Source organism: Undibacterium sp. Di24W (assembly GCF_049340325.1).
Lineage (GTDB): Bacteria > Pseudomonadota > Gammaproteobacteria > Burkholderiales > Burkholderiaceae_D > Undibacterium.
Window position 1 is genome coordinate 518,309 of sequence record NZ_JBMPOP010000002.1, and the last position, 57,671, is coordinate 575,979.

Here is a 57,671-nt window from a genome sequence, read left to right on the forward strand (position 1 = left end):
TTGCCAGTGAAAGGGGTAATTTATGGTGGATGGGAGTCAGATACCATCGCTGGTGAGGGCTTGGGGCACTATTTGTCGGCCTTGTCGTTGATGTTTGCGCAAACCGGTGAGCGGGAATTCAAGCAAAGAATCGATTACATTGTCGATGAATTACAGCGTGTACAGACTGCGCATGGTGATGGCTACATCGCTGGCTTCACGCGTAAGCTCCCGGATGGCAAGATCGTGGACGGCAAAGAGATATTTGCAGAAATGTTAGCCGGTAATATCCGCTCCGCGGGATTTGATTTGAATGGTTGTTGGGTGCCGTTTTATAACTGGCATAAAGTGTTTGCGGGTCTATTCGATGCGCAACAACTCGCACACAATCCGCACGCGTTAAAAGTCGCATCACAATTGGGAAATTATATAGAGCGCTTCTTCGTGGCTATTGATGATGAGGGCTTACAAAAGATATTAAATTGCGAGCATGGCGGCATCAATGAAAGTTTTGCCGAACTTTATGCGCGCACCGGAGAGCAGCGTTGGTTGAAACTTGCTTTGCGTCTGTATCACCATAAAGTCTTGCAACCCTTAGCGCAGCAAAAAGATGAATTGGCGAATTCGCACGCGAATACCCAGATTCCTAAATTGATCGGTCTGGCGCGTTTGTATGAAGTGCATGGGCAAGCGCATCATGCGAGCACCGCGCAGTATTTTTGGCGGCGCGTCACGCAACATCATAGTTATGTGATTGGCGGTAATGGTGACCGGGAATATTTCTTTGACCCCGATAGCACGGCTAAACATTTGACGGAGCAAACCTGCGAAGCCTGCGGTAGTTACAATATGCTCAAGCTCACGCGCCATCTGTACAGCTGGGCACCGGATGCGGCGTACTTTGATTATTATGAACGCGCTCATTTAAATCATATTCTGGCTCATCAAAACCCAGCGACTGGCATGTTCACCTATATGACGCCTTTGATGGCCGGCGTGGCACGTGACTATTCCAGTGAAGAGAATGATTTTTGGTGTTGTGTTCTATCGGGCATGGAAAGCCACGCTAAACATGGCGATTCTATCTATTGGCAGAATAGCGATACCTTGTTCGTGAATTTGTATATCCCATCGCGCCTGGATTGGAAACAGCAGGGTGCGCGGTTTGAGATGTTGACCGAATATCCGTATCAGGGAGAGATACAACTGCGCTTAAAACAAATCAAAAAGCCCAAACGCTTGCGTCTGGCTCTGCGAATTCCTGCTTGGGCTCATGAGTATCAAATTCTATTGAATGGCAAAGCCTTTACCGCTACAAAGGAAAAAGGCTATGCGATTGTAGATCGGGTTTGGCGCAGCGGTGATTTGATCAGTCTGACCTTAGCTTTGGCATTGCGTCTGGAAGCAACGCCAGGCGCACCGCAAGTAGCCTCAATATTGCGCGGCCCTATGGTGATGGCGGCGGACTTGGGGGCTGCCGATAAACCCTTTGACGGTGTGGCACCGGCCTTAGTGGGTGCGCAGATTTTGCCTGCTATATCGGTGATATCGACGACAGCCGCGCATTATCGAACGCAGGGTATAGGGCGTCCATTTGATCTGCGATTGCGCCCGTTCTATTCACAGTACACACGTCGGTCAGCAGTGTATTTTAATATCTATAACGATGCACAATGGGCGGCTGCTGAAGTAGATTTCCGCAAAGAGCAAGCGCGTCTTTTGGAATTGAGCAGGCGTGCGGTGGATGTCATGCATTTGGGAGAAATGCAAGCAGAGCGCGATCATCAGTTAGAAGCGGATATTTCTTATCCGGTCGTATACCGTGGAAAAAATGGACGCGATGCCAGAACCGGTGGCTTCTTTAGTTTCTATATGAAAGTCAAACCGGGTGCTTTGATTTTGCAAGCGACCTATTCAGGCGAAGAAAAAAATCGCGATTTCACTATCACGGTCGATGGCGTGGAGATTGCTCATGTCGTCTTGAATGGCGATAAAGCGGGTGAGTTTATCCAGCAAGATTATGTCGTGCCCGAAGCGCTCACCAAGGATAAAGAGAAAGTACTGGTGCGATTTAATCCCGCAAATGGGCGTACCGCTGGCCCGGTGTTTGGTTGTCGCTTGTACACGGCAGAGAAGGTATCACATTAGGTCGGTGAGTTGGTGCGCCCTTCACGAACTCTCATAATGCCAACCTGAATGCAGTGTAAATATCACGCGACCAGGTGACATTACGTCGTCCGCTGACCAGCCGTGCAAAGTCTTTCAACATGTGCCAGCGCGCATTGCCGTCCGGGTAGCAATTGACGTAGTGACGGTTATGTTTTTTGCCGGAGCGCCACGGCGTTGAAATTAAGGTGCTGGCGTGGGCAAGACCTATTTGCTTCAGGCAAGGTAAATAATGCTGGGTGTAAACCGGATCAAAATACGGGGTATCGGCTTGCACGCCACCATACACAAAAGGCACATTCGCTGCCATCGCGATGATATGTTTGATTGGTGTGGCTCTTAAGCTTTCTAGCTCTGGTGAGCATTGTGCGTTATTCGAAAGTATCAGAAGTGGTTGATCCTTTTGTCGCGCCAGATAGATGTGAATATTGCTGCCAAAGTGGGAAAATGGTTGATCGACAAATTCTCCAAACATGGTTTCCAAGGTGGCGATCAAGGGCGCAGTAGAGCTAAATGCGGAGCGACCAAGCAGTAATTTGCTGATCGCCTGCACGCCCGAAAACCAATGCGCGTGGTGTTGGCGACGGAAAATCCGCTCAGTTTTTGGATGGCATAACTCGTCAATGCTGATACGGTTTTGTGCCGTGCAAAATGCCATAAATCCAAACAAGGCAAAAACCGATCCTGAAAATGCGTGGATAGCATCGAAGTTGTGCAGCCGTGCTATGCCTATCGCGTTCAAAACGATGTATTGACGCGTCAGACCAGGTCCGGTGCTATCGAGCAGTAAGCAAGTTTCTTGTGCTTCGTGGGCGGCAAAGTGTTGCTCAATTTCGGCATGAACTCTGTGCTTAAGTTTGATTTGAGTTGTGGGCAATTGCATATTGCTTCCTTTCACAATGTTTGCTTGCTCGCCGCTTGATAGCGCTTTTACCTTGGCCAAACTCAGTCTGCTACAGGTTTGGAGGCGGTTGCTGGTGTGTTTTGTCTTGCCAATGCGGTTTTGTTGTCTTGCGATGACGTTTTGATGTTGCTTGCCGTATTGGCTGTTGAGTTAGCGCTCACGGGATATTGCGCGACTAAATCATAGAAGTCAGCGAGCGGGCCGCGTTTGATTTCGTTATCCGCGATCACTGCAGGCTTTTTCTCATTGGTGCTGACCACTTGAGCAGAGGCATTTTGATTCAAACTGCCGAGTGAAATTAGTAGGAGTAATATGTATTTTTTCATGAGTGTATTTTTATAAAGTAGTTGAGTTGGGTAACAACGTGACTTAAATCAAACAACTTGCAAAATGAAAGTCACTGAATCATGGTACTTTATATACTTTCAAAATGCAAGCGTGTACAATGAAGTTCTTTCATCTTCAGTTAAAAGCAATTAAGTAATGACTAAATCACCACAACAAGCTTGCCCTGTCGTTCGCACTGCCAGTTTGATTGGAGATGAATGGTTTCTATTGATCTTAAGAGAACTGTTCAAACGCTCGCACAAATTTGATGAATTGCAAAAAAACACGGGAGCCGCCACCAACATTTTGACCAGTCGGCTCAAGCGTATGATGGACGTAGGCATCGTCATGAAAACGCCGTATCAGGAGCGACCTTTGCGCTATAAATACCGTCTTACTGAAGCTGGCTTGGGTTTAATGCCAATTGCTTTAGAAATGATGCTTTACGGTGAGAAATGGTTGCCATGTCCCGCACCTATCCCGTTTCTAATCCGGCATTTAAGCTGCGGTGAGATCACTCGTCCGGGGCAGGTATGTACTGTCTGTGGAGAGCCACTGGACGTGATGAACATGCGTATGGAGGACAATCCTGCAGCTGTGGGCGAAGCGGTTGAGTTGGGTGTTGTTGGGCAAGCGGGGAATTAGCGTTAGGCAAGATCTGGTCAGGATCACTATTGCATGACATAGGTTCACTTCATCAAGTTCCTTGCATAAACCCGCACTTCCGAATGTGGGTGACGGATGCTTCTTCATTGAATCTAATCTGAATAGCCGCAGAAGGACCACGTTCTAAAAATGCTTAAGCGCTTCCCGTACACTCAAATTCGATAATTGAGAACGATGTGCGTCAACAAATTCCCCTACCGCTTCAGGCTGCCATCGGGCGTAATCGCGTAGCGCCCAGCCTATTGCTTTGCGTATGAAAAAATCTTCCTCATGCGCCAGTTCTTGGGCGTACCCAAATAGCCGTGTTTGATCCGTTTCTAAGCGCCAGCCTAGTTGATGAATCATGGCGATGCGACGCACCCATATGTTCGGATGCTTTGCCGCCTTGTCCATCTGAAGTTGAGATTCCTGTGCGCGGCTGGCGAACAAAATATCGTTTGTCACCGAAGCTAGACCATCCACGCTATCCCACCAAGATTTATCTTGGGCTAAACTCAGCAATAAGCCAAGTTGAGATAAACCTAAACTCTTTTTGTGCGTCGCCAGTAAATCAATCGCAACGTATTGATATTCCCGCTGAGGGAGCAACCATAAAGCGCGCACCAATCGCTCCAAATCAGTAAGATGAAAATCGACCTTAGCTAAATCTTTGATCAGTGCACGTCGTAACGGCGTTTTGATACCAAGAAAATCAAATTGATCGCGCATATAACTGCGCATCGCGCTGGCATTTTTTGGATTGGCCTGTGTCGTAAAAACCGTTTGAATCTGATGGTAATAGGATTCTACGTGCATGATTGCTCCGACCTATTCCGACTTAAGAACTACTACAACTGCTACCGCAAGAGCTTCCACTCGAGCTGCTATCAGAGCTACTACCTGAGTTACTACCGGAATCGGAGCAACTATCCGATGAACCACCATCAGCACGGTTGCCAGGACTACAGTCCGTATAGTTGGAAGTCGAACTACTCGCGCTACCAAAGTCTGAGCTCGAACTAATATCATTATTTTGCGCGGCCATGAGAGCTGCTTGTTTGCGCTGATAATGTTCAAGCATCGGTGCGCTGATTAAGCCGATCGCCAGTAATTCCATGGGCATGAACGCAGCGGGAAAGAGTGTGGCTCCTGTTCCCTGACCGAGCAAACTCATGTTCTGAAAACCTAATTTATCACCGGCCATGCTATAGCTATAACCACGTGGCATTTTCAATCGTTTATCTAAAGTGAACAGTGCGGGCGCCGTATGGCTTAAGGCATCTTTGCCTTCGATATGACGCAATTGGACTAGTGAAGTCGCGAGCGCCACTGCCATCGAACCTTTAGCTTCGGCATCCATCTGTGCTGCGGGCATATGAGGGATCGTACGTCCAAAATGCTTTCTGCAAAAATTGTCTACGTCAACCTCCGTAAAGCGCGCCTGTGGCAAATCCAGCCAGGCATGCCAGACGGAATCAGCGGCTTTCGAAGGAAGAGCACAAGAAGCATTTCCGCACTGACCTGATTGTTTCACGCAATCAAAAAACATCATCAGACCTTCTGCCGCGCGGATAAAAAAAATGGCATCGTCAGGGATACCCGTAAATTCGTCCTTCGCATGCGCCTGCCAATGCGGCAGCAGACTAGGTGGTAGCTCACTTAAAACTTTGCGATAAGGTGATTGTCGGATGAAGCGCTGGTAACGTAATTGTTGCAACCAACTTTTTAGCGACATGAATGTCTCCTTATCCTCAATATGATCGAACCTAGTTAACTGCTAGCTGGTGAGGTGCGCCCTGCTGGTCATAATTATAGTGCAATAAAAAAAGCCATGTGAAACGCAGCATGTGAAACGCAGCATATGAAACAGCTCATGTAAAACTCAAGGCAAACACACAAGCCAATATCAGTAACAGACTACATAGACCCGCCAGTCGGGACTTCAAACCGATAACCGAGGTACCCATAATCTCCGTGTTTTGCGCGATCAATAGCAATGCAATCACGTGTAAGGGCAACAGCACAGCATTAACCACCTGACTAGAATAAATCAAAGGAATCAGTGGCAAACCGGGTATAGACACGACGCTGACTGCTGCTACGGTTAACAAGATGAATGCCGCATAGAAAAATTGAAAATGTTTGGCATCCAAATCCAAGGATGCGGGTGCTCCCATGCCTTCCGCAATGGAATAGGCAGTTGCCACAGGTACGATAGCGGCCGCCAATAACGATGCACCAAGCAGTCCAACCCCGAACAATACTGTGGCAAAGGAACCGGCCAAGGGCTTCAATGCGAGTGCCGCGTCGCTGGCATTGGCGATGTGAATACCGGACTTGTTCAAGGTCGATGCACAGGCTACTGCGATGGCTATGCCAATAATGCCGGTGAGTAGCGAGCCGATTACGACATCCACTTGTTCCCAGCGCAAATTGTTCACCGAGATTTTTTTGTCCACAGCATAGGATTGGATAAAAGCCAGCCCCCAAGGTGCCAGCGTAGTCCCTAGCGTGGCGGCAATCGCGATCCAGCCCGCCTGATCATCCGGTAAATGTGGAATCAGTGAATAGTGCGCGACCGCCGCCCAGTCGGGCGCAGCTAAAATGCCATCGACAATGTACAAAGCCAGTGTTGCGGATATGAATAGCAGGATTTTTTCTATACGATGAAATGAGCCGAGTACAACCACCAGACAAATCAGTATTCCAGCTAAAGGCGCACTGATCCAGGCCGGGACACCGATTAAACCCAGTGCCGCTGCAATGCCCGCGTACTCGGCGCAGATAGTGCCAAAGTTAGCGAACAGCAGGCCTATCACGGCAGCGTAACCCCAGGTGCGCCCCCAATGCTGGCGTATCACTGCGACAAAACCCTGTCCAGTGGCCGCGCCTATACGTACCGCCATCATGTGAAATTGCACCAGCAAAATGGTCGAGAACGGGATGATCCACAACAGGCGATAACCGTAGTCAGTGCCCAGTATGGAGTAGGTGGTGATTCCCGCTGGGTCATCATCGGATAGTCCAGCCAAGAGACCTGGACCCAAGACCGCCATAAATGCGGCTAACCAACTCAAGCCTTTGACGCGAAATTGTGAAAAGCGCGCCGCGATTCCTCGCTTATGATGCGCTATCGCATGAGGATGTTTGCGCACAATTTTTTTCATGAATTTCCCAAGGTGGTTGTCGTAGCAATCTTGCTGCAGATACTACACCTCGGGACTCGATTTTAATGTGCTTTTTTTTGTACTAAAGCGCTACCAATGCCATGTCGTGCTGGCTCGCTGATAGCGGTGACTGTGCCATCTGGATTAAAACGGATTGCATTGGCTGCACCAATTTCAGCATCACTCTTATCGACGTTCCATTCATGACCAAAGCGTGCCAAACCGGTCGCCTGTGCGCCGCCTATGAAATTGGGCTCAACTTGCGTCATCGCGTTATTCCGTTCCGACATACGGGGTGCCGCCAATGCATCGGCCAGATTCATACCGAGATCGATATGATTGACCAGGGTTTGCAAGACTGTCGTAATAATGGTAGCCCCACCCGGGCTGCCAACGGTGAAAGCGGGTTTTCCATCTTTAAATGCGATCACTGGAGCAATGCTGCTGCGCGGGCGCTTGCCTGCTTCTGGGCTATTCGGATGCGGTGCGCTGAAATCGAAATCTGTTAACTCGTTGTTCAGCAAGAAGCCGTAGCCCGGCACCACCATGCCATTCCCACCCCAATCCTCAATCGTATAGGTATAGGCGACGATATTGCCATCCTTGTCGCTGACTGTTAAGTGGGTGGTGTGCTTACTTTCCTCTTTTTTCTCCTTGATTACAGGGTTCGCCGAACTAGCAAACAAACCTGGGCGCAGTGGATAGCTAGGATCATTTTGAAATGGGAAAGGATCGCCAGGCAATGCATCGCTGCTGCGACTAGCGGCCTGATCGAGGCGCAGTTGCTGCGCTCTTTGTTTGCTGTATTCTTTACTCAGTAAGCCTTCGAGGGGTACATCCACATATTCAGGATCGCCGATGTAAGCATTGCGATCAGCAAAGGCCAGGCGTGACGCCTCTAAGTAAAGATGTTCAACCTGCTGGCGTGACATTTTCTTGGTGTCAAAATTCTCTAATAAATTCAAAGCCAATCCGACAGTGATACCACCACTGCTAGGCAAGCCTAAAGCATACAAGTCATAGCCACGATAAGTACTGTGAATAGGCAGGCGCAGGCGTACTTCATAGTTGAGCAAATCGGCTTGTGTCATAAATCCAGGTCGGACTTTGGCGCCACTTACAGTTGGCGGCTGATTCACCGTTTTGAGTAAAGCATCCGCGATAGAGCCGCGATAGAAAACATTGGCACCGCCTTGTGCAATGGCTTTATAGGTTTTCGCTAAATCGGGATTTTTGAAATGATATCCGACGGGTAAGGCTTTACCATTCTGCATGTATAAAGCACTGCTAGAACTATATAAAGCAAACTTGTGACTAGCGCCTGTATTCAAACGATGAAAAGTAGGTGTAATCGCAAAACCCTGTTCGGCAGTCCGAATCGCCGGTGCAAGCACCTGCTTAAATTGCATTGTGCCAAAACGTTTCAGAGCCTCATCCCAACCGCGCACCGTACCGGGCACGCCGACCGCTCTGCCACTACTGATGGCATCGTCCGACTCCAAGGCTTGTCCGTTTTCAATAAACAAATTGGACGTCACAGACGCAGGTGCAGTCTCTCTATGATCGATTGAAATAAAACGCTTTTCCTTGGCCAGATAAATCAACATAAAACCACCGCCACCTATGCCACAGCTAAACGGATCTGTTACACCCAAGGTTGCGGCGGCAGCCACTGTCGCATCAATCGCATTGCCACCTTGATTTAATATTTTCAAGGCAGCCTGTGAGGCTTCTTCGCTAATCGTCGCAACTGCACCGCCAGTACCGGTGGCGATTGGTGTTTTTGTTGTGTGGGTAGTGCGACTAGGAGCGACTGCAAGATTGCCCGCAAGTGCCACGGCGCTTTGCGCGTTGAAAGTGCATAACAGAATAATTACTAATGATTTTTTGGTGAGACCCATTTCTTTTCCTGAACAAAAACAATGCATGTAAGATAGCTGAAGCATCATCCTCACGTCTGTTTAAACTGGAAAAATCATAAGAAAATTGCTTAATTGGGAGTGGATTGTTGCATTTATGTGGCAATACTTTGGTATTTGGACGACTAACTGGTTTCTAAAACAGATATCAAGCGACAGATAGGGATTGGTAGAATGAGAACCAATTTTCATATTTTCGATTTCCTCATTTCGGTATCAGTAACTCATGAGCTCATTGCAAGCGAAGCCTTATCTACAACAGATTTCTATTCGTGCCGAAGACGACATTGATAGAGATGAGTTTCCTTTTTGTATTCCTGCAATTGGTGAAATGAATGAATTGAAGTTTCATCCTGATGTTACCTTTTTTGTTGGGGAAAATGGCGCTGGTAAATCTACGCTCCTTGAAGCAATCGCAATTGCAATGGGATTTGGTGCTGAAGGTGGGACAAAAAATGTTCATTTTGAAACCGCTAACACAATTTCATCCTTGCATAAGCACTTGCGTCTGTCAAAAAGTTTCAGGAAGCCTAGTGACGGATATTTTCTTCGAGCCGAAAGTTTCTACAACGTGGCGACTTATATGGATGATGTTGGTTACTTAGATGGATATGGCGGAAAGTCCTTGCATGCACGCTCGCACGGCGAATCCTTTATGGCTTTGCTTGATATGAAATTGCGAGGAAATGGCTTGTATCTTTTTGATGAACCAGAAGCGGCCTTGTCGCCGAATCGTCAATTGGCAGCCTTGTCGGTAATTCATCGCCTGGTGCAAGATCAGTCTCAATTTATTATCGCAACGCATTCGCCGATACTACTTTCATATCCCAATGCAAAAATTTACCAATTCGACGGTTCAGGAATTTATGAAGTAGCTTACGAAGATACCGAACACTATGCTATTACAAAGGACTTTCTAAACCACTATCCAAGGCGCTTGCAACAATTGCTGAATGAAGATAATTAGTTAGATTTAAAACAAACAACATTGTAGAAAATTATTGTTGCAAGACTCAGTGATCTCTTAGGTTTGACAAGCAAAAACACCACATGAACATAACAACCAGAACCATGACCGCAAATGACATAGCCAATGTCGCTCAGCTTTTTGATTTGTACCGCCAATTCTACGAGCAACCAGCGAATCCACAACTCGCTTATGACTTCATCCACGACCGATTTACGCTAGGTGAATCGATCATAATGGTTGCTGAAAGTGTCGAAGCAGGCCTACTTGGTTTTTGCCAACTCTACCCAACTTTTTGCTCGGTCGAGGCTGCACCTATTTATTCGTTATACGATCTTTTTGTTTTGCCAGAGGCACGCAAATCTGGTGCAGGTCGACTGTTATTATTGGCGGCAGAAGCCAGAGCTGCCACCGACGGAAAAGTCAGAATGGATCTGACCACCGCAAAGACCAATTTGTCGGCACAGTCTTTGTATGAAGCTTTGGGCTGGGTGCGAGATGAGGTTTTTTATGCCTATAACAAGCAAGTAGGAAGTTGATCGTTGAGTGGACCAAGCCAGTTCATGTCCTCGTCAAATTGCCCCTTAGCGAACCATATTGATACTTACTCCAACATACTCCCAGTCTCACGATAGCGTGTATGCCAGGCAAATGCTTTTTCCAATAAATGTGGCGTCTGCCCGCCGCGGACTTGGGCTTCTTTGACATAGGTTTGCAACATGCTGCGATAGGGTTCTGCGACGCAGTTTTGTATGATGCATGGCGCACGTTCACGTGGCGCTAAGCCACGTAAGTCGGCCAGACCGACTTCGGTGACGATGATATCGACATCGTGTTCGGTATGATCGACATGTGACACCATAGGGACGATGCTAGAAATTTTGCCGCCTTTGGCGATAGACTTGGTGGTGAAAATCGAGAGATAGGCATTGCGCGCAAAATCACCTGAACCGCCGATCCCATTCATCATGTGAGTGCCACCAATATGGGTGGAATTCACGTTACCGTAAATGTCTACTTCTAACGCAGTGTTGATGCCTATGATGCCCAAACGCCGTATCACTTCGGGATGATTACTGACTTCTTGTGGACGTAGTACCAGTTTGTCTTTATAGCGTTCTATATGATTGAATACTTCGTCATGTTTTTTGCTGGAAAGCGTGATCGATGAGCCCGAGGCGAAATCGAGTATGCCTGCATCAAATAGATCAAAAGTCGAATCCTGCAACACCTCGGAATACATGGTTAGGTGCCGGAAAGGCCCGGCTCGGAAACCGGCCAAGACAGCATTGGCAACCGAGCCTATTCCCGCTTGTAGTGGCAACAAAGCATTGCTTAAGCGACCAGCGGCTACCTCATGTTCAAAGAATTTAATTAAGTGCCCGGCGATAGCATCAGTCTCTGCATCGGGTGGAGTAACGGTGGATGCGCTATCTAGTTTGTCGGTGATCACGATCGCGACGATTTTGGCGGGATCGATTTGAATCGCCGTGGTACCAATGCGATCGTCGGCAGACATGATAGGGATAGGAGCGCGATGAGGGCGTTTTCCAGGAACAAAAATATCGTGCATACCTTCCAAGCTTAAAGGCTGGCTCAGATTAATTTCTACTATGATTTTCTCCGCCAGTATGGCAAAGCTGGCGCTATTGCCGATGGAGGTGGAGGGTATGATGGCACCGGTTTCGGTGATCGCAATCGCTTCGATGATGGCGACATCAATAGGTGCGATCTGGCCGGCACGCAGGTGTTCAACCGTTTCGGATAAATGTTGATCAATGAACATGACCTCGCCGCGATTGATGGCAGCACGTAAGACCGGATCTGATTGGAAAGGCATGCGACGCGCAATGACGTGCGCTTCGGTTAATAGTTTATCGACGTCGCCACCCATAGACGCGCCCGTCATCAGTGTAATTTGAAATGGTGCAGCTGGCGTATCTGATGTACCTAAAGCGCGTTCCGCCAAGGCCAACGGCACCATTTTCGCATCGCCCGAACGAGTAAAACCGCTCATGCCGACCGTCATGCCATCTTGTATCCAGTTAGCAGCCTCACGGGCACTGACTATACGTTCGTGCAGCGCTGGTATACGGATACGTAAATGCATACGATCATTGATCGCATCCACATGGCTCAAAACCTGTGAATTATTTGATGCTGAGTCGGAGGTGAAGCTCATTATTCATCCTTGATGGGCATAGCTGTAGAGACATGCAATTGTACTGTTACCAACGTGCAGCCTGAGCGCTTTGAGATGCATTTGAAAGTATCATCCGCACCAACTTTGATTTTTGTCGTATCGCATTTCATGACTTTTCACATTATGATGAAGCAATATTTCTTTGCCCGTCTGCGATTACCTTCATGTCTCGTATTGCTCCAATTACTTTAAGTCTTTTTCTTTGCCTAGCGTGTAGCCAAGCAGGTGCTTATATGGATGATAAGACGACTACACTACAGCGTCCATTTTTTAGCAGCGAACAGGTGATGGCAGGTGCTGACAAAATGTATCGCCAGCGCCTATCCGACATAGAGCGGGCAGGGTATCTCGATAAGGATGAGCTGTTTCTGGCGCGAATTAAAAAAGTAGCACAGGTTCTGATCCAACAAGCAGCGCAAGATTTTCCTGAAACACGGACTTGGCAATGGGAAATCCATAGCAGTAGTGAACATGAAGAGACTGCTTACAGTATGGCCGGTGGCAAAATTTTGCTGAATCAGTTGCAGATCGAGCGTTGGAGTCTGAATGACGCCGAGTTGGCGATGCTACTAAGTCATGAAATTGCGCACGCAGTGCTGGAGCACAATCGACTTGAGTATGAACAGGCATTAGTTTTATTCCCAGCCTGGCATCAGCGTAGCTTTGAAGAACTGGAAGACGCGGTAGACAATGACGAAAGCTTGTTACGCGCTTTAGCACCACTTTGTAAGCAGCAGGAAGAAGAGGCTGACGCTGCTGGCCTGAGGTTGGCCCAGCGTGCCGGTTTTTCTATGATATCCCTGGTCAATTTTTATAAAAAACTCAGTCGAAATAGTGCCAATCCGAACTTCGATAGTAAAAGCCACCCGGCACCGGCACGACGTTGGATGGCGATGCGTGAATTGGCACTTCAACTTAGTAAGTAGTCTTGCATGTGGTGTGCGTATCCAGGAACTGCAGCGCATTTCTTATTATGGTCGGCATACTCCGGCGGTAGAAAGATCTATCCCGACGATTTCGCTATTCTTACAAATTAATACCCGTTAGAATGTTCCTCGTTGATAAGTTTGTGGTGCACTTTATTCTTCCGCGAATTTAGCAATTTTTTATCTAGTTACCACCATTTTTTGAGAATAACCGCATGACGATAGATCCACGCACGATCCTAGTGGTTTGGGCGGCATTGAATATTTTGTTTGCAGGAATTCTGGCCTTGGTTGGTATGCAGGCTGGCAAGGTGCGTGGTGTCTGGCATTGGGCTCTGGGTGATCTCCTGATTGGTCTCAGTTTAGGAATTTCCAGCCAAATTACGATGCCACCTCCGCTGGCGGTGGTTATTTTTGCCTCTTTGACCTTAGGATCTGGTTGGGGTTTGCTTTACAACGGTATTGAAGCCTTTAAAGGCGGGCGCTGTCGTTATTGGATCCCGACCGTTCTGGCGCTGCTGATGCTGGCTAATAATTTGATTTTCGGCGTTTGGAGTCCTGATCCAAAGATGCGTATAGGCTGCAATTTTTTCTTGTTCGCCTTAGTGCATATTGTTTGTGCGCGCGCCTTGTTTGTACGAATCGCGCAACCGCTGCGCACTGCTTATTGGCTCGCTGCCGGATCCGTCTCCGTGATTGCCTTGCTGGCTCTGCTACGTTTGATTTCAATACTATTTGCGCCAGAAGATTCGGTACGTATGTTCACGGCAACAGGGGTTAATCCTGGTGTCTTCTTTTTCGCCAGCTTGGCACAGATGTCAATGTCGTTTGCCTTCATGCTCTTGATCAACTACACATTGGCAAATGAACTAAAAGAGCTAGCTTCGACTGATTCTTTGACCGGAATTTTAAACCGCCGCACGATAGAAGTTGAGACCATGCGTCAGTTGGCTTTGGTCAAACGTAGCGGTGAGAACGTAGCGATCATGATGATCGATGTTGATCATTTCAAGCAAATTAATGATCGTTTTGGACATCCAGCGGGTGATGAGGTATTACGTCAACTAGCAAATTTGATGCGCTCGATAGTGCGTGGCACTGACTATATTGCCCGTTATGGCGGCGAAGAATTTTGTATTTTGTTACCAGGCACGGGTGAAATTCAGGCAGCGGCTCTGGCAGAACGTTTTCGACGCTTATACTCAGAGATGAGTATCGAATGGAACGGTGATGTCTTGAAGAGCACCGTGAGTATTGGTGTCGCTGATTCCCGTCAGGCTGGCGCTGACATGGAGACTTTGATCAAAGCTGTAGATATCGCTTTATATCAAGCTAAACGCCAAGGCCGCGACAGCGTAGTACGTTTTTCTGAAGGCGTTGAAGCCCCAAATCGAGCCATTTGATAGCCTCGGACTATCTCCATCAGCCTAGTTGGTTTCAGACGCATGGTCGACACAGACCTTGATCTCTGACGGAGAACTTGGCGCGCCGTTATTGGTTGCAACCAATGGCGGCAGCTTCTTATTAATTAAGGGCAAATTGGTGACCTCAGACCCGTCAGGGCGCACCGCCTGTTGTGCTGATAACCAATCGCCATTGTCTTTTTGTTCCATGCTTGCCTCGCCATTTGATTTGAATAGAATCTCAATGAAGCGGAAAGCATAAAGCTAGGCGCTGAACTTGGGGTGATAGTGTTGCGAATCTTTGTTTTAGCGCAAACAAAGATCGCAAGCCAAGCCTAGATTAACCTCCAAAAAACTCCGCATGCACTAATTGCAAAGCCAGTTTTTTATCGTCTTGATGCACCAGCATATACGCCGCAACTTCACTAGCGCCAGCGGCCGCCAGATTGACTCGTACGCCGCCAGCTAACGCTGCTGATAAAGCACGGCTGGCAATAGCGCTGCCCACATCTGAGGCGAGTAAAACACCATCACCGACCACTGCCACAATCGCAACCTGATCGTCTTTGGACACTTCGACTACACCCGCCAGATGGTGCTCGGCTACGGCAGCATAGGCAGCTTCCAAGTGATCGCGCGCCAGCAAAATATTAATCGCGGTTTGTGCGGTAAGCACACTCTTGATATTGATGTCATGCTGATCCAGCGTATTCGTTACTTGCGCCAAGATGCCCGGTTTAAAGCCGACACCTGGGCCGTGAAGCTTGAGTATCGCCACGTCTTCAGTCGCGCTGACGCTTTTCACTACATCGCGCGTGACGGTGCGCTCGGCGTTGATGATGGTGTATGGCAGCAAACCGCGTTCTGGTTTGGTGATATTTAAAATGCGAATGGGTATATCTTGGTCAAACAAAGGTTCTACCGTGCGTGGATGCAAAATCTTGGCGCCGAAGTAGGATAACTCCGCTGCCTCGAGATAATTTAATTGGGCAGTGGAACGCGGTGCCTTGACCGAACCGGGATCGGCGCTTAAAAAACCGTCGACGTCTTTCCACACATCGAGTGATTCCGCACCTATGCAGCGGGCGATGGAGGCGGCTGAATAGTCCGATCCACCGCGTCCAAACAAAGTCGTTTTTCCATCGCGGTCAACACCGTAGAAACCCGGCACCACGATGGTCTCATCACCGCTTAAAGCTTTTGCTACTGAGCTGGTACTGGCGGCAAAATCACATGCGGAATTACCGAATATGCCGTCGGTGATCAAACCGATATCTTCCGGCAAGGCTTCACGTGCTTTGATGCCGCGACTCAGTAACACCTCTGTTAACAACAAGCTGGACAGGCGTTCACCATAACTTAAAATCGCGTCGTTCACAAAGGTAGGCACATCGCCTATGCAATGAATGCCTGTTAAGTAACGTTCCAACTGATCGAGCCGCACACCCAGTGCTTTTTCGGTACGCGCTCTGTGTTCTACATCCTTGATATTGGCTTCCAATATTTCTTTTTTTAAGGCACGCAAGGTTTGCGTGTAGTCGCGGCTATCTGCCAATGCGGCTTTGGTACCAGCACCTTCTTTTGCACTTTGTACACAAGCGATCAGCGCATTGGTGATGCCGTAAAATGCCGAAACGACCAAGACTAATGGGCGATTATAGGTTTGCACTACATTGATGACGCGATCAATATCTTGTGGTTGGCGCAAGTTGGAACCACCAAATTTGACGACAATTTTCTTCATAGCATGTTTCCTGTAGCGTTCTATTATTGTAATGTTGCAGCTAAAACCACCCTTGCTCGGGCGTAATTCGCCATGCGCATGGCTTGTTCTGGACTAGCTGTCATATTGCCGACGACATGTGCGTGTTCCTCTACATCGGCTCGCTTTACCCGCGCTGCCAAAGGCATTTGTATGACGCGTTGTATGTAATCGTCGTAAGTTTCGTCAGGGCGTCCAGTTAGGATCTCGACTGCTTGTACGATGTCGCTTGCAAATCCTATTTCTAATAGCTGCTGTGCATGCATACCGCCATCCTCGATCACGTCGTGCAGCATCGCGACCTGACGTTCGTCGTCGGCCTGCAAGCGCAACATGACGCGCATGCAGTGCAATACTTCTGGATCACCATCTTCGCCAATACGACCAGCATGGGCACGTGCCGCTGTTTCTATGGCTATTGCGAGTGTGGACATGTTTATTCTTTCTGTAGTGGTGGCGTTTCTTTGCTTATGTTGTTGCTTGATTGGCTACTTAATTGGAACTCAAATTAGCCTGTTATTGTAATCTGAATGGGATGCTTAGGAACAGGCTGCCGCTCAACTGAGCTCTATGACGATACTTGAGGAGGAGATTTTTATATATTTTTTGCATCAAAAAAACTAAAACGTCCATCAAACTACTTGTTTGATGGACGTTTGCTTATAGCGTGATTAGACTTGAAAACGGAAGCGCAACGGTGGGCATAAATGTTCCCTCTCCCGCAGGCGGGAGAGGGATAGGGTGAGGGGAGTTCAGAAGCCGCACTGCGGTTTTAAAGGCAAAGTGGTGAAGAGATAGCGTTTTTTAGATCTTTAAATATCGTTATTCGAGTCTGAAACTCCCTCATCTCCGTCCCTTCTCCCGCAAGCGGGAGAAGGGAGTTTCAAACTGAAACTGTCAAGAGAATTATTCCAGATACTAGTGTGCGTAGGCGGGAATGACGGACTATGAGGCAAGGGCTTCACTATCCTGCATTCTTGAGGTGACGAATTACTTGTTCAACAAAATCGGCTCACCAAAACCCAACTCCTTCATACGCGGTAACTGAGTTTTTGCATCGCCAACGACCAGCCAGAACATCTTGTTTGGATCGAGATATTTCTGTGACAAAGACTTGATTTGTTCTACTGTCATCGCCTTCACAATTTGTTCACGGTCTTTGACATAGTTAGGTGTCCAGCCATATTTGCTAATGTTTTCCAACATACCGAGTTTTGCATTCGAGGTTTCAAAAGCGCGTGCATTGCTCTTGATCAGGAAACTCTTGGTGGTTTCCAAGTCGGCGTCTGAATAAGTCATGGCGTAATCTTGCAAAATTTGTTTGACCAATTGCGCCGATTCCAAAGTCACATTGGTACGCACGCCGCTGCTAATACTGAAATCGCCCGTGCTCTTGCTGCCTGAGAAACCAGAACGTATGCCGTAGGTATAGCCTTTGCCTTCACGCAGTTGCTGGGTCAAGCGTGATGCGAAGCCACCACCACCCAAGATGTAATTCATCACTGTGGCGGCGTAGTAGTCTTTATCGGTTGCAGCTAGTGCCGGATAGCCGATTTGTAATACGGATTGTTTGGCATCCGGCACATCGACAAAATAGACCTTAGCGGTGCTCGCTCCTGCACTAACAGTAGCAGGCGCTGGCAAATCCACTTTTTTGGCTTTCCATTTTTTGCTTAGATCGTTAAGCGATGCGGTAACGCCAGTTTTTTCTAAAGCACCCACCACATGCATTCTAGCCACAGAGGGTGACAAATTCTTAGCGTAATACGCCTTCAAATCGTCTAGCGTAATGGCGTTGATGCTGTCGGCGCTGCCCAGAATATTGCGCGAGCGGATATTGTTTTCACCGTACAGCAGTTTGCTATAGGCGTTGCCTGCAATCGCATTCGGATTCGCTTCTTGTTGGCGGATTTGACTGATGACACTTTGCTTGAGTAAGCCAAATTCTTTTTCATCCCAACGCGGCTCTAGTAAGATTTCCTCCACCAGAGCGACAGTCGCTTGATAATTACGTGCCAGTGTATTGACCGTGATGCGTACATCTTCAGTGCGCGCTGAGACGATGATAGATGCGCCTAATTGCTGAATCGCTTCTTCCAATTCTTGCGGTGTTTTCTTGGCGGTACCTTGCGTCATCATGCGCGCCATCAGATTGGCAACGCCGATCTTGTTGATGTCTTCTAACAGCAGGCCACCATCGATGATGATGTCAAATTGCATGAGCGGCACTTCATCATTTTGTATACCATAGACCTGCATGCCATTGGCTAGCTTGTTGTTCCATACTTTAGGAATTTTTACCTCAGCAGCAGGACCGTAGGCGGGTTCTTTATCACGGGCGATTTTGGAGGGGGTCTTGGTATAGGTGGCATTGATGTTAGGGTCAACGGCTGCTTCTGCACCTTGCACAATTTTTTCTTCCGCAACTTCGGCTTTTGCTGAGCCGCTCAAAGCCAGATTCAGCTTGCCTTTAGGGACAAAACTGGTCGCCACATAATTTTTACCCTTCACATATTTTTCGTACACGCGCATGACATCGGCAGGCGTGACCGCCAAAATATTCTTGATATCTTGTTCCACGTAGCCAGGATTACCTGTCAGGTAATTGTATTCTGCCAGCTGAGAGGATTTACCTAACACGCTAGACAGGGAATTGTAGAACTGTGTCTCTTGTCCGGCCTTAATACGATTTAAATCTTTTTCAGAGATGCCGGTCTTTTCAAACAACGCAAACGCGTCGTTTACTGCGCTTGCCACTTCATCCAAAGACTTACCATCGAAGGCACGCACGCTGAGCATGAATTGGCCCGCCACTTCGGAGGTGCGGTTGCCTATGCCGACGTTGGAAGTGAGCTTCTTATCTTCTACTAATACTTTGTAGAACGGCGCCTTCTTGCCGCGTGACAGGTATTCACTCAAGACGTCGAGTGCATAAGAATCGGCATGCAATTGCTCTACCGCAGGCCACACCATGGTCAGTGCGGGTACGCGGGCGAAATTATCTTCGTGATACAGCTTTACAGTTTCTTTGACAAAGCCTGCGCGTTTAGCGAGTGGCTTGACTTCTTCACCACGTTTGATTTCGCCGAAGTATTTCTCTACCCACTGTTTCGCTTGGGTGGTATCAAAATCACCGGCAATCACCAGCGTTACATTGTTAGGCACATACCAGCGACGGAAAAATTCTTTGACGTCATCCACGGTTGCATTTTGCAGATCTTCCAGCGAGCCTATTACTTGCCAATTGTAAGGATGGTCGGCCGGATATATGGCTTTGTCGATTACGTAGGAGGTGTGTCCATACGGATTGTTATCGACGCTTTGACGTTTTTCATTCTTAACGACTTGTTTTTCTTTCGCCAGTACTTGATCGGTGACGGTATTGATAAACCAGCCTAATTTATCCGCCTCAGCCCAGATCATTTTTTCTAGCGCATCTTTAGGTACCGTTTGCAGATAATTAGTGCGATCGTGTGACGTGGAACCATTCGCTCCCGAGCCGCCTATGCGCGCCGTCATTTTATCCAGACCACCTTTGCCGAGATTTTCGGATTCTAAGAACAAGAGATGTTCGAACAAATGCGCAAAGCCAGTACGACCAGCTTTTTCACGGGCAGAACCGACATGGGCTGTTAAATTGACCGCAACCACAGGATCAGATCTGTCCACATGGAAAATCACTTCTAGACCATTTGCTAAAGTGAATTTTTGATAGTCGACTTTGAGTGCGGCTTTTGCTTTGCCCTTGGATGGCGCGGCTTGCGGTGTCTTGGCCGGTGGTTTGGGGGCATCTTGTGCCAGCGTTGTACTGAGCGGCAATAAACAGCTGGCTGCCAGAACCAGTGTAGATGAAACAGCTCTTGAAGCGACTTTCATAGGTGTTCCTTTTTTCGTTTTTGATTATTGTTGCGTGAAATGACGGTAGATCTAATTTGTCTTTGCTGTAGTCGCTGCATCAGCAACGGCCGCAGAATAGTGGCTGAAGTATTCCCTAATCAAGCTTATTTCACAAGTAAATTTGTGAAGACCTGTATTAAGAGAATTGGCGTAGCTAGGAAGGAGTCATTTTTTGACTCAGGATTGATTTTGATTTGCAAGGTGCAAGGTCAGCTTAGGCTGTCAACGTGTGTCGCATTGAGCGGGTACTGTCTAGTCGTGATGTAGAGGCCGCTTTTTGAGCAAAGATTAAAACTCATTAACGTCATGCCGGACTTGATCCGGCATCCAGAATTGATCCACAAGCCAGTGAAATTGGATGCCGGATCAAGTCCGGCATGACGATAGTCTATCTGATTTACATCCTTGATATAGCTTCCGAATAGTCACGATTCGTATTCATCGCTCTTCTAGCTAACGGGTAGCAAATTTAACGCTAGATTCCCCGGAACTACGAGCAACGCACTTTAACCAAATTGCGAATGGTTGAAAAAATGCCGGCCATGGAAATGCTTAAATGTGCAGCCTTCTTGTCGAGCGTCCTTCTAAACATCTGCGCTCCCTTTGATTTTTCTTCTTCGAGAAATCCGATTTCGCAGTCTTCCTAGTGTCGGTGTTTTTTTGCGACTCTCTCGCTGAACATTTGGATCAATTGACTTTACTTGCAAATCTTTAATGCCTGAACAAATGATTAGAACCCCGATAACAAGCCAAAACCATGCGTTTATATATACAGCATAAGGACCGAAGAAGTATTTCAATGTGGCATAAAAAGATTGCGTTTTCCAGCGCCCGAACGCAGGAAAATCGTTGCTCAACACCTGAGCAACACCAAACTCAAAACAAGGAAACCCAATACGATAAAACCAGATGCAAAAATTTTCTGTTTAATCATACTGATGTTTAACGCCAATCTATTTATAAAACGGTTCGACAGTACCTTTAACTTTAATCATCATCGGCATACCTTTGCGATCTAAGGTCTTGCCTGCTGGCACAGTAATCCAGCCTTCGCTGATGCAGTATTCTTCTACGCTTAAACGCTCTTTGCCGTTGAGCAAAATGCCGACGTCGTGGTTAAAGATTTCAGCGACATAGAATTTGCTGCGAGGATCGACGGAGAGGCGATCTGGGAAGGCTGGTTTTGTGGTGTCGCTCATGATGGGTTCCTAAAAATATGAAAACTCGCTAGCCAAAACAGGTCAAGCGTGAAAGTCGCTAGTTTATCGGTTTTTGAAGTGGAATTGTTTGTTCAAGCGTAGCAGTTTACCTGTTGAGCGCGCTTAGTTCGCGTAATCGCTGATGCACTTCATCCTCGATATCGAGTTTGATTTGCTGTTTTGCACGTAAATAATGATCAGTAAACACGTCCAGATAGGCCGCTAATGTTTGCGCGGCTAGCGTGTCGCCCGCCAGTGCCAAACAGATGGCGGCGACTTCCGACGTGCATAAATGGTCATCACGGCGCGAACGGCGCAAGCGATAGCGTGATACTTGATCGGGTGCCAGGCTTAAGACAGGAAACTGATTGAGGTAAGGGCTTTTATTAAAAATCTTGCGCGCTTCCGGCCAGGTGGCGTCTAATAATATGAATAATGGCCGTTTGGCGACAGCGGTTTTATGGTCGTTTTCCGTCGACAATTCTGGTACGTGATCAGGGACTAATTCGCTGACTACGCGCTCAGGCGCAACGAATTCACCGGGAAACACTACATACGGTTGCCATTGCGGATCGGCTAGTAATGCTAGTAATGCAGGCTCCACCGTCGTACGTGCCCAGCCAAATGCTGTGGTTTCGGGAATGACATCGGCAATCAGCCAGCCGGTATTGCTGGGTTTGAGCGTTTCATGTTCTGCCATTAATAAGCAAATGCCAGCGCGGCTCGGCACGATCGTACGGAAATTACAAAAGCAGTGACTCAAAATCAAGCGACATCCGGTGCAACGTTCGCCATGTGGCCCGCCACGAGCGAGGAAAGGGCGAGTACTGCGTTCAAGACGAGCGGAGCGTAAGCGAGATACGGCGTGCGGAGGGGGGAGGGAATTCATTTAAAACCTAAAGCGAGACAAAGACGGCATGGCTTCTTGTACATGCCGCCATTTGGAATGTCTATATGTACTACTTATTATGCGGAGAATTTTGCATAGTAAGCCACGACGGCTGGATGTTCAGCGATGCGTTTCATATGTGCATTGAGTGCTGGTGCAGTCTTTTCAACCAGATCAGTAGGTACATGGTCGAGTCGACCTGAGTTCAAAGTACGCACGTCGATGAATACTTTTAGATCCGCAACGGTCAAACGATTGTCGGCAAAATAGTCACCGCCATTGGCCAGTAATTTCTTCTCTAACCAGGCCAGATAGACAGGTATAGAGCCATTCACCAAAGCCAGACGTGCCGCTTTTTGTTCTTCGCCCGTCATGCGGAAAGTTGGTCCCAATTTGACACCCGCTTCTTCCACCACATACATGACTTCATCACACAACAACGCCTGATACGCGTCATTTGGGTAGAGACCTGCCAGTTTACCGGCATAACGCAAAATAGAATCGCATTGCGTAATTTGCACGCCGTCGACCTCTAAAACGGGAACCTGACCAAACGGCGTGTTTTTGCGCACGTCAGCAAATTCTGGATAGGCGAAGCGATGGTCATCAAATGCGATGCCACCTATGGCTAAAGCCAGACGTACTGGCTCGCCGCGGCCACCGTGGAAGTCGAAATAAGTAATTTTAAGTTGAGGCATGATGTTTTCCTGTGGGAGTTAGCGCGTTTTTTTGCGCGGAGAATAAGGAGAAATCGTATAGCGCCAAGCATCATATCACGCCGCGTTTTTCTCTTCAGGAGCATGCCATCTTGTGTATTTGTTTGTGAAACTGAAATAGAAACCGCGTTGCTAACAATTCGCGCGAATTGCCGCAACGCGGTGCAGGCGTCTTCATATTCGACGGATGTCGCCCTTGATCAGCTCAAATTGAGAGACTATTTAGGCATAAACTGCTCGCTACCAATGATTCCCAATGACTTGATACCGCGGTTTTGTGCTGATGCCAGTACACCAGCGACGTTTTTATAGGCGGCGAGACGATGGGCGAGCAACTGTATCTCTGGTTGCAGCGTCAGCTTTGCGATCGCGTCGAATTTACTGTCGAGTTGCGAGCGATCCACAACTTCGCCATTCCAACTTAGTGTACCGTCGAAGTCGACATCCACACGCACGACCTTCGGTTTCGCGCAGTCGCCTAGACAGGTACTGGGCATATTCAGCGTCACTGCATTGTTTGCGATAGGTAAGGTCATGATAAACATGATGATGAGCACCAGCAAAACATCAATCATGGGTGTCATATTCATATCCATCATCGGTTCTGATGTTGTTGTAGATGCAGCGGCAGAGCTGCTTGAGGCGAGTTGGTGTTTGCTAAGTTCCATGACAATATCCTTTCGACTGTTTTGTTGAGAAATCAGACAAAGTACAAATACTTATGGATACAGCGATTGTGCTTACGCTAGTGCTAATTGATGGTGAATGCTGTTGGACACTAAGCTAATGATAGAAGCGAAGAATTTCGCAAAGAACGTTTTGAACAAAAAATTGAACCTCCTTGCTCTCAATATGGACGATGCGCATGCGGAATTCAAGGACGAATTTGCTTTACAAAAAAATGAGCAAATTTGCGAGTGCGGAAATAGTCTTAGAACATGCCTGCGAACAGGCGACACCAGTTCGCAGCAAGCAGTACTCGCTACATAGCCGCCGTGGCAAGTGTAACGCCCCAAGTGGCGCCAATCGAGTTACCGAAATGAACAAGCCAATGAGCTATACCAACAAGTCACGCATATCATCCGCATGCTCTTCTTCCATCGCCATAATGCCGACCAACATATGTCGCGTGGTCGGATCGGTTTCACCTATTTGTTCTATCATCTGGCGATACGATTCAATGGCGACTCGCTCAGCGATCAGATTGGCTTTGATCATCGCTTGAATATCCTCAGCTTCATCGTATTCAACATGGCTGCGTGAGATCAATGTCGCAGGATTGAAGTCCGGTTTGCCGTTGAGTTGCACGATACGCTCTGCCAACAAATTCGCATGCGCCTGCTCTTCTGCGGCATGTTGTAGAAACTCCGCTTTGATAGGACCATTTTGCAGACCGCTTGCGGTGTAATAGTGACGTTTATAACGTAACACGCAAACCAACTCTGTTGCCAGCGCTGCGTTCAACATCGCAATCACTTGTTTGCGATTCGCTTGATAACCCGCGGTGACTGCGCCATCATCAAAATTCCTAGCGGCAGCGCGTATGGCATCGGTGTTTATACCTTTGTGCACAGTGTTATTGAGTTCATGCATGATGTTCTTTCGACGAGAGAGGGTAATAGTGTGATGAAGTAGTGGCGTAGATTCAGGGCGCTTCAATAAACTGTAGGGCGTGATTAGACGGCGTATGTCCTGACCCACGCAACATATGAGTCCATCCAAGTTTGGATAAACTTTTTACTGCCGGGATTGACCTTACCGTCTTCGTCAAAAAAACCTTCAATCAAGTGGATGAAGGCTTCCGGTTGTCCTAGCGTAGGTACATCCAGATAAGCGAGAATATTGCGTAAATGTTGTTGTGCTAAGGCGGTGCCGATTGCGCCAATTGACACACCTATAACGCCCGCAGGTTTGCCTTGCCATGCACTGTCACCATAAGGACGTGAGGCATGGTCGATCGCATTTTTGAGTACACCTGGAATCGAACGATTGTATTCGGGCGTTACAAAGAGTAAACCCTGTGATGCCTTGATATCGGCTTTCAATCGTTTCACCGGCTCCGAGGGATGGGCATCAGCGTCTTGGTTGTAAAGAGGTAAATCGCCAATATTTATCTGTTTAAAAATGAAATCTAGTGGCGCCATTTCCGCCATGGCGTCCGCCAGTTTGCGGTTAAGTGAAGCCTCGCGAAGACTACCTACAATGACAGCGATGTGATATTGATGCATGACGATACCCTTTAGATTGCTCAACTTTGCTCAACTTAGTTCGAATGGATGCCGACTGACTTTTCTTTCTTGCATTGCCGGTTCTATGCGTTGACTATTTTGATGATCTACACCCGCATCGACCATTTCGGGTGCGACCTCAATGCGCGTGATACCAGAGTTCACTGAAATTGGATCGCTGGATGGAAAGCTCATCTCCAATGCATCGTCGAGCAGGCTTTCTTTCGCGTTTTCCTTGGCCTTTTTTTCATTTGGCTCGACCGCTAACTCAATGCGTGAACCAGGCTTGGCCTTAGAAATGTCAGTGGCGTAGTCAAAGGCTTTATCTCGGGTCTCAAACGTGCCTAACGGGGTCTGCGTACCCGTTTCATTGACTTCCCATTGGGTATCGCTGACTTGTCGTATTTGTATAAGCACGCCGCTCTTTTGATCAATTTCCATGCTCGTTTCCTCAATGCCTGCTTAATAGTGAGAGGACAGCATGCGCCAGCCAAAACATTTAGTTTGTTCGTTGGCGTACTGAAAGGTGAAATTAGCGAGTCGTCGCTACATCGCTAGATCGTAAGAGTTAAGCGTTTCTTACGCTTTGAGAGAAGGGCAGGATCACACCAAGCCTTTTCTATTTGCTGGGGAAGGGGGTGTTTAGGGTGCCTGGTCTTTGGTATTGTCGCCACTCGCTCTGAATAAATCTTCCAATGCCGCCCGACTGGCATTCGCAGAGGTGCTTACACGACCACGCTTGCCGTGAAATTCCTCTTCGATATTGTCCCGATAAAAACTCCAGGCCGCACTGGATGAAGCGGTCGAGAAGCGACGCCAGACTTCCTGTCCGACACCAGCATAATCGATAGCGGTGCCGTCATCTAATTCTACTCGCAGCACTCGCTCGCGCAAGTCGTAGCCAATCGCGCGCAGTTTGCCTGCATTGATCCGTTTCATGTCCATATCGGTCTCCTCTAGTTTCTATTCCAGAATTTTAATCGATAGCAACGGAGGTTTCGATAATTAGCTGGCAAAATTGCTTAACGACGCATGAAGCATTTTTTCAAAGCAGATACTGTTTGAAACACCTTGGTATTGGCCATAATTCGGAATAATGTTGTAGCCACTTTTTTGATACAGACGTATCGCTTCCAGTTGTTTGACGCCAGTCTCCAGTAAGCATGTTTTGTAAGCTAACTGTATCGTCCAGTCTTCTAGTTCTTTTAATACAGTGGAGGCGATACCTTGGCCGCGCGCACTTGGGGCGACATACATACGCTTCACTTCCATCACGCCATCCGCATAGTGCTTGATCGCACCACAGCCAACCGGAGCATCCCCATCGTAGGCCACGACCACGTATTTCAAACCGTCCGATTTATTGTATTGCGCATAAAACGTATGCTCGTCACCATCCATGATCGCCAGGTAACGATCCAGCTCTACGACCAATGTTTGGAAATCGGTATTGTTTGAATCGCTGCGTTTTAAAGTAATCATTTCTTTCTCGCTTATTTAGATTTGCTTAGTTGGGTTTGCTAAATTGAGTCGGCTGAATAAAGTTGGCTAAATGAAGCGCTCAGTTAAATTTGCGCAAAAAGAGCCATCATAGTCATCAATAAATAAACGCCATTCAAAAAAGTATTCGCAAACGCTTGTTTTTTGTACGTGTAATAGATCAAGCAGCAACATCCGAATACATTCATCAACAAAAATGTCAGAGAGGTGCTGGCCAGTAGCTGTTGCGTATTTAAGCCATAAGCGATCAGGCAAATAATTCCACCGCCCCAGCCTAGGCTATTCAAGTATTTATCTTGCTTTGTCTGTTGCATTTCCATACGCATCCCTTCGATTCACACGTCACACTGAATTGCTAAGCTTCAATTGCCAGGCTCATAGACGTAATTTACGCTTCTGTTTAATGCATAAAAATGCTAAATTCGAGTTAATTAATGCGATATGTGAGTTAATTAATCAAATCGACGGCAGCTTAGCGATGAACCTCCAACAAATCCAATACTTCCTAGCCCTAGCCGATGAACTACATTTTTGGAAAACCTCCGAGAAAGTCTTCATCACGCAGTCTGCACTCAGCCGCCATATCAAAAGTATGGAACAGGAGCTAGGGTTTGACTTGTTTGAACGGGACAAACGTAATGTCAAACTCACGTCTGCCGGAGAATTTCTGCGCGACCAATATGCCAAATTACTCGCTGACTATGAAAGCGTGACGCGCCGTGCCCGCCTGATCGCCGCGGGAGAAGTCGGTGCGATACGCATAGGATTTCCGGCTTCGATTACTTTTTCAGTGTTACCTGATCTGTTACTCGCCTTGCATCAAAAGCACCCACATATCGTGGCGCAAATGATCGAAGTTGATGCCAGTGATGTTGATCCATTCTTACTGGCACATCGTATTGATATCGCCTTCAATCGCGAATCGGCAAAGGCCAAAGGCCTGACATCGAGTCATTTGATGACAGAAAATTTTGCGCTGGTAGTTCCTGCTGGTCATCGTTTTGCGGACAAACGAGAGTTCAAATTACAGGACTTGTATAAACTCAGGGACGAGGAATTTGTATTGCCCGCACTGAACGGAAAAAGCGAACATGCCTCGCAGTTACGTGCGATTTTTCAAGGTGCAGGGTTCGATCCGATTATTCATGTGGAATCCGATTTTGGCGTTGCGCTATTGGGCTTGGTCGCCAAAGGACTAGGCATTTCTATCATGCCGATTTCTTACTCGCATCACTTAAAGCACGAGGTCAATTTTATCAAGATCCCACCGACTTCAGATCTGCTGGCACTCTGGCGTGAGGGCGACGCGAACCCCGCTTTGCAAATATTCCTGCAAGTGATTGCCGCGTTTGATTTTAAGTTGGCGCCTTAGATTTTTGAATGCGCGCCTAATTATTTAGCGAGCAAGACAATGTCTCTTTGGCGAAATACAAAAAATGTTACCGCTATATGGAAGGGGATTTGTGTCGATTAAGTGAGAACCGACGCAAATCTTTTTTTACCCACAAAATTAGCCTGGAATTACATTCCCAACGATCGCAAAAGCTCATCGCTATCATCATCACCCGCAGGCGCTTCGGCTGGTGCTGGTTTGTCTTTTGCGCGGTCTGCTTGTTCACTATCAAGCAAGGCATCTGGGTCGAGCACTTCGCTAGAGTCGAAATCATGCAGTTTGATGAACTCGGTACGATCAATAGCCAGCTCCAAATAGAAGATGTTATTGTTTTCGGTGAAGAAGGAGACGCGGCGGATTTCTGGGCGGTCTAGCGGCGTGTCTACGCTGAGCATGACTTGCTTGTTGAGCACCAACATCTTTGGTTGATTTTGCGTGATATTGGTTTGCAGTTCACGGCGGATTTTGCCTGTGAAGTCACCAACAATTTGATTCATCAGTTCGCCCAAAATATTCGAGACTTCGTCCGATGTGAAGGCGGAAGCCAGCTCTGATTTTGGCATGCCCATACTCAGCATATACTTTTCGTAGATTTCCAAAGCAGCTGAGCCAGAGAAATTCAAGACGACCAAGCCAGAGAAGCCACCATCGAACAAGACGAAGCAGCCAATGTCCGGCTTCAATCCGATCTTGGTAATGCGTTGAACCATGGCGGAATAGTGAATTTTTGTTTGTGTCGCTACGTTCAATACCCGCGTCACGGAATTACATAAAGCGGTTAATAAATCTTCCGTTCCGTACACAACACCGTTTTCGTCCTTGCCCATAACCAACTCCTAAAAAACTTTTAAAAATATGCAAATCTTTGCCACTCAGGGCGGGATATTTTGACGATCAATGAATTGTTCAGCAAGTTTTTCACTGATATTGCTACTGAAATTAGCATTGAGATAATTACTTGCTCACCACTTTGTTTATTTAGCAAGGCACTTACCGAATAAGAACCCTTACTTGAGAGAATAGTGAAAGAATATTCCTTTGGGGCACATGCCGTCTAGTTGTTTCATGTTTTCTGTGCGGTTTATCGCTTACTGGTGCGTGCTTTTCAAAAGGCAATAAGAATTACATGAGCAAAAAAACAATAAAGGCTGCAAACGCAGCCTTTCATTCATCTTACTCTCGTAAGCAAGTATTTCTCAAATTGTCAAAGCGACACGTCCTACTCTTCAGTCTCATGACAACAGATGCAAATCTTGTTTCCATCAAGATCACGGAAATAGGCACCGTAATAATTGGGATGGTAATGCGGTCGAAGACCAGGTGCACCTTCGCAAGTGGCGCCGAGGGCGATGGCTTTAGCATAAGTTGCATCGACCATTTTTCGAGTTGTGGCTAACAAAGCCAGCATCTGACCATTACCGACACTCATGGGCTCGCCGTCGTAGGGCTTACCAATACCGACGATGGGCCGAAGCTTACCTTTCTCAACCCAGCCCGACCAGGACTTTTCGGGATAACAAAACTTTAAAACATAGCCCAGCTCATCCATGATCGCGGAATAAAAATCATGGGCACGCGCGTGTTCGGTAATTCCTAGGAAGACATGTGAAATCAATGATTACTCCTTTATCTAAAACAAATGAATCTTACTCGGACCAAAAAAACAAATGGCCTCTGCAACCATTTACGAATAACGAACACTAGGCGTTTAGCTCCTATTGTCCAGCTTCCTCTTCGCGTTCTCAATTTGCTTAACACTGGCTTCCGGCGTGGGCAATGCCTCAGGCATGGTGCCACCTAATTCGGTGATAGTTTGGCGTACTTTTTTTCCAACCTCAAAATGCGTTTGGTTGGCCTTTTGTTTTCCGCTGACTTGATCGCGTTTCAACTTTTCTTCTGCTTGCGTGGCGCGGAACAAATTTGCAGCTAACTCAGTGCTACCCATATGATCCAGAATCTTCTGGCTCTTCTTCAAATCCTTGCGCGCATGAATGTCTTTGGCGCCCAAGCCACCATACAAACCGCGATAGCCGTGATCTTGAAATATGGCGTAATCAATTGGCGTCGCAACACCAGCATCTTTGGCCGCCGCAGCTAAATGCTTATTGTGCACGGCAAGCTCATTGCGGATGGCGAGGCGCTTTTCGTTTTCATTGAATAGAGCAAATTGCGCATCATCCGCCAACTCTTGGCGACGTGTCTGCATCGCAAAATAGGTCTGGCCGTTAGCGATAACAGTTTTGCTTGGATCGCCGTTTTGCACGATCAGGTAACAAGCGTAGCGTGACAGGCGTATATCGCTCAATTCGCGTTTTGCCCCTGAGCCGATTTCGACCATTTTGGTGAGATCACCGAAATGGTCGTCAATTGCTTGCGCAGATTGTTGGCAAGCCACTTTAGCCTTTTCCACAACTTGCACAAAGTTGCGCCAATCTTGGTATTCAAGCAGTGGAGCAAGATCGCGCGCCAGCCAAAACTCATTGCCATCCTCATCGACATGTCGAGCGCCCTCAAAGGTAGCATGATGTTGAGTGATGATTTTTTTATTAGTCATGGCGACTCCCGGTTTTTGGCCCTAATTCGAACAGTAAAAGTAAACAAATATTACAACAAAAATCATCAAATAACTGAATATTTAATCAGTTGTTTTAAGTGGCCTTAAAATCACTGTTTCAATCAAAATAGACCTGATTCAATCAAAGAAAAACCACCAATGTGACTCATAGTCCGTAGACAACAAAGCTGTATCGCCGCATGATGGGCTTACCGTATCAGCGGTTGGCGATTAAAATTTATTCAGAAACGGAGCATGCAATGAACATCGAAAACAACGAGGAAGGCAAGCTGAGTTACGAAAATATTTATCGTGGCGTGGAGATTTATATTAAAGCAAATCCAGACCATTACCGTGGCGGTTTTGCGTGGTCTGTTTGCCGGGATGAGAACGAACTTGATTGCGGTCTGGCATTGACAGAAAACGAGGCGATGGCCGAGGCGCAGCGGGCGATTGAAGAGCTAGACGTTAGCCTTGCCTGAGATTTCTATGGCGAGCGTTGTCGGTTCATGCAGCCAATCTTCTAATTCGTCGATCACCGAATCAAGGGTTTGCCTGGTGCTCCCTTTGATCGCGCATTCCCACACTATGCCCAGGCGCCAGCCGGCATCCAGCAATTGATCGTGTACGAGGCGGTCGCGGCTCATGCTATTGGAGATCTTGCCTAGCCAGAGTTCTTGTCTTGTTTTTGGCGTGCTGGATAGATGGCAGTGGTGGCCGTGCCAGAAACAGCCATTGACAAGAATCACCGCTTTGTAACGGGGTAAGACAATGTCAGGGCGGCCTGGCAGGGTCTTCACATGCAGGCGAAAGCGCAGGCCGCATGCGTGCAGAGCCTTGCGGATTGTTAGTTCCGGTTTGGTGTTTTTGCTCTTGATCGCGCTCATGTTTTTGGAGCGAACGCTTGGATGATGAACGTCTGTCAAAACCTTCTCCCTCTCAGCGTAAGAACTGACAGTAATCAAAAACTACACAAGTGACGCATAGCGCTGTGGTAATTCTTCCCACTGCTTAGACGCTATCAAATCTCGCGCTGATGTGTGGAAGATCTTAAACGACCTGACACTCTTCGTGGTGACAGGCTGATTGATCCGTCGGGATGAACCTAGTTTGATCAGCCAATACTCGTCTGTACTGCTATTCAGGCTACCAGCTTGTTCAATCGTCAGATCACAGCGCCTCTTAATCTCTATCGAGATGATGTCATAGATAAACTCCACGACTCTTTGGGTGTTTGCCACATCATAGGCAGCCAGAGCACAGTAACGCGATTCTTGCATGACATGGTGGGAAATGGATTTCTTTAGCGTTGTAGTAACAGGTACGTGATACCAAGGTGCGGTACCATTGTTGAATTTATCTATGTAAGATTTATCACGGCCTTTGGATGGTGCGGTACAGGCTACTAGCGCGAGATCATGGTACTGACTCAGATAGGCACCGGTAACAGCAATCCGTGCAGAATCTTCCACTAAATACCGGTCTGATTCTGGTCGTAGATACGGCGTAGCAGACTTGGCATTACCAAATTGTTTTTCAAGGAAGCCGCGCAACCAAAGATTCGGGCGATCCGGTAATAATGGGAATGCGCCGATGCCTACATCATCTATTGAATTGTCATACGGATTATTGGTTTGACTCTCGTCAAACCAGCCAGGGTAAAGAACAAACGCACCTAGCACCGGACGGCTTTTTTCTTTCCAGCCATCACCGGCTTTATCGATATGAATAAGCGCATCACGATAGCGATGCATCTGATTAATGGCATCATCTGGTGCCATATCTGCGCCATGATCGTCCCAGATGCGATATTTTGCGTCAAAAATCCAACGCACAGTTTTACCGTTTTCGAACGTCGCTTCCAAAAAAATATCTGGAATCTGCGTTGTCGTCCAGGAGTAGATACCTCCCGCTGTACGTTTCTTTTGCGGACTAAAATTGGGTTCATGTGACAAACGGATATTTAGCTTATCGCACGCTCTGTAAAGTAAAAATGCAGACGTACTACCATTCACCATACTCTTCTCTAGTCCCGTGTTTTTCAGGTCAGCTTTTGTTGAAGAAAGTTCGGTAAAGCCAAGTTCTTCCAGCATGCTTTTGATCTGCAAAAAGCACCAGACTTCATAGAGATCTGCAACCGATTTCATCGACACTGCAGCGTTTTGGCCAAATACGCCCAGATACATTTTTAGCTCTTGCCATAGACGATAGATATTGGCATAGCCAGCTCGCTGATGCAGTACCAGCGACTCACGCTCCTGACCTTCATAGTCCCCAACCTCTGTAAAAAGAGGCTGATTGAGCAACTGATCCAGAGGTTTTTTCCAGGAAGCCAGTTCATCAAAAAAACTAGCGGACAGTTTTCCGCCTTCCTCCGGTGCTTTCTGGTTTTTTTGTGCGAGCTTAGTGATGGCGCTCAGCTCAGCGCTACAACGCTTCAAGACCATCTTTACAAAACGGTTTTCAGGCGTATCTACTGACAGGCGTCGGCTGGTAGTCTGGTAACGATGATGTGTTTCGTTTTGTGACAGATGCTCGTGTATTTGCGCTTCTAGTTTGGGCGTTAATCGACCACGCAAGCGTTCAAGTTTAATCGCTCTTTGTTGCGGTAGCAGACGGGAATGTGGAGCGCGTAGCACCAGTTTTACCGCGTCTTCCAGACGTGCTCTTAATTGTTTGAAATGCGCAAGCCAGAGCAGGGCAAAACGTTCATGCTTTTGATGGGAACGTGCCAGCTCCTGTTCAGTCTTTTGCGCAAAAGAAAATCGCCAGAGTGGATAAGCAGCGTCGATAGCCTTATGGATTGCCGCCAGATCGCTATCCATGGCCATTTTTGTTGGCAAAACTTCGAATGAAATAGTCTGTAGTCGCTCTTGCCCATCTTCTGTTTTATAGCGAAGACCAAGACGGAACCAGCCTACATCATTGCCAAAATTGATGCTGCCATGAAGTGAGTTAGATTTTTTACTAAAGTGAAAGTTGTCTTCAATGGCGACTAATCTGTGGACGATTTTTGGATTACTCGTGAATCCCGATAAATCACTAAACGAAAATTCAAAAAAATATTCTTTGTTCTCAAAAAACACAGGCGCAGGTAAAACCAGTTCGGATGACAAACCTTTGTCTTCTTCGCCTTCTGTGATGGGTTCCAGAAGCTTGATCTCTGAAGGCGGCGATAAATACAATTTGCTCGCTGGCAAAGGACGACCACGACCGGCCATCGTTTTGTGCAAAACCTGCAAACGGTCGCTAATGTCTTTGACCCAGACGGTCAGCTCCCAGTCACGGCTTTTCAGATTTAAGACATCAGGCACGAAGTTGTCCCCATTCCTTTGTACGCATGGCGTCTGTGCTTATGGCCAGAAAGAGGTAAAGCTATTGTCAGCTAAACGCTTTTGCATCCACTGTAGTTTTTGCGCGCTACGACAGTTGATCAGTAGCGGTGATGGCTGCGATGATTGATCTATATTTTCACGCAATAAATCGGGCCTTTGTGTATCCCAGATAGCAGGCATTTGCTGCTTCGAGATATCTTCCAGTTTAGTGAGTAGACTTTCTTCTCCATCCAAACCCAGTTTATGTCCGTCACCATCAATGCGTGGCAATACTTTCGTCATTAAAAAGTCGTCCCAGACTGCTTGTAACGCTGCATCATCTTCTGGCTGAAAACAAACCAAGGAAATCAGTAACTCATTTAATGCGCGAAACGCTAATTCAAACGGTGTGTTCTTGAGTACCGAATTAACTGCATTCAGAAATGCGATGCTCTTGCTTCCGTCTGGATCAGCATTCAAATTACTCAAATCGCTCGGTGCTACTTTAGATAAAATTGGGAAACTCAAGGTTTTATTTACAGTGGCTGGCGCGAAGTAATGCGAAAAATCATTGGGGAAAAAAGCACCGAAATCGATCGTGAACGCACGGTCTATCACTTTGCGGGAGAAACCATGCGTGGTCTCATCCATGTTCACCGTGCCAGCTACAATCAGGTTCGGCGGTAATGGAATACCCGTCGTCTTGAAGTAATTCCACAGATCCGTATAGGCCGCATCGTCAAGCCCAAGATCCTTGCGCAATTGTTCAGTGATTCCTTCGCCTTTATTGAAAAGCTCTGCCTTGAGTAAAGGCAAACAGCGATAACCGTCTACGTTCCATTCGCGAGATTCCAATACGGACAAATAATCAGCAAAATATTGCTCCACAGGTGCCAGATTCATTTCGTCCAGGCAGAGCCAATATGGCGTCATGACATTGACTGGCTTCGTCACGATTACATCCACTGTCGCTGATTGTGTGGCGTCCTTCCATGCCTTCACCACAAACGACAATAGCTCAGTAACGACATAACGTGGTGTGCCTATGCGTGAAACATAACCGAGCAAATCGGACGGCTCATGCCAGTCTGGTCGAACAGGGATCAGGCAATAATTGCTCAGATCGTCTTTGTGTGCTTTCGCTTGTTCGCGTATGAAGCGTGTTTTACCTGTGCCAGAAATTCCAGCTAGGAGAATGAAAGGCTTCGGCAGACTTATTCCGATTGCATCAGATGTATTCGTCACAGTGTTAACTTCCTTTAACTCGCCTTCAATCTTAAAAGAATCCCAAAGTGGTTCGATCTTTTTGTAAAAACTCATCAATTCGAGTAGATCTGAAACAAGCTCTGCTTCACTTGGTATCGCCTGCGCATCATAGAATTTCGCGACGATATTTGGAAGTTCGTATGATTTTCCCAGCGCGGTATTTGCTCGTAGAAAAATTTCTTTAGTTCCCCATTCCTTGAGGCCGCTTATTTCTGTACGTAGAGTTGAGGAGATCTTATTTGCTCTTTTTTCTGCCTCCAGTTTTCCTAACAATTTTTGTGGATTCGTTGTTCCTTGGTTTAGCGATAGGTAGACACCTGAGCCGTCTGCTCGAAAAAGATAGCCGGGATAAATTCCATCTTGAGTTGATGTTGATATTTTCGGATTTAGTATCGTAAGCCACGGTACGTTGGCCCAATTGCCTGCACCAGCACTTCCGACAACGGTAAAATCAGGGTATTCATTACTAATAATTTTCTGAATTTCTTCTTTAAGGCTTTGACGAATCGCATTTGCAATCGGATGAGAAGTAAATGGCTCTCTGGTTGCGTCAATCCATCCGTTCAGAATCTGTTCAATTGTTGTTTTTAACATTTTGCATCGCCAAAAGTTAGCTGGAGTTAATTCATACTAGAAGCGCGTAAAACAAATTGACGCTTTCTAAAGAAGCTGTTTTTATTTAGTAAACCTGTGGTGGCTTTTTCCCGACCAGCGAGCAAAGGGAGCTTCGATTGATGCGATAAATTGCTGCAAAATAAATCCGTGATGAATTGATGGTAAATGTGGATTTTGAATGTCTTAACTAAAACGGGCAAGGACTAAAAAGCTTTAGATTTGGGTTTTTTGCTAAAAGCCCCCTTTGAGCTTGATAAAAAATATTTGGTGGCGGTTTACAGGTGAATTCTTCAAAGAAGAAGGCGTTTTTACCAAATTCAGAGTGCAGTGCATTGCCAATTAATACAGAATTTATCTTTTCCTTAAGCTCTCGCTAAGGTAAGGGAAATTGATTTCCCTTACCTTACGAAGAGGCTAAGATAAGTTTCGAAGACATATAAGCGATGTCTGGTAGCACCAGTGACTTCGCGTAATAACCCAAGTCTGATGAAGTCTCGTATCAGTGCATTGGCTGTTGGTTGACTGACGCCCAGGTTCTTCTCTAAATCCCCAGCACTCAACATAGGCTTGCGATACAGTAGATTAAGTGCTTGTTTGGCATTCGGCGCACGTTTTCCTAAGCTTAATAATTTATGTTCGGCTTCGGTACGTAAACTTAAGATTTCTTGAAATACATTGCGGCCTTTGGTCGCTGTTTCGGTTACACCTTGCAAGAAAAATCGTACCCAATGGATAAGATCATTTGAAATGCGGACTCGCATTAATGCATCGTAATAATTGGCACGATTACGCTCAAAAAAATCGGATAGATATAGCGATGGTTTGACCAATAATTGGTGACTCACCAGGTACAGTGGAATTAATAAGCGGCCAATGCGTCCATTGCCGTCCAAAAAGGGATGGATGGTTTCAAACTGATAGTGACTTATCGCCAGACGAATCAGGTGTGGTACCGTAATACTTTCATCGTGCCAGAATTTTTCTAAGTCACTCATCAAGGCGGGTACGCCGTCTGGATGTGGTGGGATAAAAACAGCATCGGCCAGGCTGGAGCCACCTATCCAGTTTTGACTAATGCGAAATTCGCCCGGTTGTTTGTGTTCTCCGCGTACCCCTTGCATTAAAATTTCGTGTGTTTGCTTTAGGAGCCTGTTGGATAAGGGCAGGGTATCGAGTTCTTTAATGGCCAGATTAACGGCATCTACGTAGTTACGCACCTCACGCCAATCGTCTCGTTTTTCTGGTTGAATCTGGTCTTCAGACATCAAAGCCTCATCCATGCCGGTCTGAGTTCCCTCAATGCGGCTAGAGGTTTGTGCTTCTTTGACGACATGCATTTCTATGAATAAATCAATATCCGGCACGATGAGAGAAAACGCATTCAATTCACCTAAAGCACGATTAGCTGATTCTAATAAGGTGTTAATGGTGGGGTCTTCCCACAACCACGTATGATTGACGGGTACAGGCTCAAAACTTTTGTATTGGTATCGAGATTTCCATACACCTGCTTTAAAGCTTTCAAATTTCATTTTGGCTCCTTGTTTTTGGCATACGTCCGAATTTTTCTTGTCAATGATGGCTACTGTACCTATCAAAATGTGCAGCATCGATTAAGCGTTAATTGATTCTGCCCCTTTCGTTTTTATCATTGCTGCGTATGAGATCTAAAAAATGGCTCCATGCCAATTATCTTGACAGTGTCGAGACAATTGAGAAATCAGAGTCCAATAAAAAAGCCCAACAAACTGCTGGGCTCCTTTTGAATCAAAACTAAATCAAACGTCAATATTCCCAGCCCGCAAAGCATTAGACTCAATAAACGCACGACGCGGTTCCACGTCGTCGCCCATTAATGTCGTAAAGATCTGATCCGCGGCAATCGCGTCTTCGATCTGTACTTTGAGCAAACGGCGTACTTTTGGGTCCATCGTGGTTTCCCACAATTGGTCTGGGTTCATCTCGCCCAATCCTTTATAGCGCTGTTTGGAGACGCCGCGTTCGGCTTCTTCGCGTAGCCAGAGCATGGCGTGGTGGAAGTCTTGTACTGCGATTTCTTTCATGCGCTCGCCTTCGCCGCGGCGTATGAAAGCGCCTTCGCCTAACAAACCTTTGAAGGTTTGTGCGGCGTTTTCTAATACTTTGTAATCGCTGCTTTCGACGAAGTCGGCGTCGATGCTGCTGACTTTGACGTTGCCGTGGTACATGCGTTCTATGCGCAGGCTGAGCATACCTGAGAGTTCGTCACTGCGAACGACGGCTTTGACGGCTGGGTCGTTCATGGTTTTGGTCAACTCTTGTGCGGACAATTCCGCGTTTTCTGGCGTGTCCATTTTCAGTGCGACACCGGTCATGATCGCGGTCAATGCTGCGCGATCGATCACGCGGGTTAAGCGCGTCATGATGGCGTTGGCGAGGTTGAATTGGCGGACTAACTCGCCCAGTGCTTCACCGACGATAGGCTCTGCGCCTGTGCTTGGTGTAAGTGATGCGCCGTTTAATGCAACGGTGGTCATGTAGACCGCTTCTTCGGCGTCATCTTTTAAATAGCGTTCGTCGCGACCGGCTTTGACTTTGTACAAAGGTGGTTGCGCAATGTAGATGTGACCGCGTTCTACCAATTGTGGCATTTGGCGGTAGAACAGTGTTAACAACAACGTACGAATGTGAGCACCGTCGACGTCCGCATCGGTCATGATGATGATGCGGTGGTAGCGCAATTTGTCGGCGTTAAATTCGTCAGGGCCGATGCTGGTGCCGAGTGTGGCGATCAGCGTCGTGATCTGTTCGGAGGACAGCATTTTTTCAAAGCGCGCCTTTTCTACGTTCAAGACTTTACCGCGCAGTGGCAAGATCGCTTGGAATTTACGATCACGGCCTTGCTTCGCAGATCCACCCGCAGAATCACCCTCGACGATGTAGAGTTCGCATAGCGCGGGGTCTTTTTCTTGGCAGTCGGCGAGTTTAGACGACAAGCCCAAACCATCCATCACGCCTTTACGACGTGTGAGTTCGCGCGCTTTGCGGGCGGCTTCACGAGCGCGTGAGGCTTCGACGATTTTGCCGCAAATGATTTTGGCGTCGTTCGGACGTTCCGCTAAATAGTCAGTCAAAGTCTTAGTGACGATTTCTTCCACTGGGCCGCGCACTTCGCTGGAGACGAGTTTGTCTTTGGTTTGTGAGCTGAATTTTGGTTCTGGTACTTTGACGGACAACACGCAAGTCAAACCTTCGCGCATATCGTCGCCTGTGACTTCCACTTTGGCTTTCTTGGCGTATTCGTGTTCGTCGATGTATTTGTTGATGACGCGCGTCATCGCTGCGCGCAAACCAGTCAGATGCGTACCACCGTCGCGTTGCGGAATATTATTGGTGAAGCACAGCACTTGTTCATTGTAGGCGTCGTTCCATTGCATGGAAACGTCGACCGTAATGTTGGTGCCTTGGTCCGACATCTTTTCACCAGTCGCCTGGAAAATCGTTGGATGCAAAACGGATTTGTTTTTGTTGATGTATTCCACGAAACCGCGCGTACCACCTTCGAACGCAAACAATTCTTCTTTGCCTGTGCGGTGATCGTTCAGCTTGATGCGGACGCCGTTGTTCAGGAAGGAGAGTTCGCGGATACGTTTTGCTAAAATTTCGTAGTGGAATTCAACGTGCGTGAAGATTTCTTCGTCGGCCCAGAAATGGACTTCGGTACCGCGTTTGTCGGTGTCGCCTAAAACTTTGATCGGTGAACACACTACGCCGTCGATGGTTTCAATTTCACGATTTTGCGGTACGCCACGGACAAATTCCATCGCGTATTTTTTTCCATCGCGACGAATCGTCAGCTTTAATAATTTGGACAGACCATTCACGCAAGACACACCCACACCGTGCAAACCACCGGACACTTTGTAGGAGTTTTGATCGAATTTACCACCTGCGTGGAGTTCGGTCATGACGATCTCCGCCGCGCTACGCTTAGGCTCGTGTTTATCATCCCACTTAATGCCAGTCGGAATACCGCGACCATTATCGGTAATCGAGATCGAATTGTCATTGTGGATGGTGACGTTAATTTCGGTACAGTGGCCAGCTAAAGATTCGTCGATGGAGTTATCCAAGACTTCGAATACCAAATGGTGCAAACCTGTGCCATCAGAGGTGTCACCGATGTACATGCCGGGACGCTTACGTACGGCTTCAAGACCTTCAAGAATTTGAATGGACGATGCGCCATAGCCAGCGGATGTGGCAGACTCAGTTGCTGGTACGTTTGCTGGCGTTGCTGTGTTGTCTTGGGTATTCTCGGACATGGCTACCTTCTGAAATTAACAAGCAGCTTTTGGCTGCGATTCTTAGTGCTTTGTTTGCTTCTTTTGTAGGGCGGGTGCAACCCGCGCTGCTCAGGTGCTCGGTGGGTTGGCGGCGCGGGTTGCACCCGCCCTACATTTATTTTTTTACTCCCTCTCCCGCAAGCGGGAGAGGGTTGGGGTGAGGGTGGTTAAATTCTTGAATAAATCAATTGTTTGTTGAAACCCAATTCCGGTACTTTGGAAATTCATGAATTTCTGAACGCCCCTCATCCCCGACCCTTCTCCCGCTTGCGGGAGAAGGGAGGTTTTTTGCATCAAATTCGCATCGGCATGACTACGTATTTGAAATCACCATTCTCAGGAATCGTGATCAAGGCTGATGAATTGGAATCACCCAACGCAACATTAATCTGATCGACTTTGAGGTTGTTCAATACATCTAACAAATACGTCACGTTAAAGCCGATATCGACGCTGTCCCCACCGTAATCGATTTCGATTTCTTCAACGGCTTCTTCTTGATCCGCATTGGTGGACAAGACGCGCATTAAACCTGGTTCGATCACGCAACGTACGCCTTTGAATTTGTCCGATGTCATAATCGCGACGCGTTGCAAAGAGCGCAGGAGTTTTTCACGGCTTAAGGTGAAATTGTTTTTGTAACCTTTTGGGATCACGCGGTTGAAGTCAGGGAATTTGCCTTCGACCAATTTGGAAATCAATTCGATATCGGCAAAGGTCAATTTGACTTGGTTGTTGGCGATGTCGAGTTGGACTGGTTCGTCTTTGTCTTCCAACAGACGTTGCAATTCCAAAATCGTTTTGCGTGGAATGATGACTTCTTGACGTGCGAATTCTTGTTCGACTTCGACTTGCGCATACGCCAAACGGTGACCATCGGTCGCTACCGCAATCACGTTTTTACCATCGACGACTAATAACAAGCCGTTCAGGTAGTAACGAATATCTTGTTGCGCCATGGAGAAATGCACCATGTTGAACAAGTGCTTCAAGGCTTTTTGCGGGAGGCTGACGCTGGCATTGAAATGCTCAGCTTGAGCGACCGTTGGGAATTCTTCCGCAGCTAAAGTCTGCAAAGAAAAGCGTGACTTACCCGATTGCACGGTCATCTTTTTGTTGTCCAGCTTCAGCGTGACGTCGTTGTCATCTGGTAGCGCGCGCAAGATGTCGAGCAACTTACGGGCTGCTACTGTGGTTGCCGTGACTTCGCCACCTGAGCCGATTTCTGCGTGCGTCGTGATTTGCACTTCGATATCCGTCGATAAGAAGGACACTTTTTCGCCGTCTTTACGGATGAGGATATTGGCCAGAATCGGCAATGTGTGCCGACGCTCGACAATACCACTCACAATTTGCAGGGGCCGTAATAGGGTATCCCTGTGAGTTTTGACCAATTGCATGTTATATCCTCACTATTCAATGTTAAAGGATGCATCATCGATACGAATAATTCGTACCGCATGTTCGCAACTAATTACTACGCTTACATTGGGAGGACTTGCGAAAAACTGCCCAAACTTCTGCGGCCAATTTTACGTAAATCCTACGCCGGTCTTTACTGCTAATTACTACTTACGTCTGTCTTCACTCCCGTCTCCCGCAAGCGGGAGACGGGATACAAATCCTATAAACTATCCCTTCAAAGTCTGTTCCAACACATGAATCTCATGGTTGCACTCAGGACTCTTAGCGCGATCCGCCGTGATCTTGCGTACTGCATGCAACACTGTGGTGTGATCACGTCCGCCAAATAATTCACCGATCTCCGGCAAACTCTTTTGCGTCAATTCTTTGGCCAGATACATCGCAATCTGACGTGGTCTGGCGATATTCGCTGGCCTACGTTTGGAATACATGTCGGCGACTTTGATGTTGAAAAAGTCGGCGACAGTTTTCTGAATATTTTCAACTGAGATCTGGCGGTTTTGTACCGACAACAAATCTTTCAGCGCTTCTTTGACAACATCAATCGTGATGTCTTTACCGTGGAAACGTGAATAAGCCAAGATCTTACGCAAAGCACCTTCGAGTTCACGCACATTCGAGCGCAAATGTTTGGCGACGAAGAAGGCCACGTCATCGGAGAAGTTGACGCCTTCGGTGTACGCTTTTTTCAGCAAAATCGCGACGCGCATCTCTAATTCCGGCGGTTCAATTGCGACTGTTAAACCGGAATCAAAACGCGAGATCAAACGATCATCCATACCCGTGATTTCTTTCGGGTAGGTATCGCTGGTGATAATGATTTGCTTCTTCGCGGCGATCAAGGCTTCAAACGCATAGAAGAATTCTTCCTGCGTACGGCTCTTGCCACCGAAGAATTGAATATCATCGATCAGCAACAAATCGAGCGAATGGTAATAGCGTTTAAATTCGTCAAAACCTTTGCGCTGGTAAGCAGTCACAACGTCGCGCACGTATTGCTCGGCGTGGATGTAACGGATTTTTGCGTTTGGTTTGTCGTGCAAAATCTGATTGCCAATCGCGTGGATCAAATGTGTTTTGCCGAGGCCAACACCGCCATATAAAAATAGCGGGTTATAAGAAACGCCCGGATTGTTAGCTACCTGTATCGCTGCCGCGCGTGCTAATTGGTTGGCTTTACCTGTAACGAAACTATCAAAGGTCAAATCGAAATTAATGCGTGCATTGTCACGGCGTGGCGCTGTTTCTGGCGGCGGTTCGTTAGGGATGCCGTCGGCCTGCGCTGCTTGAGATGTACGTTGTCCGTGATCTGCGCCATTGCCTTGGCCTGAATTGGCAGGTGCAGTCGTGGTTGAAATGGGTTTCTTGCCAGCTCGTGGATCGATGATGAATTCGACGTCAACGGTGTCGTCCCAAAATTGCGCAGCAAATTCGGTGATGCGGCTGGCGAATTGGGCTTTGACCCAATCTAATTTAAAGCGATTAGGCGCACCGATACGCAGGCGACCTTCTTCAAAGTCAACCATCGTCAAAGGCTTAATCCAAGCACTAAATTGCTGAGGCGTGAGTTCCTGTTCAAGTTGTGAGGAGCAGGCTTGCCAGAAATTTTCCATGAATCGCTTTACTGTTTATTTACTTATTACTTAAGTTTTTGTTCTTATCAAAATCGACCAAGTCTAGGATCGCCAGACACTATCGATTCTATTTTAATGTAACTAAATATCTGCTTTAAACACTACCAATACTGATATCTGCCGAGCTCAGTGCTCGTTGCGTAAAAAATGATGCTGATCGCTACAAACTCAAACGATTATCGATTATAACGGAGCAAATCCAAGCACCAAGCCTTAAATTCGTATTCGTTTGCATCAAATATTTATTGAAATAATGATTGCATCAGGCAATAGTTCAGACCCCGCTATTCTACTCTTCGCGGGCATAGTTATCCACAGGCGAGGGTAAATTTCTTTTCATTAACACTTCTGAAAATCCAAGAAAAACAGGCAAATGGATTGACAGTCGGCTTCAAAATGGTGTCTAATTACGGGTTCCCTACCCTGTTTTGTTAGATGTGTGCTTTTATTGCATTGACGCTATCTTGATAGTTTGTTGATGATAAGAGCGAAACCACAAGATGAAACTAAGCATGAGCAGCGGTTTTGGGGCAGTAATCGTGTGAATAGCGTGTTGCTATTGTTTATATAGTGCTTCTCCATAACGGGGCATCATCAAAGCAACGGCGCAATGCACTATTACCCGTAATTCCGATTTATTTTTTGCTCAAATAGTGAGATCAACATGAAACGTACTTATCAACCTTCCGTAGTTCGTCGTAAGCGCACTCACGGTTTCCGCGCTCGTATGGCAACACGTGGCGGCCGCGCAGTTTTGAACGCACGCCGTGCTAAAGGCCGTAAGCGCCTCGCAGCTTAATCGCGAACATAAATCCAATTCTAGGGCGCATCTCGTCGTTACAAATGCTCGCCATACTTGTGTATGGCTGTGCTTTGCGCCTAGATCTGCATCCCTATAATTGAATTTCTGAATCGCGCTTTGGTCTAGTATCTAGTCTGTTAGTTAATTCAATAGGTTTAAAAATTATTGTGACTAATTTGACTACAACTCCTGACCTAGCTCAAAACCAGTTGTCCGGCGGTGATTTTGCGCGGGAGCGACGAATACTTAAAACGGATGAGTTTTCATCCGTTTTTCGTTTACGCCCTGTGCAAAGAACGGCGCATTTTGTATTATATGCGCGCTCTAATGCTTTGCCGCATGCTCGCCTTGGTGTGGTGGCTGCAAAACGTTTCGCACCGCGCGCTGCTACGCGCAATATGATCAAGCGTGTTACACGTGAGATTTTTCGACAGTCTGAACTGATGAATGTGGATTGCATTGTGCGCTTATCTAAGCCAGTCAATAGCAAAGCCGGTCCTGCTACTAACGCGCAATTAAAGCGCGCTTTGCGGGACGAAGTATTACGTCTATTCGTTTCGCAACGCTTAGCGAAGTCCCTTATCTTGGCGCAGTCTGTCGCTGTTCCCGAGTCTTCCCCATGAAATCCTTATTGCTGCTGATCTTGCGTGGATACAAGCTGGCGATTAGTCCTATGCTAGGGCAAAATTGCCGTTTTTATCCCAGCTGTTCAGAGTATGCGATGGAAGCGATCCGTGAATATGGCGCGGCCAAGGGTTCCTTCATGGCGGGTAAGCGACTTTGCAAGTGTCATCCCTGGCATCCGGGCGGTATTGATTTAGTCCCGCCCAAGTCAGGTGAAAAAACTGCAAACGACGGGGATGAAAAATCGGCTAATGCCCCCACATCAGACTGCACCCAAATAAGTAAGCAAATAAGCAGCCAAAATAAACAACTTAGTAAGCAACTTAGTAAGCAGCCAACTAGTTAAATTTTTCCGATCTTCAACATATATCAACACCTACACAAGTGGATAAAATGGATATAAAGCGCACCGTCCTTTGGGTTATTTTCTCGATGTCTCTGTTACTCCTGTGGGATAACTGGATGCGTCATAACGGAAAACAATCAATGTTCTTTCCGGCAACGACTACACAACAGGCTAAAAACGCTAGTGCTTCGGCAACTGCTACGCCAGCGAGCGCTGCAGCAACAGCAAGTGCCACCGCTGCCGCTACTGACACGAATGCAATTTTTGCACCTGTGATCAGAAGTGAAACGATCACGATCACAACCGATTTGATCAAAGCGGATATCGATACGATAGGCGGCGAGATCAAACGCTTGGAATTGTTAAAGTATCCGGATAGCAACGATCCTAAGAAAAATGTCGTGCTATTTGACAGTCATGGCGATCGGATGCGTACAGAAGAAACGGGTTTCTTTGGATTTTTCAAAGGAACAAAGCAAGTTGCTGAGCCAGCACGTACTTACGCCGCACAGACAGGTTTGTTAGGCGGTAATTTCCCTAATCACAAATCCGGTTTTGTCGCTTTGCCAGGTCCACGCTCTTTGGACGGCGCGAATGAATTGAATTTGGTGATGGAGTCCGAACAAGCTGGCGTGAAGTTGACTAAGACTTTGACCTTCAAAAAAGGCAGCTATGTGATCGATGTAAAACACACGGTTGCTAACAGCACAGCGGCGGCGATTACACCTTCCTTGTATTTGCAATTAATTCACGACGGTACCAAACCAACGTCCGGCGGTATGTTCTCTGGCCAAACTGAGTTTTACGCACCTGCGGTATACACGGAAGCCAAGCATTTCCAGAAGCTGAGTTTTGAAGATATAGAAAAGCGTCACGCTAAAGCAGATGCCAAGCCAGATCATGAAACTATTTCTGAGAATGGCTGGGTTTCTATGATTCAGCATTTCTTCGTGTCGGCTTTCATTCCAGAAGATAAAGTAAAACGCGAAATCCGCACTGAACGTGTGCGTGACAATATTTATTCTGTAAGTTCAGTGATTGCTTTGGGCAGTGTTGCACCAGGCGCTACAGCAACGTCTAGTGCGCGTCTGTATTCTGGTCCGCAAGAATCTGCGATCTTGGAAAAAGTCGCACCAGGTATGGAATTGGTCAAAGATTATTGGTATTTCGCCATGATCGCTAAGCCTATGTTCTGGATTATGGAATTGATCCATAAAGTCTTGGGTAACTGGGGTTGGACTATTGTGGTGTTTACGATTGCGATCAAGTTAGCCTTGTTCCCATTGTCGGCGGCTGGTTATCGCAGCATGGCGAAGATGAAAGTGGTTACGCCAAAAATGACCGCGTTAAAAGAGAAATACAAAAACGAACCGCAGAAGTTAAATGTGGCGATGATGGAGCTCTACAAAACTGAGAAAATCAATCCGCTCGGTGGTTGTTTGCCTATTCTGATCCAAATGCCTATTTTCTTGTCCTTGTACTGGGTTTTACAAGCCTCAGTTGAAATGCGCGGCGCACCATGGATGGGTTGGATTATGGATTTGTCTAAACCTGATCCCTACTTAGTCTTGCCGATTTTGTACGCAATTTCTATGTATATTACGACTAAATTGAGTCCAGCTCCTGCTGATCCGGTACAGGCGAAAATGATGTTGTTTATGCCTTTGTTGTTCTCTGTGATGTTCTTGTTCTTCCCGTCCGGTTTGGTCTTGTATTGGGTCGTCAATAACGTTTTGTCTATCGGTCAGCAATGGGTCATCAATAATAAGATCGTTCCGCCTGAGCATCGATAAGCTTTCATTCGATTCTGAAGATAAAAAAGCCCATCTATCATGGGCTTTTTTATTATCCTCAAGCGCCTTTTTTGCTGCAGATCATGTCGTGTTTACGATACAGCTGTCAGTATCAAACTCTGCAGTTTTTTCGCAGATTTCCCTATAGCAAGGTTAGAATTTCCTTATGACACACACTTACGACAGCACCCCGATTGTTGCTATCGCTACCGCGCCGGGTCGCGGCGGTATAGGCGTGGTGCGTATTTCTGGTAAAGATCTCAGCGAGATCAGTCGCGCATTGTTTGGTAGCGCGAATTTAAAACCGCGTCACGCTACTTACCTCGACTTTACTCAAGCCGATGGCACAGTGATCGATCAAGGTTTGGCGATCGCCTTTAAAGCACCGCATTCGTATACGGGCGAAGAGGTATTGGAGTTGCAAGGTCACGGTGGCCCAGTCGTCATGCAAATGCTCTTGACGCGTTGTTTAGAAGCAGGCAAAGAGCAGGGCTTGCGTTTAGCCGAGCCGGGAGAATTTACCCAACGTGCTTTCATGAACGACAAGCTAGATCTGGCGCAGGCCGAAGCGGTTGCCGATCTGATCGAGGCATCCACCGAAGCCGCTGCAAAATCCGCATCACAATCGATGTCCGGTGCGTTTTCCAAAGTGATTCATGCCTTAGTAGAAAAAGTCGTGCATCTGCGTATGCTGGTCGAAGCGACTTTGGATTTTCCTGAAGAAGAAATTGATTTCCTCGAGAAGTCTGATGCACGTGGTCAGCTCCGTGAAATTCAAAAAGCCTTGCGTACGGTGTTTGAACAAGCCGCACAAGGTGCACTATTGCGTGAAGGTTTGAACGTCGTATTAGCCGGACAACCGAATGTCGGCAAATCATCTTTGTTAAATGCACTAGCGGGTGACGACATCGCCATCGTGACGCCGATTGCTGGCACTACCCGCGATAAGGTGACCGAGACGATACACATTGAAGGAATCCCTCTAAATATTATCGATACTGCCGGCATCCGTCATGATCATGACGAAATGGTCGCGGGTGAAGTGTCGAATAAGATCGATGCGGTTGAACGTATCGGGATAGAACGTACTTGGAATGAGGTACAAAAAGCGGATGTGATCTTACATTTGCTCGACGCCAGTCGTGGTCCGACGCGTGCCGACGAAGAAATAGCAGAGCGTTTTCCGGAGACTGTCCCCGTTATCTGCGTTTGGACCAAGATCGATATATCCGGGCATCATGCTAGTGTCGATACGGTTGGTGAAGTAACTCAAGTGTATTTATCCGCGCAAGAACACTTGGGCATGGATTTACTGCGTCAGGAACTATTGCGTATCGCTGGCTGGCAGCAAACAGGTGAATCTTTGTATTTGGCACGCGAGCGCCACTTGATCGCTTTGAAGCATGCACACGAACATTTAGAGCAAGCGGCTGCCTATGCCGCGCAAAATGATCAGTCACTCGACCTGTTCGCAGAAGAGCTGCGTCTCACGCAAGACCGTCTCAATAGCATTACCGGCGAATTCACTTCCGATGATTTGTTGGGCGTGATTTTCTCGCGGTTTTGTATCGGCAAATAGAAACATTCTTAGTGCCGTCTATCGATGGCACTGAGCGTCTTTTGCAAATCCTCCACCAAGCGTTTGGGACTACTTTTTGGGTATTCCAATGGCGAAAAAGGCATGGCGTTGTCGGCATACTCATCGATGAGTTTCTTCAGCGCTGCCAGATCCTCGCCCAGGTAGTCGATACGCTTTCCGTTGTCACTGATGGCACTCAGTTTTTCCTGCAAAATCTCTTTGTGCACGATGTTCGTGATGCTGTCAGGCTTTGCTACACATAGGCTGAAAACGCCGTTGAGAAAGTGCTGCCAGTTGCTGTTGACTCGCTGATCTATTCCGGCCGCAATGGCTTTGCCAGTCTCATCAAAACAATCTCGCAGGCGGAAGGTGTTTCCATTTTCGATCGCTAAAGCTTGCGCGAATTCTTCGGCAAATTGCTCTCTTAAGATCGCTTTCGCTTCGTTAGCACCGTGAACTTGCAAAGTATCGAAAGCATGTTTTGTCCAAGCTGATGCGGCTGGATGAAAGTAAGTTCCTACTCGCAGTTCTACAGTGGAATCCGGATCGAGAAGTTCGCCAAAGACCACGGACTTGCAGCGCTGAGCATCAATGACTAGGTAGGACGGCGCTGGAATAAGTTCGCCCGCGACCAGCTCTTCGATATCTTGAAGGCAGAGTCCGCAGTGTTCCGCAAATTGAGTTTGATCAAGGTAATGGCGATCGAGGTAATCTTGGGTTGAATTCATACTATTCCCTAAGGATGTGCTGCGCGGCTGTCGCTTGGTGCTTGCTCGCGCTCTGTGAGGCCATAATCACGCATGACCGCAGCAATGCGAATCCGGTAATTGTTGAAAATGGTTTGACGGCCTTGGCTCTGAGCTGCGCGGTGTTCTTCGGTGTTGCGCCATTGTGCTACAGCTGCTTCATCACGCCAGAAAGAAAGTGACAATAGCTTGCCGGGGTCACCTAAACTTTGAAATCGTTCAATAGAAATGAAGCCATCCATCTCTATCAGTTGAGATTTTAAGTCCGCAGCAATATCAAGGTAGGCTTGTTTATGAACCGCATGTGGCTGTACTTCAAAGATCACGGCGATCATGACATATCCTTATGATGTGTTTGAAAGATTGGCAAACGCCCGTTGACCGATGGTCGATATGTCCAGTGTAAATGATTCAAGGGATGAACATTTGCTGGACGGTTTGAACGATGTGCTAAGGACGCCAAAATGTGATGCAGTCCAGCACTGGCAATGCGGAGAGCCATAGTCTCTCCAGGACAAGCATGTCGGCCATAACTAAAGCTTACAGAGCGCCGGTCGCTACGATCCAATATTAGTCTTTCTGCATCAGCGTTTCCTGCTGGATCTCGATTGGCCGCAGCCAATAACAATAAAATACAGTCACCGGATCGCAGTGAGGCACCATAGAATTCACAATCGCTCTTTGCGAAGCGGCGTGTAATTTGTACTGGCGAATCAAAACGCGCAACTTCGTCGATTAGTTGAGGTAGCTTTTCAAGATCATGTTGTAGTTCGGAGTACAGCGCAGGATCACTATGTAGCGCAATTAAGGTGTTGCCGATCAAGCCAATACTGGCCTCATAACTTTGTGAAAGCAGGCCAACCAAATTGGCGAGTAGAGCAGATGCGGAATCCCAACCTGCGGCCTTTGCTTCGGCTTGTAGTCGATGTAAAAAACTATCAGGATCGCTGCCTGCACTTGATAGCAAAGTTTGAAATGAGCTCATTAAAGTTACGGTTGATTTACTCGCGGCCTCTAATTGTTCAGGCGTACTGATAGGCGAAAAGCATTGCACAAACTCATCGATCCATAGACAGATTCGCTCGAGTTCTGAATGTGAAAAACCGCAAAGGCTTGCGATGACAGAAACGGCGACGCGGCTGATCCAAGCATTGAGCTCATTAGCCTTATTGATATCGTAGCGTCGTGATAAATCTTCGACCACCTCGGCGATCACTAAGTCGAGTCGCTGCAGATCTAGTTGGTTTAGGCTGGTTTGCAATACCTGTTTTCCTAGACGATGTTTGTCACCCTCATTCATACGTATTAATAGTGAAAACAGCTCGCCAGCGCTACTGCCAGCAATAGGTGGCGGTACTTGTGCACTAAGTGGTCGAACTAAAAATTCGGGCGACGCCAATATCTCTTGAACGACGTTGAATTGAGCCACAATCCAACATTGTGTGCCTTCATCAAAGCGTATTTTGTCTTGCGAGACATGCCATTGATATGCTGGATAGGGGTCTGGATGCGAAGGCAGCGCTAAAACAGGGATAGAGGGCATCGGATACTTTCTGAAAAATCAAGTGATTAGTCTAAACCTTGTTTGTCTTGAACAATTCGCTTACCATCAAACTATGTCTGTAGATGATATCAATATTCAATTGGCCAAGGTCGCCGCCGCGATTGCTGAACCGGCACGCGCCACAATGTTGTGCGCGTTGATGGATGGTCGCGCACGTACCAGTACCGAGCTGGCGATGTTGGCAGAGATTAGTCCATCAACCGCGAGTGTGCATTTGGGAAAATTGCGTGAACAAAGCTTGGTGCAAGTGCTGGCGCAAGGTAAGCATCGCTATTATCAATTGTCCGGCGGACAGGTCGCTGCTGCTTTAGAATCCTTGATGGCCATCGCGGGTCGTATGCGACCTGATTTTACGCCATCAACACCTGAGCGCCTGCGTCAGGCGCGTACTTGCTACGATCATATGGCGGGTGAATATGCGGTGGCGATACACGACTATTTATTGAGCAACAACTATCTGATAGCACAACAAGATCCCAGGGCTTATGAATTAAGTGCTGATGGTGAACAATTATTTGCCTCGATCGGTATCGAGCTGGCAGCAATGAAAAAAGGGCGCCGACGTTTTGCTTGCGCATGCGTCGATTGGAGCGAGCGCCGTCCTCATCTAGGTGGTGCAGTCGGCGCTGGTTTGCTCAAGCACTTTGTGCAACATGCATGGGTGGAAGCTGACTTAGACAGTCGCGCTTTGCGGCTAACGACGAAAGGTCGACGCCAGTTCGCAAAGCATTTTGGATTATTTTCGACTTGATCACATGCTTGGGTCTGAGCAACTTAGACTTACTTCTGCAATCAATCAGCCCAGCTCTGCAGCGTTTCATACACCAACCGGCTAGGAACGCAATCTTCGGGGAAATGCGCCATAAAGTCGGCACGCATTGCATTTGCAAACTCACTCAAATAACGTTCATAGTTGGCAGTGCTGCTCGCCTGATAACAGGTGCGATAGTGAGTAGGATTTACTTTGTCGAAGCGGATTTCTTCAAAGCACTTGGTCGCCCAGATTTCAGGAATATGTTTTTCACGCATATACCGTTCAAATTGTTCACTTAAATCGATGCGGATATTCACGCTGACTTCGTAGAGGATCATGGCTGATTTCATGTGTATTTCTGTAGAGCTTATTAAACTTCCCAATTAAAACTTGTAAACCTACTCGTCATCTTCTTCTGTACCAGCTGAGGGGTCCCGTCTTTCCTTGTCTAAACTTTCTTTTAGTTGCTCAGCATCTTTACTGAATTCATCGATACTAATGTCTTTACTTAGTCGCAAACCAGGTGAATACAAATCACCCATATACAAGTCATCACCGAAGCTGCCCGTGTTCTTATACTTCGACATTAATACCGTACCGGAAGCCAGCGCAGCACAGAACATGACCATCCACAATTTGCGACGTGAAGCTCGCGTGCTGATGGTCACCAGATGAAAATAAATCATAAAGCCTATACATAATATTTGTGTATGGCTACGGTAACGAGGTAACACTTCCCAAGAAAAAATGAAGCCAGCGAGTGTCGCAACGATCGCGCACACTTGCATCGCAAAAATGCCGGTAGCGACAATGAAGAGATGTCGTCCAAAACGAGGATGGCGTGCGAACAGGCGATTCGCACCAGCCCACAAGCCGCTCCAGACCAACGCGAACAGCAACATACCTATCGTATATTGGGCGTAGACGGTAAAGCTAAAGGTGTCCGATTGAGACATCCATTTTGTGACTACAGACTGGAAAATTATCAATAAGAAAGCAGCAAGCGCCGGACGCCAACCTTCCCAGCGATAATTGTTGGCATCGAGTACTTCAGGTTCGACCACAAAGTGCCGATCACGTACCCGGATAAAAGTCTGTCCTAAGCGTAGCACTCGATTGCCATCTAATTCTAGTGTGCTATGACGGCGATTTTGATAGGTGAGTCCGTTCTTGCTATCCAGATCACGAATTTGCAAATTGCCCTGTTCGTTTAACTCTATCTGCGCGTGATGTGCCGCCGAGTGTGGGTCATCAAGAATGCAATCATTATCATAAGCTCGACCTATACGTATCGGCAAGCTATCAAACATTTGGCGGTGTTCAATCTCACCACTACGGGATAAGAGTTCCAGGAAATAGTGGGCGCTCATTGCTTGCTCCCATTCGCCGCTTTAACAGGCATCGCCGTTGCGGGTGTCATGTTAGAAACGATTACTGACTTTCTGCCTATCATTTGTAAGAACTGGCGGGTCAGGCGCAAGCCATTGTCATACGAAACGCCTTTGGCGCTCAAGAGACTTTGTAACACTTCTTTTTCCTGATCCATGCTGTAAGTGATAAGGCGAAAGTCGTAGATGCCTGCAAATTTGCGGTAAGCGCGGACACAAATCACGGCGCGCATTGATAGTTGAGAGAGTTGCTCATTTTTAATGAATTCCTCCGTGCAGGCGGGGCCGGTGAGGTTGCTTTGCTTATTTCCAGCGTAGATTTGATTCTTAAATTTGTCACTCATGGCGATGGAAAAACGCAATGCATCCAGGCTTTTACTCTTGGAGAAGCTATGAGAAATCGCAACGTGTCCCGTCTGTAATTTGCCGGAGACGTAGATAGAGGATTCCATATTGCAGCTGATTTTATCCTCAGTATAAGTCGCTTGCTCTTTGGTATTTGAACTGCCCCAACAACGCATCTGCTCGGATTCACGTACTGGCACCATATAGGGGCCGAGTTCTTTGTTATTCAAGGGGTGTTCAAGTAATTTGTCTAGCATCAGATTTTGATGCATGATCAATTGTCGTCCGACTTCTTCATTAAAATTACCGGGTATGGATTTTTGTTGTTTTACTTTGTTGAGTAATTCCACTACGAAGCGCGCTGGCACCAGAAAACTAACCAGTTCACCATCGGTCCGTTTTGCTACGTTCACTCCAGCTAAGGCGCCGGAAGGCGTCACATTCGGGCCACCGCTCATGCCTGAGTTGATCGAGCCTGTGAACAAAAGTTGATCATAAAAAGCTCGTCCTATGATCCCGTTGTAGGCACCTTCGGAAATCGCAAATCCCAAATCTAAGGGATTGCCCAATGAGTATAAATATTGACCTTGATTCAGCTTCGGTAACTGCGCACTGTCTTCCGGGATTTGGAAAAAGCCTGTACCACGGCGACTGATACGAACCACGGCAAGATCATGTAGCACGTCCACAGCTAATAACTCCACAGTGCCGCGTTGATCATTGGTATCGACAAATTCTCCGACATAGACTTCGGGCTCCAACGCGATTTGTGAAACCACGTGGTAGTTGGTTACGACCAGATCGCTTTGACCAATCATGAAGCCTGAACCTACCGAAGATTGCGTACGTCCATTCTTCACCAAGACGCGAATTTGTAAAAGGTCGTTCTTGGCGGCGCTATACAATTTTTGAGCGGCGGAAGAGGTCTGCTTATTATTGCTAGCACTATCCTCGTCGGATTTATCCTGTGCCTGTGCAGGATGGAACAGGAAGGATAAACATATAGCAGTACAGGCGAGAGCACGAGGTAGCAATCGAAAATTCATACGGAATGTCTTTGGAAGTGAGAGTAGAGGTGATTGGTCATAGCACAGTCATTGCACAGTCATTGCTCAAGCGTAGCTCAATCATAGCGTAATCGCGTCGTGTGCGCAGCGAACATTACGAATTGCTGTTCGCCTCAAACGATTTGAGCTTTTACTCATCCACATCGGGTGGCGTTAGTAGGAAATGATGCTCGGTAGCGTCACCTTCTATTAGGGCATTCAAGCCTTCAATCGGAATTGGTTTGGAGTACAGGTAACCTTGGAAGGTCAGACAATTATGTTCGATCAAGAAGCGTCTTTGTGCAACCGTTTCTACACCTTCTGCAATCACGTCCAATCCCAAGTTCAAACCTAAGGAAATAATCGCACGCACTATCGTCGCATCACTTTCATCATCACTCAAGTCGCGCACAAAAGACTGGTCAATCTTTAATTGGTTCAGCGGTAGTTTTTGCAGGTAGGCCAGTGATGAATAACCAGTACCAAAATCATCCATAGAGAATGCGATACCGAGTTTTTTCAGTTGTTGCATTTTCTCGGTCGTTGCATCGACGTTGTCGAGGATGGTGCTTTCAGTCAGTTCGATTTTGAGACGCGTAGGATCTATATTATGGAGGCGTACGATCTCGGTGACGGTTTCGACAAAATTCGACTGTTGAAATTGTTTAGCACTGACGTTGACGGCTAGACTCAGATGCGCAGTCTTAGGATTGCGTGCCCATTTCTTTAGTTGGTTACAGGCAGTTTCTAGGACCCAAGTGCCAATCGGAACGATCAAACCAGTCTGTTCTGCGATGGGGATAAATTCCAAGGGCGAGATAAATCCACGGTCAGGGTGTATCCAGCGCAATAGGGCTTCGGCACCGACCACGTTGCCATCTGCATCAACTTGTATTTGGTAATACAGTTGAAACTGTTCTAAAGCTAAAGCGATGCGCAGATTCGATTCCAACATCATTTTGACCACCAACACGGCTTGCATAGCCGGATCGAAAAAGCGCACCGCATTGCGCCCCGAGGTCTTTGCTTCGTACATGGCCGTATCTGCACGTTTAAATAGATCTTTGACCGTGGTATCACCACCTTGGAACAGGCAAACACCGATACTACCGGCACCGTGGTGAATAAAGTCGGTGATTTGATAGGGTTCGTTGAGTAACAAACGAATTTTTTCAGCGATACGATCAGCCTGGCGGGCTGCTTCGTCGCGATTTGGGTTGAGCGCCTGTAACACCACGACAAATTCATCACCACCCAGACGTGCCACGGTATCGCTTTCACGGACGCAGGTTTGCAGTCGTTGCGCTGCTTCGACGAGTAGCAAATCACCGGCATCATGGCCACGAGTGTCGTTTAGTGTTTTGAAGTTGTCCAAGTCAATAAATAAAATTGCGCTATGGGCATCATCGCGTTGGTTCATGGCGATCAGATGCTGTAATCTATCCATCAGCAGGCGGCGATTAGGCAGATGCGTTAACGGATCATAAAATGCCAGATTGAGAATTTCATCTTCATAGCCTTTATGGCGGCTGATGTCAGTAAACGATCCTATGTAATGCGTAATTTGGCCGTTTTCATTGATGATGGCCGTCAGCGTGATCAGCTGAGGATAAATCTCCTCATTTTTTCTTTCTGCCCATAGTTCGCCTTGCCAGTATCGATACTGATCCAGTGCCATATAGATGGTGTCGAAGAAGCCAGCGTCTTGTTGTTGGCTGACATGACGCGGTAAAACTTTGCCTATCAGTTCTTCAGAAGTAAATCCAGTAATCCTTGAGTAGGCTTGATTGATACGTAATATCTTCCACTGATTGTCTGCCACGAAGATGCCTTCTTGTGACTCAAAGGTAATTGCAGCCACACGCAAATCTTGCTCGGCGTTTTTTCTATCTGTGATATCGCTGATAAAACAGTGCCATAAAGTACTTCCTTCGGGCTCTAGTTCAGGTAAGGCGTCGAGGTAAAACCAGCGGACACTGCCATCTAGTTTGTGATAGCGAAACTCCATTTGATAAGGCGTCAAATGTTCAGTCGCGTAATCATGCTGTGTCAGGAAAAGTTTCTTATCGGCTGCGTCGATACGTTTCACCAAAAAAGACGCATTGTGGCGGATGTCTTTCGCCCGCATTTCAAACATGGATTCGACCGCATCACTGACATACAGCACGCTGGTGCTACGATCGGGTTGAATTCTGTATTGCATAATCAGGCCAGGCAGACGCGAGGCAACTTTGCTGATGCGTTCAAAGGCGTCACGCAATTCGCTGGTGGCAGCATTTTTTTCCGCTTGGAGCGCGGTGATCATCAAAGCAGTAATCGCTAGGGTGGCCATGTACAGCCATAGCACGATAGAGCTCTCGGAGGCTTCCAATGACTTGAAAGGTCCAATACCTTGGTGCGTTGCGATGGCTGCTACGGCGGAAGACGCCAAGACGGTCATCGAAGTGAACAATTGTCCCAGACGTAAAGCGGCCCAGATCATGACCGCCATCGAGACAAAGGTCAGATGTAACAGGCTTTGCCCGGAAAAGAATATCAACCAATGTGTGGTAATAAATAGACCGATGAAAGCGAGATTTTCTTCCGCAGTTTGTTTGAATTTTTTACCTTGTTGGGTCAAGGCTAGTAAAAATGGTGCAGCTAAAAATAGCCCGACCGTGTCGCCTGCCCACCAACTAAGCCAAGCATACTGGGGACTGGGAATGATGCCTGCTTGCCACAGACTTAAGCTGCCGCAACTTGCTGAGATACACATCCCGACCGCGCCAGCCAGACAGAAACGGAGTACATCGTCACGGTGTACAAAGCCCATAGAAAAGTTCTTTTTGCGCAAATAGAGTGCGACACACATGGGTCCTAAGGTATTGCCTAAGCCTATCAATAGTGCAGTGAAAATAGGCGTACCGCTGGAAACGTTGACTAACACTGAGGCAACAAAAATCGCCGGTGCCATTCCCAAACCAGCTTTGAGTAAGGCAGCAAGTGCAATGCCGGTCGGTAACCAGATTAAGGTGACGTTGGGAGGGATAAAAGGGAAACTGAGGCCAAGTTTTCCCGCGACGAAATAGGCGATAAACGTCAACAACAGACGCATTATCAAGCGTTTGCGACTAGAGCTATTATAAAAAAGAAAGCTGCGAGAGTCTGGCATACCTGCGATTCATTCTGGCGCTACAAATTCTTCTATTATGCGGGAAACCATCTCGAAAAACATTCCTTGTGGCAAATTTTAGGAGAAATTTGCACACGCCTTTGTCCTTTGTCATTCTTTGGCGGTTCTTCCAGCTAGCTTGCTACTCTCAATTGACCAAGTGGCGCGCCTGACGTTTGGGGGCTTTGCCTGCCGGTGCAGTCTTTGCTT

The 57,671-nt window shown here is 47.2% G+C and carries 52 protein-coding genes and 1 pseudogene (2 of these 53 running past the window's edge); 14 read left to right on the top strand and 39 right to left on the bottom strand.

Features of this window, described 5'->3' with window-relative positions; genetic code table 11:
* Positions 1-2,127: the 3' portion of a beta-L-arabinofuranosidase domain-containing protein gene (locus ACO0KZ_RS05765; RefSeq protein WP_422993656.1), read on the top strand. 279 nt of this gene lie to the left of the window's left edge; only the last 2,127 of its 2,406 coding nucleotides appear in the window; its start codon lies beyond the left edge, outside the window; its stop codon occupies positions 2,125-2,127.
* Between the two features lie 31 nt (positions 2,128-2,158).
* Here ACO0KZ_RS05765 and ACO0KZ_RS05770 read toward each other — a convergent pair whose 3' ends face one another.
* The gene (locus ACO0KZ_RS05770; RefSeq protein WP_422993658.1) at positions 2,159-3,028 is read right to left on the bottom strand and encodes a hypothetical protein; all 870 of its coding nucleotides are present in this window, start codon (positions 3,026-3,028) and stop codon (positions 2,159-2,161) included.
* A gap of 62 nt (positions 3,029-3,090) precedes the next feature.
* Positions 3,091-3,375, bottom strand: coding sequence for a hypothetical protein (locus ACO0KZ_RS05775; protein WP_422993660.1), 285 nt, complete (start codon positions 3,373-3,375; stop codon positions 3,091-3,093).
* 157 nt (positions 3,376-3,532) lie between these two features.
* Between ACO0KZ_RS05775 and ACO0KZ_RS05780 the strand changes: the two genes are divergently transcribed.
* Positions 3,533-4,021 (top strand): winged helix-turn-helix transcriptional regulator, encoded by a 489-nt coding sequence (locus tag ACO0KZ_RS05780; RefSeq protein WP_422993661.1) that lies wholly within the window; start codon positions 3,533-3,535, stop codon positions 4,019-4,021.
* A 144-nt stretch (positions 4,022-4,165) separates the two neighbouring features.
* Here ACO0KZ_RS05780 and ACO0KZ_RS05785 read toward each other — a convergent pair whose 3' ends face one another.
* From ACO0KZ_RS05785 to ggt, 4 genes are all read right to left on the bottom strand, one after another.
* Positions 4,166-4,837, bottom strand: a complete 672-nt coding sequence (locus ACO0KZ_RS05785) for a DNA alkylation repair protein (RefSeq protein ID WP_422993663.1) — start codon at positions 4,835-4,837, stop codon at positions 4,166-4,168.
* 22 nt (positions 4,838-4,859) lie between these two features.
* Positions 4,860-5,756, bottom strand: coding sequence for a hypothetical protein (locus tag ACO0KZ_RS05790; RefSeq protein WP_422993665.1), 897 nt, complete (start codon positions 5,754-5,756; stop codon positions 4,860-4,862).
* A gap of 136 nt (positions 5,757-5,892) precedes the next feature.
* A complete protein-coding gene (locus tag ACO0KZ_RS05795; protein ID WP_422993667.1) occupies positions 5,893-7,188 on the bottom strand; it encodes an NRAMP family divalent metal transporter in 1,296 nt (431 codons plus the stop codon).
* A 62-nt stretch (positions 7,189-7,250) separates the two neighbouring features.
* Positions 7,251-9,089, bottom strand: coding sequence for a gamma-glutamyltransferase (gene ggt / locus ACO0KZ_RS05800; protein ID WP_422993669.1), 1,839 nt, complete (start codon positions 9,087-9,089; stop codon positions 7,251-7,253).
* 244 nt (positions 9,090-9,333) lie between these two features.
* Between ggt and ACO0KZ_RS05805 the strand changes: the two genes are divergently transcribed.
* The gene (locus ACO0KZ_RS05805; protein WP_422993671.1) at positions 9,334-10,074 is read left to right on the top strand and encodes an AAA family ATPase; all 741 of its coding nucleotides are present in this window, start codon (positions 9,334-9,336) and stop codon (positions 10,072-10,074) included.
* An 83-nt stretch (positions 10,075-10,157) separates the two neighbouring features.
* The gene (locus ACO0KZ_RS05810) at positions 10,158-10,613 is read left to right on the top strand and encodes a GNAT family N-acetyltransferase (protein WP_422993673.1); all 456 of its coding nucleotides are present in this window, start codon (positions 10,158-10,160) and stop codon (positions 10,611-10,613) included.
* Between the two features lie 65 nt (positions 10,614-10,678).
* Here ACO0KZ_RS05810 and ACO0KZ_RS05815 read toward each other — a convergent pair whose 3' ends face one another.
* Positions 10,679-12,184, bottom strand: coding sequence for an acetyl-CoA hydrolase/transferase family protein (locus tag ACO0KZ_RS05815; RefSeq protein WP_422993901.1), 1,506 nt, complete (start codon positions 12,182-12,184; stop codon positions 10,679-10,681).
* Between the two features lie 326 nt (positions 12,185-12,510).
* Here ACO0KZ_RS05815 and ACO0KZ_RS05820 point away from each other — a divergent pair, with 326 nt between their 5' ends.
* Positions 12,511-13,203, top strand: a complete 693-nt coding sequence (locus tag ACO0KZ_RS05820) for a M48 family metalloprotease (protein ID WP_422993675.1) — start codon at positions 12,511-12,513, stop codon at positions 13,201-13,203.
* Positions 13,204-13,418: 215 nt separating this feature from the next.
* The gene (locus ACO0KZ_RS05825) at positions 13,419-14,606 is read left to right on the top strand and encodes a GGDEF domain-containing protein (protein WP_422993677.1); all 1,188 of its coding nucleotides are present in this window, start codon (positions 13,419-13,421) and stop codon (positions 14,604-14,606) included.
* A gap of 24 nt (positions 14,607-14,630) precedes the next feature.
* Here the strand turns inward: ACO0KZ_RS05825 and ACO0KZ_RS05830 are convergent, their stop codons facing one another.
* From ACO0KZ_RS05830 to ACO0KZ_RS05895, 14 genes are all read right to left on the bottom strand, one after another.
* Positions 14,631-14,816 carry a hypothetical protein gene (locus tag ACO0KZ_RS05830; RefSeq protein WP_422993679.1) on the bottom strand — a complete coding sequence of 62 codons (186 nt, stop codon included), beginning with the start codon at positions 14,814-14,816 and terminating at the stop codon, positions 14,631-14,633.
* Positions 14,817-14,946: 130 nt separating this feature from the next.
* A complete protein-coding gene (locus tag ACO0KZ_RS05835) occupies positions 14,947-16,350 on the bottom strand; it encodes an aspartate kinase (RefSeq protein WP_422993681.1) in 1,404 nt (467 codons plus the stop codon).
* 23 nt (positions 16,351-16,373) lie between these two features.
* Complete coding sequence (locus ACO0KZ_RS05840) at positions 16,374-16,802, bottom strand: hypothetical protein (RefSeq protein WP_422993683.1); 429 nt, start codon at positions 16,800-16,802, stop codon at positions 16,374-16,376.
* Between the two features lie 556 nt (positions 16,803-17,358).
* On the bottom strand, positions 17,359-20,244 hold the full coding sequence (locus tag ACO0KZ_RS05845) for a M16 family metallopeptidase (RefSeq protein ID WP_422993685.1): 2,886 nt from the start codon (positions 20,242-20,244) through the stop codon (positions 17,359-17,361).
* A 974-nt stretch (positions 20,245-21,218) separates the two neighbouring features.
* The gene (locus ACO0KZ_RS05850; protein WP_422993687.1) at positions 21,219-21,464 is read right to left on the bottom strand and encodes a DUF3297 family protein; all 246 of its coding nucleotides are present in this window, start codon (positions 21,462-21,464) and stop codon (positions 21,219-21,221) included.
* Positions 21,465-21,570: 106 nt separating this feature from the next.
* Positions 21,571-22,353 (bottom strand): tRNA-uridine aminocarboxypropyltransferase, encoded by a 783-nt coding sequence (locus tag ACO0KZ_RS05855; protein WP_422993689.1) that lies wholly within the window; start codon positions 22,351-22,353, stop codon positions 21,571-21,573.
* Between the two features lie 77 nt (positions 22,354-22,430).
* Positions 22,431-23,051, bottom strand: coding sequence for a glutathione S-transferase (locus ACO0KZ_RS05860; protein WP_422993691.1), 621 nt, complete (start codon positions 23,049-23,051; stop codon positions 22,431-22,433).
* Between the two features lie 236 nt (positions 23,052-23,287).
* Complete coding sequence (locus ACO0KZ_RS05865) at positions 23,288-23,737, bottom strand: ExbD/TolR family protein (protein ID WP_422993693.1); 450 nt, start codon at positions 23,735-23,737, stop codon at positions 23,288-23,290.
* Between the two features lie 388 nt (positions 23,738-24,125).
* A complete protein-coding gene (locus ACO0KZ_RS05870) occupies positions 24,126-24,662 on the bottom strand; it encodes a ferritin-like domain-containing protein (RefSeq protein ID WP_422993695.1) in 537 nt (178 codons plus the stop codon).
* An 83-nt stretch (positions 24,663-24,745) separates the two neighbouring features.
* Positions 24,746-25,297: an NADPH-dependent FMN reductase gene (locus tag ACO0KZ_RS05875; protein WP_422993697.1), complete on the bottom strand. Its 552-nt coding sequence runs from the start codon at positions 25,295-25,297 to the stop codon at positions 24,746-24,748.
* Positions 25,298-25,327: 30 nt separating this feature from the next.
* Positions 25,328-25,738, bottom strand: a complete 411-nt coding sequence (locus ACO0KZ_RS05880; protein ID WP_422993699.1) for a DUF2188 domain-containing protein — start codon at positions 25,736-25,738, stop codon at positions 25,328-25,330.
* Between the two features lie 201 nt (positions 25,739-25,939).
* The gene (locus tag ACO0KZ_RS05885) at positions 25,940-26,242 is read right to left on the bottom strand and encodes a KTSC domain-containing protein (RefSeq protein ID WP_422993701.1); all 303 of its coding nucleotides are present in this window, start codon (positions 26,240-26,242) and stop codon (positions 25,940-25,942) included.
* A gap of 60 nt (positions 26,243-26,302) precedes the next feature.
* Positions 26,303-26,779: a GNAT family N-acetyltransferase gene (locus ACO0KZ_RS05890; protein WP_422993703.1), complete on the bottom strand. Its 477-nt coding sequence runs from the start codon at positions 26,777-26,779 to the stop codon at positions 26,303-26,305.
* Positions 26,780-26,862: 83 nt separating this feature from the next.
* Entirely contained in the window at positions 26,863-27,117 is a 255-nt protein-coding gene (locus tag ACO0KZ_RS05895) for a hypothetical protein (RefSeq protein WP_422993705.1), read from the bottom strand.
* A 158-nt stretch (positions 27,118-27,275) separates the two neighbouring features.
* Here ACO0KZ_RS05895 and ACO0KZ_RS05900 point away from each other — a divergent pair, with 158 nt between their 5' ends.
* Positions 27,276-28,169, top strand: a complete 894-nt coding sequence (locus ACO0KZ_RS05900) for a LysR family transcriptional regulator (protein ID WP_422993707.1) — start codon at positions 27,276-27,278, stop codon at positions 28,167-28,169.
* A gap of 149 nt (positions 28,170-28,318) precedes the next feature.
* Here the strand turns inward: ACO0KZ_RS05900 and ACO0KZ_RS05905 are convergent, their stop codons facing one another.
* From ACO0KZ_RS05905 to dinD, 3 genes are all read right to left on the bottom strand, one after another.
* A complete protein-coding gene (locus tag ACO0KZ_RS05905) occupies positions 28,319-29,017 on the bottom strand; it encodes a DUF3334 family protein (RefSeq protein ID WP_422993709.1) in 699 nt (232 codons plus the stop codon).
* A 392-nt stretch (positions 29,018-29,409) separates the two neighbouring features.
* Positions 29,410-29,805 carry a VOC family protein gene (locus ACO0KZ_RS05910; RefSeq protein WP_422993711.1) on the bottom strand — a complete coding sequence of 132 codons (396 nt, stop codon included), beginning with the start codon at positions 29,803-29,805 and terminating at the stop codon, positions 29,410-29,412.
* 93 nt (positions 29,806-29,898) lie between these two features.
* A complete protein-coding gene (gene dinD, locus ACO0KZ_RS05915) occupies positions 29,899-30,744 on the bottom strand; it encodes a DNA damage-inducible protein D (RefSeq protein WP_422993713.1) in 846 nt (281 codons plus the stop codon).
* A gap of 260 nt (positions 30,745-31,004) precedes the next feature.
* Here dinD and ACO0KZ_RS05920 point away from each other — a divergent pair, with 260 nt between their 5' ends.
* Entirely contained in the window at positions 31,005-31,226 is a 222-nt protein-coding gene (locus ACO0KZ_RS05920; RefSeq protein WP_422993715.1) for a hypothetical protein, read from the top strand.
* On the opposite strand, the gene ACO0KZ_RS05925 is transcribed toward ACO0KZ_RS05920, so the two are convergent.
* From ACO0KZ_RS05925 to dnaA, 7 genes are all read right to left on the bottom strand, one after another.
* Positions 31,206-31,670, bottom strand: coding sequence for a very short patch repair endonuclease (locus ACO0KZ_RS05925; RefSeq protein WP_422993717.1), 465 nt, complete (start codon positions 31,668-31,670; stop codon positions 31,206-31,208). The two genes, ACO0KZ_RS05920 and ACO0KZ_RS05925, sit on opposite strands and share 21 nt — an antisense overlap.
* Before the next feature lie 42 nt (positions 31,671-31,712).
* Positions 31,713-34,058, bottom strand: a complete 2,346-nt coding sequence (locus tag ACO0KZ_RS05930) for a DUF2357 domain-containing protein (protein WP_422993719.1) — start codon at positions 34,056-34,058, stop codon at positions 31,713-31,715.
* Between the two features lie 39 nt (positions 34,059-34,097).
* Positions 34,098-35,918: an MrcB family domain-containing protein gene (locus tag ACO0KZ_RS05935; RefSeq protein ID WP_422993721.1), complete on the bottom strand. Its 1,821-nt coding sequence runs from the start codon at positions 35,916-35,918 to the stop codon at positions 34,098-34,100.
* Between the two features lie 419 nt (positions 35,919-36,337).
* Entirely contained in the window at positions 36,338-37,471 is a 1,134-nt protein-coding gene (locus ACO0KZ_RS05940) for a Fic family protein (RefSeq protein WP_422993723.1), read from the bottom strand.
* 246 nt (positions 37,472-37,717) lie between these two features.
* Entirely contained in the window at positions 37,718-40,243 is a 2,526-nt protein-coding gene (gyrB, locus tag ACO0KZ_RS05945) for a DNA topoisomerase (ATP-hydrolyzing) subunit B (RefSeq protein ID WP_422993725.1), read from the bottom strand.
* A gap of 314 nt (positions 40,244-40,557) precedes the next feature.
* Positions 40,558-41,664: a DNA polymerase III subunit beta gene (dnaN, locus tag ACO0KZ_RS05950; protein WP_186891296.1), complete on the bottom strand. Its 1,107-nt coding sequence runs from the start codon at positions 41,662-41,664 to the stop codon at positions 40,558-40,560.
* A 231-nt stretch (positions 41,665-41,895) separates the two neighbouring features.
* A complete protein-coding gene (dnaA, locus tag ACO0KZ_RS05955) occupies positions 41,896-43,302 on the bottom strand; it encodes a chromosomal replication initiator protein DnaA (protein WP_422993727.1) in 1,407 nt (468 codons plus the stop codon).
* A gap of 685 nt (positions 43,303-43,987) precedes the next feature.
* Here dnaA and rpmH point away from each other — a divergent pair.
* The 5 genes and pseudogenes from rpmH to mnmE all read left to right on the top strand — a co-directional run bounded on the left by rpmH (position 43,988) and on the right by mnmE (position 48,467).
* Positions 43,988-44,122: a 50S ribosomal protein L34 gene (rpmH, locus tag ACO0KZ_RS05960; RefSeq protein ID WP_061535510.1), complete on the top strand. Its 135-nt coding sequence runs from the start codon at positions 43,988-43,990 to the stop codon at positions 44,120-44,122.
* 170 nt (positions 44,123-44,292) lie between these two features.
* Positions 44,293-44,748 carry a ribonuclease P protein component gene (gene rnpA / locus ACO0KZ_RS05965; RefSeq protein ID WP_422993729.1) on the top strand — a complete coding sequence of 152 codons (456 nt, stop codon included), beginning with the start codon at positions 44,293-44,295 and terminating at the stop codon, positions 44,746-44,748.
* Positions 44,745-45,002: pseudogene (gene yidD, locus ACO0KZ_RS05970) on the top strand (membrane protein insertion efficiency factor YidD); the annotation flags it as partial. The gene rnpA and the pseudogene yidD, both read left to right, overlap by 4 nt.
* Positions 45,003-45,142: 140 nt before the next feature.
* Positions 45,143-46,888, top strand: a complete 1,746-nt coding sequence (gene yidC, locus ACO0KZ_RS05975) for a membrane protein insertase YidC (protein ID WP_422993731.1) — start codon at positions 45,143-45,145, stop codon at positions 46,886-46,888.
* Positions 46,889-47,054: 166 nt separating this feature from the next.
* On the top strand, positions 47,055-48,467 hold the full coding sequence (gene mnmE, locus ACO0KZ_RS05980; RefSeq protein ID WP_422993733.1) for a tRNA uridine-5-carboxymethylaminomethyl(34) synthesis GTPase MnmE: 1,413 nt from the start codon (positions 47,055-47,057) through the stop codon (positions 48,465-48,467).
* An 8-nt stretch (positions 48,468-48,475) separates the two neighbouring features.
* Here mnmE and ACO0KZ_RS05985 read toward each other — a convergent pair whose 3' ends face one another.
* Genes ACO0KZ_RS05985 through ACO0KZ_RS05995 form a run of 3 tightly spaced genes read right to left on the bottom strand, consistent with a single transcriptional unit; the run spans position 48,476 to position 50,756 of the window.
* Positions 48,476-49,195 carry a DUF6058 family natural product biosynthesis protein gene (locus ACO0KZ_RS05985; RefSeq protein WP_422993735.1) on the bottom strand — a complete coding sequence of 240 codons (720 nt, stop codon included), beginning with the start codon at positions 49,193-49,195 and terminating at the stop codon, positions 48,476-48,478.
* An 8-nt stretch (positions 49,196-49,203) separates the two neighbouring features.
* Positions 49,204-49,548 (bottom strand): antibiotic biosynthesis monooxygenase family protein, encoded by a 345-nt coding sequence (locus tag ACO0KZ_RS05990; RefSeq protein ID WP_422993737.1) that lies wholly within the window; start codon positions 49,546-49,548, stop codon positions 49,204-49,206.
* Positions 49,545-50,756 carry a cytochrome P450 gene (locus ACO0KZ_RS05995; RefSeq protein ID WP_422993739.1) on the bottom strand — a complete coding sequence of 404 codons (1,212 nt, stop codon included), beginning with the start codon at positions 50,754-50,756 and terminating at the stop codon, positions 49,545-49,547. Before ACO0KZ_RS05995 ends, ACO0KZ_RS05990 begins: the two co-directional genes overlap by 4 nt.
* Before the next feature lie 73 nt (positions 50,757-50,829).
* On the opposite strand from ACO0KZ_RS05995, the gene ACO0KZ_RS06000 reads away from it, so the two are divergent.
* Entirely contained in the window at positions 50,830-51,528 is a 699-nt protein-coding gene (locus tag ACO0KZ_RS06000) for an ArsR/SmtB family transcription factor (RefSeq protein ID WP_422993742.1), read from the top strand.
* A gap of 41 nt (positions 51,529-51,569) precedes the next feature.
* Here ACO0KZ_RS06000 and ACO0KZ_RS06005 read toward each other — a convergent pair whose 3' ends face one another.
* The 5 genes from ACO0KZ_RS06005 to ACO0KZ_RS06025 all read right to left on the bottom strand — a co-directional run.
* Complete coding sequence (locus ACO0KZ_RS06005; RefSeq protein WP_422993744.1) at positions 51,570-51,881, bottom strand: DUF4286 family protein; 312 nt, start codon at positions 51,879-51,881, stop codon at positions 51,570-51,572.
* A gap of 48 nt (positions 51,882-51,929) precedes the next feature.
* Positions 51,930-52,901: an FHA domain-containing protein gene (locus ACO0KZ_RS06010; RefSeq protein ID WP_422993746.1), complete on the bottom strand. Its 972-nt coding sequence runs from the start codon at positions 52,899-52,901 to the stop codon at positions 51,930-51,932.
* Positions 52,898-54,310, bottom strand: coding sequence for a S1 family peptidase (locus tag ACO0KZ_RS06015; RefSeq protein ID WP_422993748.1), 1,413 nt, complete (start codon positions 54,308-54,310; stop codon positions 52,898-52,900). The genes ACO0KZ_RS06010 and ACO0KZ_RS06015 overlap by 4 nt, the downstream gene beginning before the upstream one ends.
* A gap of 151 nt (positions 54,311-54,461) precedes the next feature.
* Complete coding sequence (locus ACO0KZ_RS06020; protein WP_422993751.1) at positions 54,462-57,461, bottom strand: bifunctional diguanylate cyclase/phosphodiesterase; 3,000 nt, start codon at positions 57,459-57,461, stop codon at positions 54,462-54,464.
* 148 nt (positions 57,462-57,609) lie between these two features.
* Positions 57,610-57,671, bottom strand: partial view of a DUF4080 domain-containing protein gene (locus ACO0KZ_RS06025; protein WP_422993752.1) — the final stretch only. 1,489 nt of this gene lie beyond the right edge of the window; only the last 62 of its 1,551 coding nucleotides appear in the window; its start codon lies off the right edge, out of view; it ends in the stop codon at positions 57,610-57,612.

Coding starts and splice junctions, on each gene's coding strand:
- ACO0KZ_RS05770 (WP_422993658.1), bottom strand. CDS start 3,028: ATGCAATTGCCCACAACTCAAATCAAACTTAAGCACAGAGTTCATGCC.
- ACO0KZ_RS05775 (WP_422993660.1), bottom strand. CDS start 3,375: ATGAAAAAATACATATTACTCCTACTAATTTCACTCGGCAGTTTGAAT.
- ACO0KZ_RS05780 (WP_422993661.1), top strand. CDS start 3,533: ATGACTAAATCACCACAACAAGCTTGCCCTGTCGTTCGCACTGCCAGT.
- ACO0KZ_RS05785 (WP_422993663.1), bottom strand. CDS start 4,837: ATGCACGTAGAATCCTATTACCATCAGATTCAAACGGTTTTTACGACA.
- ACO0KZ_RS05790 (WP_422993665.1), bottom strand. CDS start 5,756: ATGTCGCTAAAAAGTTGGTTGCAACAATTACGTTACCAGCGCTTCATC.
- ACO0KZ_RS05795 (WP_422993667.1), bottom strand. CDS start 7,188: ATGAAAAAAATTGTGCGCAAACATCCTCATGCGATAGCGCATCATAAG.
- ggt (WP_422993669.1), bottom strand. CDS start 9,089: ATGGGTCTCACCAAAAAATCATTAGTAATTATTCTGTTATGCACTTTC.
- ACO0KZ_RS05805 (WP_422993671.1), top strand. CDS start 9,334: ATGAGCTCATTGCAAGCGAAGCCTTATCTACAACAGATTTCTATTCGT.
- ACO0KZ_RS05810 (WP_422993673.1), top strand. CDS start 10,158: ATGAACATAACAACCAGAACCATGACCGCAAATGACATAGCCAATGTC.
- ACO0KZ_RS05815 (WP_422993901.1), bottom strand. CDS start 12,184: ATGCATTTACGTATCCGTATACCAGCGCTGCACGAACGTATAGTCAGT.
- ACO0KZ_RS05820 (WP_422993675.1), top strand. CDS start 12,511: ATGGATGATAAGACGACTACACTACAGCGTCCATTTTTTAGCAGCGAA.
- ACO0KZ_RS05825 (WP_422993677.1), top strand. CDS start 13,419: ATGACGATAGATCCACGCACGATCCTAGTGGTTTGGGCGGCATTGAAT.
- ACO0KZ_RS05830 (WP_422993679.1), bottom strand. CDS start 14,816: ATGGAACAAAAAGACAATGGCGATTGGTTATCAGCACAACAGGCGGTG.
- ACO0KZ_RS05835 (WP_422993681.1), bottom strand. CDS start 16,350: ATGAAGAAAATTGTCGTCAAATTTGGTGGTTCCAACTTGCGCCAACCA.
- ACO0KZ_RS05840 (WP_422993683.1), bottom strand. CDS start 16,802: ATGTCCACACTCGCAATAGCCATAGAAACAGCGGCACGTGCCCATGCT.
- ACO0KZ_RS05845 (WP_422993685.1), bottom strand. CDS start 20,244: ATGAAAGTCGCTTCAAGAGCTGTTTCATCTACACTGGTTCTGGCAGCC.
- ACO0KZ_RS05850 (WP_422993687.1), bottom strand. CDS start 21,464: ATGAGCGACACCACAAAACCAGCCTTCCCAGATCGCCTCTCCGTCGAT.
- ACO0KZ_RS05855 (WP_422993689.1), bottom strand. CDS start 22,353: ATGAATTCCCTCCCCCCTCCGCACGCCGTATCTCGCTTACGCTCCGCT.
- ACO0KZ_RS05860 (WP_422993691.1), bottom strand. CDS start 23,051: ATGCCTCAACTTAAAATTACTTATTTCGACTTCCACGGTGGCCGCGGC.
- ACO0KZ_RS05865 (WP_422993693.1), bottom strand. CDS start 23,737: ATGGAACTTAGCAAACACCAACTCGCCTCAAGCAGCTCTGCCGCTGCA.
- ACO0KZ_RS05870 (WP_422993695.1), bottom strand. CDS start 24,662: ATGCATGAACTCAATAACACTGTGCACAAAGGTATAAACACCGATGCC.
- ACO0KZ_RS05875 (WP_422993697.1), bottom strand. CDS start 25,297: ATGCATCAATATCACATCGCTGTCATTGTAGGTAGTCTTCGCGAGGCT.
- ACO0KZ_RS05880 (WP_422993699.1), bottom strand. CDS start 25,738: ATGGAAATTGATCAAAAGAGCGGCGTGCTTATACAAATACGACAAGTC.
- ACO0KZ_RS05885 (WP_422993701.1), bottom strand. CDS start 26,242: ATGGACATGAAACGGATCAATGCAGGCAAACTGCGCGCGATTGGCTAC.
- ACO0KZ_RS05890 (WP_422993703.1), bottom strand. CDS start 26,779: ATGATTACTTTAAAACGCAGCGATTCAAACAATACCGATTTCCAAACA.
- ACO0KZ_RS05895 (WP_422993705.1), bottom strand. CDS start 27,117: ATGGAAATGCAACAGACAAAGCAAGATAAATACTTGAATAGCCTAGGC.
- ACO0KZ_RS05900 (WP_422993707.1), top strand. CDS start 27,276: ATGAACCTCCAACAAATCCAATACTTCCTAGCCCTAGCCGATGAACTA.
- ACO0KZ_RS05905 (WP_422993709.1), bottom strand. CDS start 29,017: ATGGGCAAGGACGAAAACGGTGTTGTGTACGGAACGGAAGATTTATTA.
- dinD (WP_422993713.1), bottom strand. CDS start 30,744: ATGACTAATAAAAAAATCATCACTCAACATCATGCTACCTTTGAGGGC.
- ACO0KZ_RS05920 (WP_422993715.1), top strand. CDS start 31,005: ATGAACATCGAAAACAACGAGGAAGGCAAGCTGAGTTACGAAAATATT.
- ACO0KZ_RS05935 (WP_422993721.1), bottom strand. CDS start 35,918: ATGTTAAAAACAACAATTGAACAGATTCTGAACGGATGGATTGACGCA.
- ACO0KZ_RS05940 (WP_422993723.1), bottom strand. CDS start 37,471: ATGAAATTTGAAAGCTTTAAAGCAGGTGTATGGAAATCTCGATACCAA.
- gyrB (WP_422993725.1), bottom strand. CDS start 40,243: ATGTCCGAGAATACCCAAGACAACACAGCAACGCCAGCAAACGTACCA.
- dnaN (WP_186891296.1), bottom strand. CDS start 41,664: ATGCAATTGGTCAAAACTCACAGGGATACCCTATTACGGCCCCTGCAA.
- dnaA (WP_422993727.1), bottom strand. CDS start 43,302: ATGGAAAATTTCTGGCAAGCCTGCTCCTCACAACTTGAACAGGAACTC.
- rpmH (WP_061535510.1), top strand. CDS start 43,988: ATGAAACGTACTTATCAACCTTCCGTAGTTCGTCGTAAGCGCACTCAC.
- yidC (WP_422993731.1), top strand. CDS start 45,143: ATGGATATAAAGCGCACCGTCCTTTGGGTTATTTTCTCGATGTCTCTG.
- mnmE (WP_422993733.1), top strand. CDS start 47,055: ATGACACACACTTACGACAGCACCCCGATTGTTGCTATCGCTACCGCG.
- ACO0KZ_RS05985 (WP_422993735.1), bottom strand. CDS start 49,195: ATGAATTCAACCCAAGATTACCTCGATCGCCATTACCTTGATCAAACT.
- ACO0KZ_RS05990 (WP_422993737.1), bottom strand. CDS start 49,548: ATGATCGCCGTGATCTTTGAAGTACAGCCACATGCGGTTCATAAACAA.
- ACO0KZ_RS05995 (WP_422993739.1), bottom strand. CDS start 50,756: ATGCCCTCTATCCCTGTTTTAGCGCTGCCTTCGCATCCAGACCCCTAT.
- ACO0KZ_RS06000 (WP_422993742.1), top strand. CDS start 50,830: ATGTCTGTAGATGATATCAATATTCAATTGGCCAAGGTCGCCGCCGCG.
- ACO0KZ_RS06005 (WP_422993744.1), bottom strand. CDS start 51,881: ATGAAATCAGCCATGATCCTCTACGAAGTCAGCGTGAATATCCGCATC.
- ACO0KZ_RS06010 (WP_422993746.1), bottom strand. CDS start 52,901: ATGAGCGCCCACTATTTCCTGGAACTCTTATCCCGTAGTGGTGAGATT.
- ACO0KZ_RS06015 (WP_422993748.1), bottom strand. CDS start 54,310: ATGAATTTTCGATTGCTACCTCGTGCTCTCGCCTGTACTGCTATATGT.
- ACO0KZ_RS06020 (WP_422993751.1), bottom strand. CDS start 57,461: ATGCCAGACTCTCGCAGCTTTCTTTTTTATAATAGCTCTAGTCGCAAA.